The following is a 56,776-nucleotide window of genomic DNA, read 5'->3' on the forward strand; positions in this document are numbered from 1 at the left end:
AGATCCTCTTTCAATCGCTTCTTCTAACGAGATAGGAGCGCTTACAATACTATGAACACTCGTAATTCCATGGTTATATAAAACCTCAATGCCTGTTCCAATCGAACCAGCCAAGGCAAATACGGGAATTCCAAATTCTTTTGCTTTTTCTGCCACCCCCATGGGTGTTTTGCCTGATGCTGTTTGGTAATCGATTTGTCCTTCACCTGTAAAGACACATTGAGCTCCTTGTAGTTTCTCACTCAATTTGGTGTATTCGATAACAATATCGATGCCTCTTTTTGTTTTAGAGGGGAAGAATGCTTGGAATGCTCCTCCAATGCCACCTGCTGCACCAGCACCAACTTTATTATGTAAATGAAGTCCTGTTTTAGCTTCTACTAAATCAGCCCAAATGGATAGCGCATTATCGAGAAATGCGACCATGTCAGGAGTTGCCCCTTTTTGAGGTCCAAATACTGCAGATGCCCCTTCAGGACCTACGAGTGGATTTTGGACGTCGGAAGCAATCAAAAACTCACATTCTGTTATTCTCGAATCAAAATCTTTAGTATCAATTTCTACGATACGTGATAGTCCCTCACCTCCAAACCTAATTGATAGCCCTTCATCATCCAATAATTTCATCCCTAAAGCTTGAAGCATTCCGGCTCCACCATCATTGGTAGCGCTTCCGCCGACACCTAAAATGAATTTCCGACAGCCGTCATTCAATGCCTTTTTAATTAGTTCCCCCGTTCCATATGTAGTTGCAGTCATTGGGTTCAATTTATCTGATTCGACTAGACATAAACCTGATGCACTTGCCATTTCAATCACACAGGTTTCCTGATCTCCCAAAATTCCATAGGCTCCCTGTATGTTATCCAGTAAAGGGCCTTTTACCAGCACCTCTACTTTTCTACCATTCGTAGCCGCGATCAGACTATCCATCGTTCCTTCACCGCCATCTGCTACAGGAACTAAAACGGTTTCGGAAGTTGGCAGGACTTTCTTAACTCCACGTTCAATTGCTTGCGAAGCTTCTAGTGCGGACAAACTTCCTTTATAGGAATCTGGTGCAATAACAATTTTCATGTTCATCTCCCCTTTAATAATACATGTCTGAATATTATAATAAACCTTATATACTATAAATGAAAATTAGTTTTTTAGATAAGGATCCTAAAGCCCTTTCTTGAAATTGGAGCTCTTCCATGCCCCATATCATAAATTTACTCGTAAGTATCCAGAAACGATTAGCACTAATTTAAAATCAGATAGAAAGTTAGTATTATGCATGATGACTTTGAAACATAGGATATGGAGAATAGGTACCTTTTTTTCGGGTAAAAAACTCTATTAAAAGTCTAGTAGGCATGTGAACTTTGCCTAATGTCTTTTTTTTAACGACATGAATTCATGAATAGATTCTAATGAAAATAATTAGTTTACATAACATTATTATGAACAATAAAAAAAGACCATTTTGGTCTCTTTGATTAAAAATAAAAATCCATCAATGTTTCGTCCATCAAATCTTGAGTGAGCCCTATGTATATCATAGTATCTTTCGGGTTTGAGTGATTAAGGATTTGTTGTAGCAAAGCAATATCCTTGAACTTCTGGTAATGAAGATAACCAAAAGTTTTCCGAAGTGTATGGGTGCCCACATCTGGTATATCAGCCATTTCTGCTGCTTTGTTTAAAACCCGGTACGCTTGTACCCTCGTTATGGGACCATTTCCTTTTCGGCTTGGAAATAAATAGTCTTCATTTTTCAATTTCATTTTTTTTACATACTTACGTACATCTTTCCGAAGTTGTGGGTTTACTATGAACCGTTTAATTTTTTCCGTTTTTTGCTCAACAATAACAATATGTGTTCCTTCTAATATATCTTTGACACGCAACTTCAAGAGATCACCAATACGCAATCCAATGTTTATTCCGATTGAAAACATCATAAAATCCCGGTAGCTACAATATTTCAATAGGGACTTTTTCATCTTTTCTATGTGATCCAGACGGCGTATTGGCTGGACATTTTTTATTTTTTGAGAGATTCCTTGCATGTGTCATTTCCCCCCCTTTCCCTTCTTTTATTGTACGTGAAGGCATCAAAAAAAGCCACGTTTTTCGTTTTTTAGATGCCCTATAAACGTTGATTTAGAGGGATTTCGAATGTATCAAAACAAGTCCTTTGTTACATTCGGAATATTACATCAATTAAAGGTAGAAAAACAGTGAAATATCATAAATCTCCTTAAACAGCATTTATCGTTTGATATAGAGCATACAACTGATTCGATACCTATTACACTAGATCTTTGAAATAACTACCTTAAAACTAGATTATGGAGGTCGCTTTTCTGTGTGTTTCGGATTTTCCCTCTCCTTTTCTGATGAAGTTTGTACTGTCTTGTCTGGAATTTCTCTACCACTAGTAAGATTTATCGAATTTATTAGTGCGTGTGAAATATTGAAAAAATATAACCTACAATTCCCTAAAATAATTCAAAATACCATCCCTTTCATCCGAAACTCTTTAAATTAATTTTAAAGGGCCATATAGATACTTTAGTGAGTTTGATACCTATAACTCTACTCATTTAAAATAAGCCCTTTAAAACGGAAATATAGAGCTCGTTTTTTTAGTGATTTCTATATTTTTTCTGGATTTATTAACCAGAAAGTAAATTTAGTTAACTTTGCACAATGCCTTACAATAATTCACTATTTTATTAACCTGAAACCTTTTATAAATTTTACTATAATTATATTATGTAAACTAATAATTATCAGTTACACTTGGTAATTTTATTACAAATTCACAAGTGTAAAAGAACTCAAAAATCAGTGAATATAAAAACTTCCTCCATCGATGATTTCAATTTCCGGAAAATCTTTTAATTGTTCGATTAACTGAAATAGGGCTCCATCCTTTTGCTTTGCTTCTATCATACAATCAAGTTGTGGAAGACTTCCTTTGATATGCTGTAAAAAATCCATAAACATATTAACATCCACAAAATCAGCATGTGCCCGAAATTCTTTTTCGTTCCTCGGACTTGATATGTGCATTTTGGGTGGTAATTTTGAATGATGCCATGTATTGAGAATACGACTCCAGTCTTCAATCCAGTTTTCGTCCTTGGTGTGGTGAGCCAGATAGTGATGATAATCAAATACAAGAGGTATCCCTAGTTTTTCACATAGGTAGAGAGTCTCCGATAAAGTGAAAGTTGTATCATCATTTTCTAGAATGATCATCCTTTGAAGGGATTCAGGTATTATACCCCAATTATGAATAAATTGTTCTAAAGCCTGTTCATTTTCACCATATCCACCGCCTACATGAAGAACACATCGATGCTCTGGATCCAGACCTATCTTTTTCAATATCATATAATGCATCTTTAGGGTTTTTAACGACGTTTTTAAGATATCGATATTACTACTATTTAGAATGATGAAATGATCTGGATGAAAATCCACTCGCACTCCCGGATGGGATACAAGGAATTCTTTTATCTTGTTTAGCTCATCCGCTATTGGATCGAGATAGTCCCATTCTGGGATTTCAGGATGATTGACTAGAGGAATCAACTTAGAAGAAAGGCGAAAGAACTGGATATCATATGCGGTATTATGAATGAGAAGACGCCAGCAATTCTGGAGATTGGAAGCAGATATCCTTTCAAGCTTTCGTATTGCGGCTTCCTTATCTTTTATCTTGGAAAATTGAGAATAAGTCATTGTTTGAGAAGGAGAACAATTTGGCACATGAGTACTCATTGCTACATAACCAAGGCGAATTAAAGTCAAAACGAAAACTCCCTTGTATTTCTTTTAATGAAAGTATTCCCATAACTATCATTATTATTACAAGCTGTACTTTGATAAATGAATGAGAAAATCATACAAGGAACAAAAAAAGATGCTAGGTAAGCAAGCACCTTTTTGGTCTAATACAATTATACTTCAGGAGTTGGTGTTGGTTTCGCATATCCTTTTTTATAAGCTTTGTCGACTTTGGTCCGAATATCCTTAATCGTCATTCCATCATTTAAATCTAAAATGGATTGGGCAGCTATTTCTAAGCATACTCCGCATTTCGTTCCATGATCATCCCACACCACTGCTCCATTTTTTTTATTTTCATGGATAAAACAATCGTAATTGTTTTTATGATTCGCTTCCTCCCCACAACCACAATAGCACGGTATTTTTTCTAGTAGTTCCTGGTTTTGGGCAACGGCAAGATAGATGGTTTTCATATCTTCAGGTTTTCCAGTAAGAAATTCTGGTGCAGTAGCTTTGTCACTAGTCTCTTCCTGAACATCTCCGGAAACATCATGTGCATGTTCTGTATGACTAGCTTCTTTTTCATCTACATGTTTTTCTTCAGAACAGGCTGAAAGTAATAAAGATGAACAAATACCTAGAGTTAAAGCAGTATATTTCAGTTTCATTTCAACACTCCTTGAGAATATTGGTTACCCTTATTTTATGTTTAAAAATGACAAACTACAAGTAGATTCGTCGGAATGAAACCATTAAAAAGGGACCTTCAGCAAAAAGATCCCTTTTTAATGCTATTGATTCGTGTTTCTTGGTTGTTTATTTCTCATTGATATCAGCGGAATCGTTATGAGGGAAGCCCCGGCTGCAATCCATAACCATTTATTGCTTTTTCTCGATTCTCTTCCGCCTTTACTGGGCATGCTTGAGCCGAAATCTTTCTTTGCTGTCGGCCTTTGAATATTCGCCTGTTCATTTTCTTTATGATATTGCTGATTTTCAGGTAATTGAGTGGTTCGTTCTAACTCACTTGTGTCTTCTCCCATTCCCTTTAAGAAGGTCATCAATAATGTCATAGCTTGTTTTATTTCTTTATCATTTAACGAACGTACTATGGAAAGATAGCTAGGTTTTTCACCAGATTTTTCTATTTCAGCAACCCTAGCTATTCCTGAATTCACCTTCAAAATAAGTGGTTCAAGTTGTTTAACATTTAGTGTCCCTAATGTTCCAAGCATGAGAAGTATATTTTTTAACGTATTGGCTGTTTCAGGAGTATCAGCCGTTTTGACCAGGATATCAAGTACTTTATCCCCTTCCTTTAGCAGGCTGTTGACCATGGAAAGTATTCCACGGTCCTGCATGCCCTTCATGACTTCAAACGTTTCTTTTATGACTTCTTTATTTTGAAGGAGAGTTTTTTCAATATCTTCGAACTCAATTTTTCGAACATCTTCTTCGCTTAGTTCCATACGATTGATTACTTTGGTCGCTTTAGCCACGGTTCCTCACCTCCTTTTTTATTTTTAAGAGGTCGCCAGGGAAAATATAATCTTCACGGGCCCATTTTTTCTGAACTTGTACTCCGATTTGTGGCTGAGGATTCCCATTACGATGGTTGATGCTAGGTAATGGATTTTCTCCTTTAGCTTTCAACACTTCCATCTTGGCCTGTACTTCTTTATAGGCCGGTGTATCTGTGTCTTTATCAGCATAGCTGCTGGTCAAAAAGTTGATGGCGCCGTCTCCCGAATCATTCATTGGCAAGTAGACCTCTTTACCTTTCACTCGATCGGTAATGAGACATTGTACCTTCACATTTCCGTATGGAGATGAAAGACGGACTAGAGTACCGTCTTCAAGACCTCTTTCTTCTGCCAATTCAGGTGAAACTTCAAGAAATGCCCTTGGCGTTTTGGATGTGATGCCTTTCGATTTATAGGTTAGATTGCCTTCATGGAAATGTTCTAGTAATCGGCCGTTATTCACATGGATATCATATTCCTCCCCAAAGTCCACTGGTTCCGACCATTCAACAGGGAACAACCGGGCTCTTCCATCCGGGAATGGGAAGTCTTCTGTAAATAGAAGAGGAGTATCTTGGCCATCAGCTGCAACAGGCCATTGTATCCTTCTAGTCGTTCATAGCTGACGCCTGCATAAATTGGTGATAAGCGAGCAGCCTCGTCCATGATTTCACCTGGGTGAGCATAATTCCATCCGGCACCTAAACTATTCGCTACTTCCATGATGATCTGCCAATCAGGATTAGATTCGCCAAGTGGTTCAAAGACTTGATACAACCTTTGGATACGACGCTCTGTATTGGTGAAGGTTCCTTCTTTTTCGAAACTTGGGCTTGCTGGAAGGACTACATCTGCAAATTCTGCAGTTTTTGATAAAAAGATATCTTGCACGACGAAAAAGTCCAGCTTTTCAAAGGCTTCATGCACATAATTGATATTGGAGTCAACCAACCCCATATCTTCCCCTTTTAAATACATGGCTTTCAAAGTGCCTTCATGAATGCCCTCGACCATTTCATGATTGTTAAGACCTGGTTTAGCAGGTACTGAGGTGCCCCATATTTTCTCATATTTAGCTCTTACATTTTTATCCGTGACATATTCATAGCCTGGAAGTTTATCCGGCGTACTACCAAAGTCACTAGCGCCTTGCACATTATTATGCCCACGTAAAGGATACGTTCCTGTGCCTGGTTTACCATAGTTGCCTGTTATTAGCATTAGGTTGGAAATGGCTGTACTTGTATCACTTCCGCCTATATGTTGAGTGACGCCCATAGCCCAAAGGGAAACCGCAGTATTTGCTTCGTGAAGCGCTTCTGCAATTACAATAAGATCATGTTTGCTTACTCCAGTAGCCTTTTCTGCGTAATCCATTGTATAAGGCTCAAGGCTTCTAATATATTCATCCATGCCATTAACACGTTCCCGGATGAATTTTTCATCCGTCCAGCCTTTATCAATGATATATTTGGACACAGCTGATAACCAGACGATATCTGAGCCTGGTGCTGGTTGAATGAATAAGTCGGAGCGCTCCGCCATTTCATGTTTTCTGATATCCGCAACAATTAATTTTTGTTTACCGAGTTTATGTGAACGTTTGACTCTAGTCGATAGAACAGGATGAGATTCAGACGTGTTCGATCCAATAATCAAAACCAGTTCAGATTTCTCTATGTCTTTGATTCCACCTGTATCTCCACCATATCCAACGGTCCTGAATAGACCCACTGTCGCTGGATTTTGACAGTATCTTGAACAATTATCAATGTTATTGGTGCCAATGACGCTCCTGGCCAATTTTTGCATCAAGTAGGATTCTTCATTTGTACACTTAGAAGAAGAAATGAAAGCTAAAGAATCCGGTCCATTTTCTTTTTTGATTTCAGTAAACTTTTTGCTAATAAGATTTAAGGCTTCTTCCCATTCGGCTTCACGGAAAGCATTTCCTTCTCTGATAAGAGGTTTAGTTAGCCTTTCTTCACTATTCACGAAATCCCAACCGAATTTACCTTTTACACAAGTGGAAATACCATTTGCAGGTGCTTCTGCATGTGGTTCCACTTTTAGGATTTTTCGATCTTTTGTCCATACATCGAAACTACATCCTACGCCACAATATGTACATACAGTCTTAGTCTTTTTGATTCTAGCATCACGCATGGCAGATTCCATATCAGAAATCGCAAGGATAGAGCCATATCCAGTTTCAACGTTTTTCGTGATTTCAATCATAGGTCGAAGCGTTTGTTTAGCAATGCCTGTTAAAAAGCCCGCTTCCCCTTCCATTCCTTTTTCCATCATTGCGTTGCAAGGGCAAACGGTTGCACAATGACCACATGATACACATGAAGATTCATTGATTGGAACATTATTATCCCAAATGACACGTGGTCTTTTCGCTTCCCAATCTATCGTCAAGGTTTCCGTTACCTGTACATCTTGGCATGCTTCCACACACCGACCGCAGAGTATGCATTGATCAGGGTCATAGCGGTAAAATGGATTAGATGAATCCACTTCATATGGTTTTTGATCAAATGGTACACTTTGGTGATTAACTTTCATTTCCTTCACGGTATTATGTATTTCACAACTGCCGTTATTATAATCACAAACCGTACAGTATAATTCATGGTTATATAATATCTTATCCATAGCCATTACCTGTGCTTCCTTCACATCAGATGCTAGCGTATCAATAACATCTCCATCTTTGATTTGAGTTGAGCAGGATCTTACAAGTTCCCCGTTCACACTAACCAGACATGTATCACATGTTTCAATTGGCCCTAGACTAGGGTGATAACAAACAGTTGGAACCTCTATGGAACTTTCATTAAGCATTTGTAATACTGTTTGACCGCCATCGAGAACTGTCTCGGCTCCATTAATTTTGATATGGACTTTTTCTTGCAAAATAAACTCCTCCTAATACATTCATAAATCTAATTTACCCTGCTTAAAATTCCATTAAACTTGTTAAAATCAAGGAAAAATGTTTTTCCATAGGTTACTTACTTAAAAGCGGTCCACGTACAATGAAAGGTCCAGATAGCAGAATCATAATAAAAAAGAAGAACACAATGAAGGTTCTTCCTTTTGGTATTCTATGAGAAATCAATCAATTGATATCACTTTTTAATACGAATGAACTTAATGGTGTGACGTTTACATGACTACCCTCTATCTCAAGTATTGTTTCAAGACCCGCTCTCTTTCCATTCGCTAAAAGAGACCACTTTTTAGGCTGAGGTAAAGGAATATTGATGGAATGCCAGTTCGCATTATGAATGACGGTAATAAGTGAAGATTCTGTCATTAAAGAATAGGCAATTACATTTGCGGGTGCTTCGAGAAATGTTAAGTGTTGCTCAATCTCCTCAGCTGAGGTAAGCCCAAATACAGAATGTTGTTTCCGTAGGGCAATTAATCCTTTTACATATTCTACTTCTTGGTCGAACTCTGCTCTTCGTTTCCAATCCAGGCGATTAACCCAATCGGATGATTGATAGCTATTTTCATCACCATCTTTTGTTCGCATGAATTCTTGACCGGCATGTATCATGGGGATACCCTGTGACAGTAAGACTATGGAAGTTGCCAACTTATGCATCTGTTTCCGTTCTTCATCGGACGCTTCAGGATTGGTGATTAAAAGTTTATCCCATAAAGTGTAATTATCATGGGCCTCCACATAGTTAATGACCTGGGAGGGGGTCTGGTACGTAGCTATATGATCTTCATACTTCAATCCTCCGGCGATACCTTTTTTTATAATATCCTCCATCCCGTGTTTGCCATTAACGAAGCCCTTATCATGCTTTTCCATAACAAAACCTTTCAAACCATCCCGAATGGCGTCATTAAAATGAGCAACCCTCGGCATTTTATTCGCATTCTTTTGGTTTGCCTTCTTTGTAGCCTCAAGTGGTGTATTCATATCCCACCCTTCACCTAACAAAATGATGGTCGGGTCAATTTCATGAATAGCTTTTGCTACTTCATTCATCGTCTCCACGTCATGAACGCCCATGAGATCGAATCGGAAACCATCGATATGATACTCTTTTGCCCAATAAACCACGGAATCGACAATGAATTTACGCATCATTTTATGTTCGGAAGCTGTATCGTTTCCGACACCAGTTCCGTTAGACAGTGTTCCATCTTCGTTATAACGGAAATAATAATTTGGAACGAGTTTATTAAAATTCGAGTCATCGACAGTATAAACATGGTTGAAAACCACATCCATGATGACCCGTAAACCTTGGTCATGCAAGGATTGAATCATCTGTTTTAACTCTCTGATTCTTAGCTTAGGTTCATAAGGGTCAGTCGAATAGGAGCCTTCTGGTGCATTATAATTCTTAGGATCGTAACCCCAGTTATATTGAGGCTCAATTAAATTTGTTTCATCTACTGTTGCAAAATCAAAAATGGGGATGAATTGTACATGAGTGACACCTAAATCCTTAATATGATCGATCCCTGTTTTCATACCATAAGGGCTTTTTGTTCCTGTTTCAGTCACTCCTAAATATTTTCCTTTATGCTGAATTCCACTGTCTGGATGTATCGATAAATCGCGGATATGAAGTTCATATATGATGGCGTCCTCAGGTTTGGCTAACGGTGGTTTTTCAGCAGTCCATTTTTGCGGATTAGTATCTTCTAAATTAACGACGACACCTTTATCTCCATTGATTGTGACAGCACGGACATATGGATCCACGGCTTCATTCCATACATCGCCAACTTTCACTTTGTATGTATAAATTAAGCCATCTTGGTTGCCGGATACTTCACTTGTCCACGTCCCCTTCTCAGATCGCTGCATATCAATTTCAGTTCCTTCTGAATCGTCCCAGCTTTTATAGGTAACTAGCTTGGCTTCAGTTGAAGAAGGGGCCCAAAGGCAAAATGTTGTTTTATCGTGTTGAAAATTGTTTCCTAAATCAACTCCGTCATAATAATAAAGTTTATCCAATTCCTTTGGGCTTATCGGCTCAATTTTTGCAACTGGCAAGGAATCAAGCATATTTTCTATTTCATTTTCCTTTGGTGTTTGGTTGGTATTTTCCTCTTCAAAATAAGAAAGTGAATCTTTAATAAGCCACTCCTCCAATGAAATTCCTGTTATGAAATAGGAATGCGTTTTTTTTATATACTATTTTACCTTTTTATGAATGTTCCTAATTAAAAGTACTTTCCTTTTAATTCCACAAGCGTATGGATCTCAAACATCAAAAGTATTTACCAATACTATATTTTATTAGTCTCTTTTAAAGAAGTAAGTCCTTACTAATATTACTGATTTCTGAAGCCTCTGTCATTCCCCCCCCATTAAAATAAAAGCACCTTATTAATAGTAGAAGTTATCAAAACCGAATAATTAATTTTAACTAGTACTCTTTAATTAATAATATTAAGAAATGCCCCCATTACAGGCATACTGTATTGGGGGCATTTCTAGTTTCAATCATCGTGAGTTGATTATTTTCAATTGGTCATCTTCAATAACAGCCTTGAAATTTTTCACTTCGGGCTGTTCAAAAATGTAATCGGTAATACCATCTTCCAGCTGTTCTTGGATAACACGTCGGAGAGGTCTTGCACCGAATTTTGGGTGATAACCCAATTCAATCAGTTTTTGCTTCGCTTCATTAGTAACGACTAATGATAAGTCTTGGGCAGCTAGGGTCACTTCAAGCTCATGAATCATGATATCGACAATTTGTAATAGGTCCTCTCTCTTCAGTGCTGAGAATTCAATAATACTGTCAAAGCGATTTAAAAATTCCGGTTTAAAGAAGCTACCTAATGCTTGCAGGATTGAAGCTTCTTCCACTGCTGTACTCGTTCCGAATCCCATAACTTTTTGTTTTTCCCCAACTCCGGCATTGCTTGTCATGATAATGACTGTATCTTTAAAGGTCACAGTCCTTCCTTGACTATCAGTTAGACGGCCGTCCTCTAGAATTTGCAAGAACATATGCATGACATCAGGGTGGGCTTTCTCAATTTCATCCAATAAAATAATGCTGTAAGGTTTACGACGTACTTTCTCGGTTAATTGACCTGCTTCCTCATGGCCTACATAACCTGGAGGAGAACCAATCAATTTAGAAACACTATGTTTCTCCATGAATTCGCTCATATCTAAACGAATCATCGCTTCCTTATCACCAAACAGTTCTTCTGCTAGAGTTTTAGCCAATTCTGTTTTACCCACACCTGTTGGTCCAACAAAAAGGAAAGAACCTGTCGGACGGTTTTTGAATTTCAAACCTGCACGACTTCTTCTTACAGCTTTAGAAACCTTTTTAACCGCTTCTTCTTGGCCGATAACTTTTTTCATTAAATCCTCTTGTAGATGGATCATTTTGTTTTGTTCATCTTCCTGCAGTTTGCCCACAGGGATTCCAGTTTTTTGTTCGATAATCCTTTGAATATCTTCTTGAGTGACAAGTGGTTTATTGGAAGTCGCTCCAGCATGCAAGGATTTTTCCAACTTTTCTTCTTCATCTCGCAATTCAGCAGCTTTTTCGTAAGCTTCTTCTTTTAGTGCCTTTTCTTTTTCTTTGTAGATTTGTTCAAGGCGCTGTTTAATTTCATGTTCTTGACTATCTTCAATCGTCAAGTTTTGTCTTGAACCTGCTTCGTCCATTAAATCGATTGCTTTGTCTGGAAGGAATCGATCTTGAATGTAACGGTGTGAAAGTTCCACGGCTGCTTTCAGCGCTTCCTCACTGTAAGTTACTCCATGAAATGCCTCGTAGCTATCTTTCAAACCTTGTAAAATGACTATAGCTTCTTCCGTAGTAGGCTCATCCACCTGCACAGGCTGGAATCTACGTTCAAGGGCGCCATCTTTTTCAATTTTCCGATATTCAGAAAGGGTAGTTGCTCCGACAAGCTGAAGTTCACCGCGAGATAATGCTGGTTTTAAAATGTTCCCTGCATCCATTGAACCTTCAGCTGAACCAGCACCAACGATTTGGTGTATTTCATCAATGAATAAAATGATATTTTTTCTTTCTTGTAGCTCACCGATCAATTGCTTTACCCTTTCCTCGAATTGACCACGGATTCCTGTATTCGTAACTAGCGATGCCATATCAAGGGAATAGACCAATTTATTCCGTAATTTTTTAGGCACTTTTCCTTCCACAATCGCTAAAGCTAATCCTTCTGCAATGGCTGTTTTACCTACACCGGGCTCACCGATTAAAACAGGATTGTTTTTATTACGTCTGTTCAACACTTCAATGACTCTTTTTATCTCTTCATTCCTTCCGATAACCGGATCAATCAGTCCTGCTTTTGCCGCATCGGTCAGATTGTGTCCGTACTCATCAAGCAGTCCTCCGTCCTTGTTTTCCTGAGCCGGTTTTTGTTGAGGAATGTTGCTATTATTAAATGGATTGAATGAATTTGAAAATCCGTCGAATTGGAATTTCCCTGTATCCATGCCTTCCATGGCTGCACCAAGTTTATTTCGCTCTTCCTTATAACAAGTGGAGCACAGGTTAACATTATGCTGTTGCCCATTCATATGGAGATGAACCTGGATATTCGCTTGGTTTTCATGACATTTTTCACATAACATATAAGTACTCCTCCTTTAAATTAAGTCAACTTACAGTTTGATTTTGACTAACTTTGACCTTGTAAATAGTATTATAACTTGACCTTCTTTGACTTTCAAGGATTTTGCTTGGATGATTTGATATGCATTTTATAGTGTTCTTTATGATTTTTCCCCTGATTATATCAGATTTATAATAAAATAAGTCTACAAACGAACTGTCCTATAATTTCAAACACAAAAAAGAGGCTACATTCAGCCTCTTATCGTTCATATGTAGTATGCATTTTTTTATATACGTTTTGCCCCAATATATTGTGGTTTCCAATAGGTATTATTCGTTTTGGCGTATGAAACTCCTTTGGATGATGCAGAGTGTATGAATTTATTGTCGCCTATGTAGATTGCTACATGGGTTGGTTTTTTCGCTTTATTTGGTGAGAAAAACATTAAGTCCCCTTTTTTCAAGGTTGTTACTTTCTTTCCCTTTTTATAAATGTCAGCAGCTGTTCGTGGTAATGTCTTTCCAGCTTTGTTATATGAATATTTCACTAAACCTGAACAGTCAAAACCTGAAGAAGACATACCACCCATCTTATATTTCGTACCTAATTCAGTTTTAGCTGTTTTGATTGCTTTTGTATGGTATGAAGCTGCTTCTGCTTGGCCAGCAAAAGAACCTGATCCAATTAGTGCAAATAACGACAATCCGACAAAAAACTTCTTTAACAAAATATTTTACCCCCCGTTGCAATTCGTTAAACCTACTATACTAGAAAAACTATATCATTCGCATCACAGGGACTTTACAAATATATTACACTTGATAGAAATGAAAAAAGCCGCAACATTTCTTTAATAGAAACATTGCGGCTCCGCTTAGAATTCCTTAGTGAAAAATGGTAGTAATAACTTTACGCCTCGCTTATTAAAAGGTAAAAACTTCATATCAGCAATCAAATGACTTATGTAACCTAATATACAAGTAGTGAATATCCCTGCAGTCCCCAATGCTTCTTGGAATTGAAAGGCAATCACTCCATAGAAAACTATGCCCGCTATCGAATGGGTATAACTACGGTGTGGTGTAAAAGAAGCAAAAATAATAAAAATTCCCAACAGCCATAACCAGTTAATCTCTAAAGATAGTCCTACTCCTAAAATACCAAGACCCGTAAGAGTTAACATATGCCTCTGGGTTATAAAAGTAGAAATGATAATAATGCCGATACCTGCTCCTACTCCAATCCATCTCTCCGTTTCAGAACTAGCCAAAAGACTATAAATGATCATAAGAACCCCAATCGTCTGCGCCAACGATCGAATGAACTTGTGAGAAAAAGTAATTTTATTACTCAACTTACCATCGATATCCATGTCAGGCATAAGACCTGAAACTCCTCCTACCCCGACTAGAAATAAGGTAGTAGTGGGATCGGTCTGAAGTGTATTCGCCGTTAAAAATCCAACTGTTGCTCCTATTGCCATATGTGCTGTTCCGTTCACTTTCTCTCCCCTGTTCCTCTAAGAAGTTAGCTTACATATAGGAAACGAATGTTTGTTCGAACCCTTCTTTTTAACTATACATTATTTTGGATTATTTTTCTTTAATTTCACTGAAAAACAGGGAAATAATAATTTGGTATAGTACCTATAAGTGTATGTTCAATCAATTTATCCGTTTATGAAATTCTCCTTTTTGAAATCATCATTTCATTAAATAGCTAGCTAAGTTTGTCTATGAGGTGGTCGAGTTAATTTATGTTCGTGGATGTAGTGCCAAGAATTTATTTTTTACCCTTTTCAATATTTGGGATGTAGCCAATGGTAAAGCTCAATCATGCTATGTTTAGGGGAATCGTAACTAAAGAATGAATACTCAATGAAATCTACATACTTTTTTATTGAAGTGTTTCGTTGATCATAAGAAGTCGGAACTTCCTCAGGAAATTCCTTTACTAAATGAAGTATTGGTAGTTGATGATACACAATTGATAACGTCCGGACTATTCTTTTTCTCGTTTTGTGGCGGTTTGCATCTTCTAACAATCTTTTATAATCGATATCCAATTTCAAAATCAGTTGGATAATATCGATAAAATACTTCAGTGATTCCATATTATGCCGCCATCCGTGAAGGCAAATCATATAAAAAAGATGATAATTAGAAAGTTGTTTAATATATAAAGAACCATTGAGTGAAGAGGATTCCTCCCAAAGTTCTTCAATACTAAAACTTGCTGTATTCTGCTTTAAAATATCCCAATGAAGTTCGACCGTTAAGGGAATGGGGGACCCAGGAAGGACTTTGTTGTAAGAACGATGAAAATGAAAAGTAATTTGTTTACGCTCCTCTATGTAACCTAAGCTTTTAACAATATCGATAGCTTGATTCATATCAGTAGGCTTTATTAACAAATCAATATCAGATGTTGGACGTGCTCCAAGATGACCGAAATGTCTTTCGGCAAATCCAGTCCCTTTTAACGGAATGATTTCTATTCCTCTTTCTTCAAATTCACGTAGGATTCGATTTGTCTGATTTTTAAAAAGGATATTTTGAAATATAACACTTTGATATTTTTCTTTTAGTTTTTGCTGAAAGAACGCCGGAGTTGCCTCCAACCTCCCTTCTTGTTTCATAATAGTATATGTTTGTGCGTGACTATTCGATTTTTCGATTTCGTTAAGAAGCTTCCAATAGTAAGTTGAATCAATGGGTAGTTCTATATGCGAATCATATAAGACTTGCAGCAATGAAGGATTCATTAATTAGGTCCTCCCTTTTTTCTTTGTTGAAAATCTAAGTACTTTCGTAAAACAATCGATAACATCGGGAAAGACATAATGAGCTCCCCCCACGCTTTAGCTAGAAAACTAGAAACATAAATTTTCGTATTCCTTTTTTGGACATAAAGCAGTTTACCGACAATTTGATCCCCAAGTACTGGCTGATCGAAGCCCAAGTTCGTGTCTCCTTTGAAAAGGAATTGCCGCTGTTGGTTACTCTGTATCTCCTTATAATAACGGTGCGCAATCAATCGCTTTGTTGCACTATAAAACAAAACAATATCGCCCTTTTTCAATTGAGATAACTTACATTCATTAAAATGGCAGATATCACCGCTTTTAATAAAGGGATACATACTGCTACCTTGAGCAGGTAGATGAAATGACCCTTCTTTTTTCAGAACAGTTTTAAATAAGTCTACTGTCTCATTATCAAACAACATGCTGAATTAAACCAAGATGTAATAAGTCAGTTAAGTAATTTTCAAAGTCCTTTTTAGATTCAGCTTTTGTCGTGTCATATTGATCCATAATTTTCTCAATCAAAGAATCTAATGTGTGAGCTCGGCTTAGAAGATTCCAGCAATATCCTCCGATTCCGTTTAATTTTGTGACTGTGAATGTGTCCGTATGTAAAATAACCCACTCACCATCAAGCTGTGTGGCTTCAACATGATTACATTGTATATATTGAACCATTACGAAATCAACTCCCAAAATGTATTATCCTTTTGAAAAAAGAGATTATATGCGGGAACCTGGTTTGCAACAATCGTTAACATGCCCAAAATAACTTTAGTGTTCACTGAATCATCGGACCAATAAAACACTTTATCAATCAAAGTTAAAAGCGTGTCCGACTTCGCTAATTTACTTCTTCGATTAGTAAGTGACTGATGTAACACTTGTATACTACCTAATGGTAAGTAGCCCTCTTCTCCCTCTGATCGTAGTTCACTTCGAAAAGGTGAATTAAAAACTTCTACTTTATCAGGGGTAACTTTTAAAATGGTCGCTTCGTCAGACAGAAGATTTCTGGGATATGATAGTTTAGCAGCCGTTGATTTTCCAGCACCCGAATGTCCTGCAAAAATATGAGCTTTTCCGTTATCAATAACACAGGAAGAGTGAAGTAACAGCCCCCATTCATGATAGACAATGAATGAACTATATAAATTTATGAACGCATGCTTTAAAGCCAACTCATTATAAGCGGAAATTTCGGCAAATTGATAATCTGTATCTACTTCTACTAGGTAATCCAACCTTCGAAAGTAAATTCTATCAGCCGTATTAGTAACATTCACCTCGTAATCTACAAAAGGTTCCCCAAATTCCATCTGGACGGTTATGGTAAGATCAGGATTTGTATTTGAGCTTCCTAAATCACGAAACATTCCGTCTATAGTATCAGGAGCATTTTCTATCTGGATAAAATGTTCCCCTATTTTCGTATGGGTTATTTTCATATCTAGTTCCTTTCTATATCGAACGGATACAATAATTTTTATTTACTATTCTGCTTTTTAGTTAGTTAAATACTCCTAAAATTATTATAAATTATTAATATTTCTTTTTAAAGAACAAAATTTCGACTTATTAAGTGTTTTTTATTTACCATATAACCCTTTCTTACCTAATTAACCAATCAAATATGAAGTTTAGATTGTATTTTAAAATTCTTAATTTTATAATTGAGTTGTTCTTCATAAAGAACAAATTGATTGTGGAGGGGTATAATGGAAAAACGTTATTCAGAACTAGATTCTTTAAGAGGAATCGCTGCATTTACAGTCTTATTAGGCCATTTCATGTTATTAATACCCGAAAATAATGTTACTAATTTTATTGAGTTTAGTCCTTTACGTATTTTTGTAGCAAGTAGTGAAGCAGTAACCCTGTTCTTTGTTCTAAGTGGCTTTGTGTTATCGTTGCCTTTTTATAAAAAAAACAACAAAATATCTTATTTTCCTTATTTATTTAAAAGATTTTTAAGAATCTATCTTCCTTATTATGCTTCACTACTATTAGTTATTATTTGTTCATCTATATTTTACAGTGGAGAAATTAATCAATTAAGTCTTTGGTTTAACCAAAGTTGGAATGGTAATACAAGCGTTATGCTCTTATTACAACATCTGTTTTTACTGAATAATTTTCCTAATGTTCATTTTAATCCAGTTTTATGGTCATTAGTCCACGAAATGCGAATCTCAATTATTTTCCCATTATTAATGTTACTAATCGTTAGAAAAAACTGGATATTCAATATTTTATTTGGTATTGGCCTTACAACACTAGGATTTACATTGTATCTTTTATTTGAAAAGCCTAGTCATGATTTTTTCCATACTCTCCACTATACATCTATTTTTATAATAGGGGCACTTTTGGCTAAACATAGAGTTTATCTAGTAGAGAAAATTAAAAAATTCCCATTAAACATGAATATCTTTTTAGGATTAATTGGACTATTTTTTTACTTATTCGCAAAACCCGCTTTTGCATTATCAATAATTTTTGGTGGGCGTGACCCATTTTTAGCTACAATACTTGATAGTTGGTTTGTATCCATAGGTGCATCCTTAATTATATTACTTTCATTTAGTTCAAAACGTTTTTCTGTGTTTTTATCATTAAAACCAATGAAATTATTAGGAGAAATTTCTTACAGTCTTTATCTCTATCATTGTATTGTCCTATTTACTTTTACTCATATTTTATATGGGAAAATACCGATTTTTGGAATATGGATCTTATCGCTATTGGCAAGTTTGGTGATATCCAATCTTTCTTACCGATTTATAGAAAAGAAATCAATACTTTTAGGTAGAAAGTTAACAAAGAAAACACGCCAGCAAAAAGAAAATACTGAAGTTCCAAATGATAATAAAGAAATAATATAATATGAAATGAATTTCACCCCGATAATTATCATTGTTCTTTATAAAGAACAATGATATTCTATATAAAGGTTGGGTATTTAGTTCTGTATAAAATGAAATATATCGAGTAAGTGAGGAATACATACCATTACCTTCATCCTGTTATCTCCATACTTATTCTTTATAAATAAATATTTTGATAGGAGGGGGATACCAAAGATAGTTAGGTTTTTTATAAAACATTCTTTACTGGGGGAAGATTTTATGTTGTTTATAAGGTATTTTAAGACGCTCACGATTTTAATGCTCACGATTTTCTTTATTTATCTAAACGGTAACTCGCAGGCCTCTGCGACTAATGGAGGTGGAAAAGGCAATAAATCTGTACCCGTAGCGGGTGTTTCCTTACATCCGGATACTTTAAAAATGAACGTGAATGATAAAGATGTCGAACTTACGGAAACGATTAAACCTTCTAATGCCACAAATAAACAGGTGACCTGGTCTTCCTCGAATACTAAGGTAGCCACGGTAACTGGAAGCGGTGTTGTCCATTCTGTAAGCGTGGGGTCCACTACGATTACAGTCACAACTAAAGATGGGAACTTTAAAGCTAGATCCACAGTAATAGTAAGTAATCCAAATATTGAAGTAAAAGGTGTTTCTTTAAATCCAAATTCCTTAAAGCTAAACATCGATGATAAAGATACTCCACTCAATGCCACAATTAAACCAGCGAATGCAACTAACAAAAATGTCACCTGGATTTCATCTAATTCGAGTGTAGCTACAGTTTCAAGTAGTGGGCTTGTGCATCCTGTTAAACCGGGTACGGCTACTATTACTGTTACAACTCAGGATGGGAATTATAAAGACAAAGCCACTGTGACGGTTAGTGATCCGATTATCGCGGTTTCATCTGTCATTTTAAATCCGAAAATAGTAACTCTTACTGTTGATGGAGAAGATGCTAGATTAAAAGCATCAATTAAACCAGAGAATGCGACAAATCAGGAACTTACTTGGTTATCTTTTAATCCAAAAGTAGCTACCATATCTGATGGTGTGGTGCACGCTGTAAGTCCTGGAGTCGCCATAGTAAAAGTATATACCAAAAATGGACATTACGATTGGTCATTAATAACCGTTTGTGCTAGTAAACTAGTACCTGTTAAAAGTTTATCACTTAATCCGAAAAATGTAGACATGACTCTCGGTGGAAAAGATGTAACATTAACAGCTACAATTACACCAACTAACGCTACTAACAAAAATATCGTCTGGACTACTTCTGCCCCAAGTGTTGCCACAGTGAAAAATGGTATAGTCCAAGCTGTAGGACCTGGAACAGCTATGATTACTGTTTCAACCGAAGATGGCAAACTTCAAGACAAAGCTAAAGTCAATGTAACAGTACCGGTGACAGGAGTAACCGTTGATCCTAATTCTCTCAATCTTACTGTTGGTGGAAAAGATGCAACGTTAACTACTATGATTTCTCCATCCAACGCTACAAATAAAAATGTTACTTGGACTACTTCCGATCCAAGTGTGGTAACTGTAGAAAATGGTATAGTCCATCCAGTTGCACCAGGTAAGGCAACGATTACCGTTACGACTGAAGATGGCGGATTTACCGATACAGCAACTGTTGTTGTCATGGTTCCTGTATCCGGCGTATCACTTTACCCTAAATCTCTAGATCTAACTGTTGGAGGAAAAAACATAACGCTGGCACCTACGATTGCTCCTTCAAACGCGTCAAATAAAAATGTAACTTGGTCTACCTCCGACCCAAGTGTCGTAACTGTCAATAATGGAATCGTGCACCCTGTTGGTCCTGGTAAGGCTACAATTACCGTTACGACAGAAGACGGTGGCTTCACTGATACAGCAGCTATCACTGTCGGTGTTCCAGTTACTGGGATATCACTTGATCCAGACACACTTGACCTAATTGTTGGTGGAAAAGATGCAACATTAACTGCTTCGGTTGCTCCATCCAATGCCACTAACAAGAATGTTACTTGGTCTACTTCTGATTCAAGTGTAGCCACTGTAGAATATGGTGTTGTCCATCCTGTTGGACCTGGTAAAGCAATCATAACCGTTACGACAGAAGATGGCGGATTCACAGATGCAGCAACAGTTACTGTAACAGCGCCGGTGTTAAGCGTATCACTTGACCCTAAAACACTGAATTTTAATCTTGGAGCTACGGACCAAACCTTAACAGCAACGATAAATCCGTCCAATGCCACTAATCAAAATGTTAGCTGGTCTACCTCCGATCCGAGTGTTGCGACAGTGAAAAATGGTATTGTTCATGCTGTCGGCGTAGGTCAAGCCACGATCACTGTTTCAACTGTTGAAGGTGGCTTCACGGATACAGCAATTGTAACCGTTATTGATCCTGACACCTTACCGCCTGTTACAAAAAATAAAATGACACCTATTTTTAACGATAAAAATACCTATATCATCGCGTTAACCGTTACTTACACCGCAACTGACGATAAATCAGGTGTAAAAGAAACCTTATATCGGATTAACGGCGGTACTTGGCAAGTCTATACCAAACCATTTGATGTCTACGCCGAAGATACCCACACCTTGGAATATTACAGCATCGATAACGCAGGCAATAAAGAAATAATCAACGTATACGATTTTGACAAAGGGACATGCACTTGTTCTAAATAAAAGGAGGAATTAATATGAAAGACAAAGTAAAACTGAAATATGAACCACCTAAAGTTTTACATCATCAAAATGTTACCTTTGAAACAGCAATCTCTGCTGCTGGACATTGGGAGTTTCAACTTGTTAATGGTTGTTGGGTGAGGGTTTTTGTTCCTGGTTAATTGAAAATGAAATTTCATATTGAAAAAGCCCTTTAAAATCCTGAATGGATTTTTTACGGGCTTTTCATACTTCCTTTTATACTGTACAAAGGAAATAGTATAGGCTTAACGAACCCCGTAGTACTTCCCTATACTTTATTCAAATTTCAGGGTCAAAAATAATACAATTAATTTGGGAGCTTTGCCCTTACTACTTGTCCATCTTTACATATATATCATAATTTATATTTTTAATTATTATCCAAAAATTTAAATGATTTCAGAACAGATAAAGGCTATTATTCTATTGATAAAATTACACCACACGGAACTCCTATTGCTAGTGGGTTTAATTTCAGGTGTCTTTTCTAGCTGATTAAACTGAATATTAGTAACCACTATAAGGAGAGGATTTGGTTTAATGCCCGTATCTTTTAGTCTAGGTAGTTTTTGGAACTTGTTTTAACGAACGCTTTTTATTTTTATTCGATACTGATCTATTTCTTATTGTTCTTTGGAATGGTTTTTCAATAAAGTGTGTGATTAACGATGCCAATAATATAGAAATTAACAGAGGAATAAATACAACTAAAAAGCTATTTGTGATACCAGCTCCTTCTAAAAAATGAATTATAATAAAGCCGATACTTTGGTGGACTAAATACAAACTATAAGAGATAGTTCCAAAATATATCAAGATTCTTGTATTTAAAAATTTCAATTTATCATAAAGGATTCCATAAAAAACTAAGAAAGATATTGAAACTGCTATTCCAGAAAGCAATCCTTGGAACAAAAACTGATACAATAATGCTGAAAAAATAAGCATATGAATGATTTTATGTTTCCCATTCCGTAATTGATAGAAAAGTATCCCAGCTATGAAAAGATTCGAATAGTTTACAATACCAAGATCACCAATTAAAGGATGAAGGAAGTTATAAATATAAAGTGTTTTTACGATATAAATAACTGACAAGAACAATATTGATAAGAAAATTGGTTTTTGGATTAGTTTTAATGAAAATAATATACAACATATAATATAAAAGGTTATCTCAATACCAAGACTCCAATAAGACCCATCCACATTTTTTATTCCTATAGGTAATACTCCTTGAAACATTGTTATATTAATTAAGAAGATATTTGTACTAACTTTCAGACTCTCCAAAACGTATAAAGAGGTAATGATGAACGTTAAGGTTGCTGCTACTATATATGCAGGGTATAGTCTTATGGCACGCTTTATAGCAAATTCCTTAATGTTTTTTGTTTTGGTCAATGTCATGTAAATCACAAAGCCACTGATAATGAAAAATAGATGTACTCCGAAGTACCCGTATTTAAAATTAAATAAAAGATTTTCCTTGTGTCCAAATGAATCATCATAGAATGTAGTGTAATGATATAGTACTACTGCTAACGCAGCCAATCCCCTTAAAGCATCTAGTTCGCCAAGTCTTTTTTTACGTTCCATATAAAGCGCACCTCCACTTTATATTGTACTCTATCAAGAACTTACTATCTATTAAAAAATTAGTATTTACAGGGATTTATTGAATGCTTTAATTATGTTTTTTCATCTATAAGCAAAACAAATACCCTACTCGATGAGCAAGGGACTACTAACTATAAATTACCTCTCAAAAGGATGACAACATCACCATCAGGAAAACCTAAAATAATATTTTCAAGATTAACCCAAGGAGCTTTCGATAAGTAAAAAATATTAATAACAATATCTTTTAACTCTTCTTTAGTTTCATAGTTGTGGTACAGTTCAAGACAGTACAATTTTTATAAAGATTTTGGAATTCCACTTTCAACGCCTCCTGCGGTAATGATGTATTACTATAATTACCCCAAAAGTCCATCACCAAAAATCATAGAAGAACCATTTTAATTCAAAAAATAACAGCAACCCCCTTCCTCACCCGAAAATGTGAAAAATGATAGATATTACAAGGGTATATGCCCTTACAATTTGTACCTTTTTACATATTATAATCTTATAGAAGACTCGACTAATTATTATGATTTTAGTGAAAAATTTGATGGATTCCAAGTAGACCGCAAAACTGCAAACAGAAATTAACAATAACGAATAACGATATTGTAGATATTTTTGATTCAAGTATTGATAACAGCAATTTTATTAATGGAGGAATAATTTAATGTCACACAAAATCAAAGTTCGGAAAGGTTTAAAAGAAGATTTACCAACATTAGATGTTGGTGAGTTTGGTTACTGTATGGACACTAAAGAGTTATTCATTGGTACTTCCAAAACAGGAAATAAATTAATAAATATTGTTAGTAGCAAAGGTTCTTCTGAGAATGGGTCACCGAATGATATCATTAAGAGTGATGGAAATAGAATTGTAATATTTGAGGATACCGATTTAAGAAAACTATTGGTTGAAATAGGTATTGATAGTGCAGCAAATGAAATATTAACTGCGTCAGGATTAATAAAAATTTTATCCGGACAAAATGATCCGAAAACTTTGAATGGATTATTGATTATAACCGGTTTTAATATCCCTAAGGAAACAAAAAATTTTGAAAGTAATAAATTTGAGGTTGACCACACTGCAAGTAATGACTCAAATAGATTAATTAAAAGTACCGGTAGTAAGATAATGACCTCATCTGGCTCCACAACAACACCTTCAGATGGTGATATTATAGAATTTCATGATGTAAATTGGACCTCTGTCGAAGATACAATGATTAGCAAAAACCAATCCTTTTACGTAATTGAGCTTCTAAGGTGGGGGATTACTCAAGGATCTTTTGGAAAACCTCCTTACACAGCAGAACAATGGAAAATCGCATACAATAACATTCTTGGATTTAATCAAGCTCTTAAGTATGCGAATGATAATGGATTAACAAGAATTGTTGTTCCTATCGGCACATATAGTTTTTGTTATACCAACCTTAGTGGGGCATCTGAAATTTACGCAATGGTAAACACCCCCATAAATTTATTCAGTAACCAAACTCTAGATTTAAACGGGTCTACCTTCGAGGTTATGTACGACTCAATTAATAAAAACCCTTATGATAAATCACCATTAACAACGCCAGCATGGAAGTTAAGTGGAGAATTAATTCGAATCGATAATGTTTCATATGCTCAAGTGTTAAACGGAATAATAGTGGGTGATATCCCTAATAGAAGCTTTTCTGATGGGGGAAATGGTTTTAATTCTGAAAAAGGAATGGAACAAACCTATGGCATTAAAATAGAATCTGGTGCACATTTCATTTCTATTAAACATATAGATGTTTCGATGTTTATGGGAGATGGAATAATAATAGGATCTTATCCTACCAAAACAGGAAAATGGAATCTAAATCCCTCAGACATTAAAGCATATCCCGGATATGTTGATTCAAAAGGTAAAATTGTACAAACCCTCGCAGGAGCTTATCTATCTAATAAATTTCCAATCATACAAGGAGAACATACACAGCTGCAAATGAGAACTAGTGGTGGTTATACACGGATACCCCTTATTGCAAACAGGACATTTGAATACATCTTTTACAATTCAAAAGATGTAGTAATAGCTAGAAAGAAAGCGGTTTATCTACAAATCGTAACAGTACCTCATGACACTGCTTATATAAGATTACAATTTATTAATGAAGCAATAGGTCTTGCCAACATTGAGATTTCATATTCTATAACAAAACCTCAGGCACATCGTGTTACCATTTACGGGTGTACTGTGCACGATAATCATAGAGGTGGTATAAGTGGCGGAGCAGATTTCACCTATATATCTTATAATAAGATTTACCACAACGGAATGGATTCAGGGTTAAACATACCCTTATTCCCTGATTCGACTAGATACGCCATAAACTTTGAAGACAGCTACAGTAACTATGCAATAATAGAGAATAACCATATATTCTCAGGGTTTAATGGAATACTGATGGGAGTTTATCACGGTAGAATAGTAGGTAATATAGTTAGTGAAATTGGTGGTGTTATTGTATACAATAACGCTAACATGATTATAGATGGCAACGTGTTCTATGAGAGTAGTGGATTACAGATAACCAATTCTGTTGCTACACAAGAAAGAGATATTCTTTTCATTAACAATACCGTCAACTCGACAGCAATGACAGTTACAGCAACAAGGGCTAAAACTAGGGTTAGACTTATTAATAATATACTAAATATAGACGCCTTAAGTTCCTCAGGTAACGTTGAGTTTATAGGAAATAATCTTAAAAGCTACACAGGGTCCTCATATACGGGGTACACCAATATAACGATTGATAATATAAAAAGGTGTACAGGTAATACGTTTGAAGATTTCAATTATGGCTCACATTATAGGGTTTCGGTGATGAAACCAAAAGATTCTACGAGTTATATATGTGACAACGTGTTTAGATCAGTTTCTTTCAATTCAAATAATCTAGCAAATGACATTGAATTCCAAAACTCTGAGTTTTATAACTGTTCGGTTACTGCCCAAATCGTTGATGCAACTCTTTCACACAGCATATTATTCAATAATTGTCTTTTCCAAGATAGTATGGTGATAATGGGTGGTCCATATATTAACAACACAACAATAGGAGCTATTACTGGAAAAACAACGTTCAACAACTGTAAAATTAACTTTACACCAAACTATACTGGTGCTTATTTAATGGGTATTAGCGACAATATAAAAATTACTAGTTATCTAGAAGGTATTGTCCCAAGAAAATATGAATTAGATATCATCGACACCGAATTAATACACCAATCAAAGTCAGTTACTACAATAATTAAGTATTACAACACAGATAGCAACTTCGATATTAATAATTATAAAAACGTTAATATAGTAGACTCTAAAATACGAGTCTCGGACATTTCTAACTTTCGATTATTTTTCAGCACAAATCCTAACATTTATACCAACTCTGCAATAATTAACAACACCACTTTTGAAGGGTTTAGTGGGTTCCCTACCCCAGCCTATGGAAGCATAGAAGTCTATACTCCAGTATACGTATCTAGGAGTTCAGTACTACCTACATCAGGGATATTTGTGGTTGGTCAAAAAGTAGAAAACAAAAATATTATTGCTGGCGGATTTCTCGGTTGGATATGTGTTAAATCTGGATATGCCAATACCAATCCATGGACAGCTCATAAAGCATACGTCATTAATACTTTTGTTCATTCAGATAACAAAGTCTATAAAGCTACAATGGCAGGAACATCAGGAATTGTAGCACCTAACCATACAACAGGAAAATCTAATGACGGGGGAGTTACCTGGGAGTATGTAGGGGTTTTGGCTGAGTTTAGAACGTATGGGGTAATTTCAAATTAAAACTTTTATACTCTTTATTTGAGATTTAAGCAGTGGATTTGAGTCAATATTTTGGACACACAAAAGTTAAATCTTAAGCTGTATTCCTAATTTGATCTTCAATCGCTTGTGGGGTTTGGTATAAAACTACAATGAATCCTTTTTCTGTTATACCATCCCTCAATAAATTGGAACATCGCTAATTTTGCCGTTTGGTAGTCTTGATATTGAACGTGGTTCACTTCTACTTCTTTTAATATTGCATGAAAGGATTTCGATACAGGTATTATCATACGGGCACTTTTTCTTGCTAAAGGATTGCTTAATATGATGATTTTAATATGTTGAGTAAACTCACCACTTATATATTGTGAGCCAAGATCCGTTATGAAGAACTAAGCCCTCCGCGGGATTTTGTGAAGTGTGTGCGTGATTAAAAGCTTGAATAACCAGTTCAGTCATCACAGTCGTCATAGAACAGGAAAATTAATAGCCTACTAGTTTCTAGAATGAAGATCCAATACAAGAAGCTAAATAACACCATCCGTCTTTAAACGTATGAATATACGTAATACCGGCTGCCCATTTCTCATTAATAGTTGGGTGGTAAAATTTCGTTCGAACAAATTCTCTAATTGTATTACCTTTTCTTTAGATCGATAAGGACTGTATTTTTTCTTAGTGATTGAACGGATCTCTATCTTACTCATTAAGCGCTGAATACGCTTTAGACTTAGGCTAAAGCCTTTGGATACTAAGATTTCATGTATCTTGGGAGCACCATAGCGACCCTTGCTTTCAAAGTAAACAAGATGAAATGAATTTCTTTCGTTAGTTCATTGTTTCTCTGTTCGTGATTGGATACGACAAGTTGAAGAGACTGATAATGACTGCTTCTTGGGATTTTTATACTTCACACTTTTTCTTTACGGGATATTGGTTTTTGTGTTCCTAGATAAGTTCGGTAAGATCTGTCTCGGTTACTCTTTGGCGAATATGGCTATAGCCTTATTTAAGATTTTAATTTCCTGCTTTAACCGAAGGTTTTCTTTCTGTATGGGGCCAAGTTCTATCGGAGTCATGGACTCATTCCCTAAATCAATAGGGGTAAATTCTTTAAATCACTTATAAATCGTTACGTCAGATACGCATATTCGCCACTTAATTCTCTTATTGAATTACCCGAGTGATAAGGATCCACAATGATATTCTTGAACTCATTATTATATTTCCTGCCTATATGCTTACGTTCCAAGCCGAACACATCCTCTCAAAAATCATTGTAAGGATTTAACTAAAGTGTGTCCATGAGACTATACTAACTCCATTACTTATTAACTCTTTAAAAATTATAGCCTCAAATTACATTTTTACTAGAGATTGAACTAAATCAAGTGATTGTCAAGAAGATAACCAATTAATGGAATTCTATTATGGAGATTTCAGATTTATTTAAGTAACTTGATTCTTAATTCTTAACCTAAACTTTTGATAAAAACTTTTTGCTGGTAGAATGAATAAATTTTTTTCATAATTATTCATTGCTGTAAACCACATAAACAAAAAATATAGAATAGAAAATAAAATAATTTTACCAACTAAAACTAACCATAAATTTGCTATTAGTACTTTATTAATAGTCGCCCCATAAATTATACTTAATACTAATGGGAAACTCATAAAAAGGATATTCCCCCAAAACTTTGGTATATTTAATTTGATTTTTTTCCAGTAATAAAAATTTATTATTATTATATTCCCTAAAGTAAACGATATTGCTGTGGCAATAGCACAACCGATTACTCCCCAAAATTGAACAAAGATAATACTAATAATTACATTTAAAACTGCAATAAAAATGTTAACTATTGATTTAAAACCTTGCATATTTTTGGCTTGAAGTATCACCCCTCCCATCCCTTGAATAAGTGAAACGATCATAGGCACCAAAATAATAAGAGCAATAATATAAGAAACCTGATACTCTTTACCAACCCATAAATTGATAAATTCTTGTCCAAAAACAATAAACCCGCTTAAAGCAAAAGATATAATTATATATTGCACTCTACCTATCCTAATAAATAGATTAGACAATTCATTATTAGATGCCCCCTTAATTACCATTCCAGAAACACGAGATAAAAATACATTTGATATTGCCGAAGAAAAGCCTGAGAAATAACCAGTAAAAGAAGCCCCAATAGCATAAACAGATACAGCAACAGTACCGCTATAAATCCCAAGGATTACTTGGTCGGTTGATGTATATAGTTGACTGATGACTAAATTCAAAAAAATATATGAAGAAAAAATAATAATCTCTTTGAGTAATTTGGAATCAAATTTACCAAATGATATTTTTATTTTCAAAGTTTTAAAACAATAATGAATGTTAAGAGCTATAAACAAAAAATTTAAGAATGTCGTCACAATTGCCATAGCTATGGATCCATAACCCATTAATAGCAAGGGCAATATAAGAAGTGGGTTTATTATAGATGAAACAATCACAATTATTTTTTGAAAGATAAACTTTTCATGAGCCAAAACTATTACACTGAACACGCCTAGCCCAATTCCTGTAGAGATATTAAAAACCATTATACTCATCAGTAATTTAAGTTTGTGAATCTCTTCTATATTTAATGAGCTAGAAAAAAACAAATCTGTATTTAAGATTAAAAGAATCCCCAAGACTAAGGCAATTAACCCCAAAGTTAAGTAAATCTTTATAAATAAGCCATATAAATTAGAGCATCCTTTTTCATCATTTAATGCTTTATATTTAGCTGTATATCTTATTACTGCATTGCCTAAACCAAAGTTTAAAATCCCAACAAATCCTGCTGCTGAACTAGCTAAACTATATAAGCCATATTCTGATTGACCAAGTAAATTTAACATTACTGGGGTATACATTATTGAGATAAAAATGTTAATGCAGAGTGCAACATAAGATAAACTTGCACCTGCCTTTAGCTGATTTTTCATAGTATAACCTTCCATCCTATATAAAAAATTCGAATCAGAACATTATAGTTAAATATTCACTATTTGCTTCATCCCATTTTTCGTATCATTCGATTCTGCTGCCAAATTATTAGTGAAGTGTTTACATATAGTTTTGTTGTTTATTAATTTTACAATAGCTTGATAAATTTCATCTTCATCACATTTTACTATTAGACCTGTTACTCCATTTTTTATTTGTTCCTTTGCTCCGGTAAAATTTGTAGTAATTATAGGTTTATTCAAGCATCTTGCTTCAGCAAGAGTAATGCAATAACCTTCATGTCTAGATGGTTGAACGTAAATATCGCAATTTTTTATATATGGATAGGGATTTGGATCGGCGCCTAAAAGAATAAAATGATCATTTAAGTTATTTCTTTGTATTTGTTTTTCATAATTCACTCTTGAATTACCTTCTCCAACACAATACCATCTTGCTTTATAACCATTTTGTATTAATTTGGTTAAAGATTGAATTGCTATATCTTGTCCTTTTTCAATATTAAGCCTACCAACTGTTAAGATTTTTATCCCATCAAATTCGTCATTAAACCCTCTTCCCATTTCAGCTTGGGATTTAATTAACTCTGGTGAAATAATATTTAAAAAAACCTTTGTTTTTTCTTCTAAGAAAGGAAGTATATTTAATAAATGCTTCTTGCCTTCTTTAGATACAACGAAAATTCCATCGAACTTTTTATAGAACTTACTTGCAAAGAACCTATTAAAGCTTATATGATTTATATCAAAATGAATCCATTGTAATTTTTTTTTAGCTTTAATGTTATTTAAAACAAAATAGCTTATGAACTCCATAGGACCTGCATATGCTACAGCTATATCATATTCTTCATTTACTATTACAAAATCTCTTAAAATATATTTATAAAATAAACTTCTTTCTTTCATAACCTTAGATATAAAATAAAAAAATATCATTATAAACGATTTAATAATACGTCCCTTCTTCATATAATCTAACGCAATTATATGAAGTGGTTTATTCATTAAATATTCTATATCTTTATATTCTTTTACGTATTCAACTCTAACTCCATTAGGAATAAATTTTATAAAGTCGCCATATTTCTCCAACATCAAAATAGTAATAGCATAATTATTTTTAGAAAGCTCTGAAACCATATTTAATAGTGCTTTTTCTGTTCCGCCTATATTCATATTTATTAACATGAAAACTATCTTCTTTTTCAACTTTACACCTCTTTCCCCGTTAGTCGTTAATTAGTTGATAGATTTTTTCTAACTCTTCTACATTCCCTTTTTTCTCCTTTTTTAAATATTCTTTAATCTCACTTCTTAATTCCAAATCGTTTATTAATGTTACTATTCCTTCACATACAGCTTCTGCGTTCATATCCACTACCAAGCCATTTTTCTTATTTACCATTTGATTGTAAACTGCGTCAAAGCTAGTTGTAACCACTGGAATATTTAACATTCTTGCTTCTGCAATAGCTAACCCGAACCCTTCATGCCTAGAAGTTTGGACATATATATCAGAATCTTTAATGAAAGGATATGGATTTGCTTCAACACCTAATAAAATAAAATCTTCTGTTAACCCAGCTGTTCTAATTTGTTCTTCTATTTCTTCCTTTAAAATACCTTTTCCTAGAGAATACCACCTAAATTTCACCCCACTTTCTTTAAGCATTTTGCAAGCCGCTAGAGCAATATCGTACCCCTTATTCTGATCAAGTCTTCCTATAGTAAGTATCCGGATTCCCTTAAAATTATCGTTATAACTTTTTCCAACACCTGACATTTTCATTATTGAATCTGCATTATTAATATCATAAATAACTTTAGTTATAGCTGTATATTGATTAAATGTTTCAATAAATATTTCTTTTGTCGATTCAGATACAGCCACTATTTTATCAAATTGGTCATAATATCTTTGATGAAATTCCTTTTCCACTTCATCCAACCGGTTACTTACATTTACCCATGCGAATTTTTTGGTTGCTTTTATTTTCTCTGCAACATAAAAAGTAGGAATGCCTTGCGCATAACTTATTGCAATATCGTAGTTAGTTGAATCTTCTTCAATAACCTTTGAAATGTTCTCCCAAAAAATCCTTGCCTTTTGAGAATGATTGTATTTACGTACCCTGATCTTAAGCGAATAAGTAAATCTGGATAATAGAGATTTCACATTGAATTTCCTAATTGAATAAATGCATGCTTTTTTAAGACTCATTTTAGAAAATTCGGTGTATTCCAAAGGTTTTAAGATATTCACTTCATTTGGAACTAATTCTTCTAGTATGTGTCCATGTGCAAAAAGTCTTAAATCTACTGAGTATATCTCATAATCAAAAGCAGACAATAATGAAATTAAACTCTTTTCAGCACCTGCACAATCTAATGAATCTATTACAAACAAAACTCTTTTTTTTTTCATATTTTCACTCACTTTAATTAAAATTAGATTAGGGAATTAAGTAGCAATTTTTGATTTGACAAAGGTACCTAATTTTTCAAAATGCCGTTCCGATTCTTTGGAAATAATATTTAAATCATTTGTGTTATTTATAACCTTCTTAATTGTATTTTCATCATATTGTAAATGAAGTTCATCCATGCTCACTAAAATATTATCAAAATTAATATCTCGCAACATATTTTCAGTTTTTTGGCTATATATTATAGGTACTAATCCAGTCTTAGATAATAAGCCTAATATATTAGCATGAAAACGTGCAGCAATAAATATATTAAAGGTACTTATTAACTTGAGAGCTTCTTCGATATTCCCCTCATAACTATAAACAGATATGTTTTTTCTTAATTCCGAAGAAATATTTGATTTTATTGTCTTAATAACTTTTAAATCTCCTTCATGCTCGCAAAAGGACATAAGAGTACATTCATATCCTTCTTCCATAAACATTTCTATCGATTTAACCGTACTTTTTATATATTCATTGTAATAATTCGATAATCCATGCTTATGCCTAACGTCAATAATTGAAAAACCTACTCTTTTTTTACTAACTTTAATTAAGAAAGAGGATAAATCCATTTGAAAAACAATATCTGGGGCATATCTAACATTAGGGAAACCTTTAAACAAATTATAAGAAAACGTATCTCTAAAACAAACATCATCACACAATTTAAAAAAAGCTATATAGTCATTTAGGAATTTTTCAGTAATATATGGTCCAAAATTAGACCCTATAACAAATACAGATTTTTGTTTTTGTTTAAATTCATGGACCATTTGTATTCTTTCTTTATACAAAGTATCGTGATATTCTTCTTCTCTAAAGATTGATCCACCTATAAATATTAGAGCATCATACTCATCAGCTAGTTTATTATAGTTATTTATATAATTTATAAGTTTCAAACGCTGACCAATTTTTTTAAATAAATTGTACTGTCTTCTTTTGATATTTGGATACTGTTTAATAAATTTGTCGTAATTTTTTCCGAGATAATTAATTGTAAATTCTGTCTCAGGATATTTCTTGGCCAGTATGTCTAAAAATAAATCATCTCCTAAATTGAATTGTAAATAAATATCAACTAAGACTTTTTTCACTTAAATCTCCACCAATAAATTCATATTTGAAGTATTTCATTTTATTCAATAACACTCCATAAATAAAAAAACATATTAACAAATCTTTTTTCAAAAAGAAAATATACGGTTTATAAAGAACTTTTCTAGTTGAAAATTGATATTTATATTTTTTAATATAAGGAATATCTAAAACTTTCCTTAATATAGGAACCTTTCTTTTTTCATTTGCATTTAACATTAGATAATCAGCAGTATTTAATACGGCATTTAATGTTCTTTCAGTTACTATATTGTTTATTTTTTTATTATCATAACTAACACGACTAAGTATTTTTTCAATATTTTCACAAACAGAAATGCTGTTTTCAAGATGATCTATTGAAATATTTGCACTTATGCTACTTTCATTCAGTCTATTATAATTATATAAATATTTTTTTATAGATTTAAATGACCTAGAGTGTATTACATATTCTAGAGTAAATATAAGATCTTCAGACATATAAATGTTATTATTTAGTCTTAAATCATTTTTGTTTATTATTTCTTTTTTGAATATTTTACTCCAAAGTACACCGCCTGTACCCCCACAAATCATAGCTAATAATTCATTAAATGGAATATTACCTTCCATATTAAAATCCGTGTGATCGATTATTCCATATTTAGAATAGTCTTTATATCCACAACACACTAAGTCGACTTTAGAATTAATCATGGTAGTTAATAAATATTCAATATAATATTTATCAACCGTATCATCCGAATCAATAAAAACTAAATAATCACCTGTAGAATTTACAATCCCTTTATTACGAGCCTCAGAAGGTCCACTGTTAATTTGTGATAAATAAAGAATTCGCTCATCTTTTTCTCTATAGGTTTTTATAACCTTCTCACTTTTATCAGTTGAGCCATCGTTCACAATTACTACTTCAATATTCCTATAACTTTGTGAAAGAATACTTTCTATACATTTTGATATATATTTTTCGTTATTAAAAACAGGAACTATTACACTGACTTTTGGAATCATTACAACCTCCACTTAAAAACAATTTGAGTTGTATCGTTAAAAAAGTTTATTCTTTTTGATATACGCTTCTTAGTTTAGCTATATTATCACCACCTATGATATGGGATAATATTTTCTTAAATTGACTCTTGAATTTTATGCTTGCAGGAAGCCAGCTTTTATAAAAATGATGCATTACATATGTCTCATCAGTGATAAATTTCCGACAATTAATATAGTCATAGGGTGAAAAATAGGTTTGTGGATAAAACACTCCAATATTTTCAATTTCTTGATACTCTCCATTTTTTATTAAACCTAGTTCTTCTAATAATTTTGTGACAATTGCTACATTTGTTAATTGATCTAAACTATGATCTTCTTTTATAAAACTTTTCTTCTCATATGAATCAAGAAATCTTTTTATTAGCTTATTTCCTTTTGTTGCACCAATTGTACTGGTCGCAATATAATTTTCTTGTTCAAATCCCCAAAATGATTCATGGTAAAGTAAATCATCGAGAGGTTTAAAAACTTCTACGTCAGTATCCAAGTAAATACCACCGATATGAAATAATGCATAAACACGAACATAATCACTGACAAAAGCAAATTTTTCAGCCTCATATGCTTCTTGAACATAAGCATTTATATTTAACTTAAAGTTATCTTCATTCCATTCAATAATTTCATATTCTGAAAGATGTATACTCCAACTTTCCATGCATTTCTTTACAATATCAGGCTTGTCTTTTCTACCAAACCAACAGTAATGAATTACTTTCGGTATTTGATTTACAATCATAGATTTAATCCCTCTTATTTTGCCATTTTATAAATTCAATTAATGGTTTATATTGTTGAATCTGATCTTTTTCAATCCCATTTCTCTTTAACTCATGCACAAAGTCAATCCATTCTTTTTCTAAATAGCAGGGTGCATCATTTGTGACTTTTTCTTTAATAAGCGAAACTAAATCCACATTCAATACATTTGCAATTTTCTCCATTACTTGTACTGAGGGATTTCGGTTAAGGTTACGTTCTATATTACTGAGATACGATTTGGATATTTTTGCCTGTTCAGCAAGTTCAGATAAGGTATACCCTCTTTTCTTACGCAATTCTGCAATGTTTTTTCCAATCATTTGATTACCTCTTCGTTCTTTTTTACCCATTTTCAGCTGGATTCCTGATGGATAGCAGGGTGTAATTCATCCATTTATTGCATTTTTTATTGAATGGATGACTCTCATTTGATCGTCTCGAGTCATACTTGACCCAGATGGCAAACAGATTCCAGAAAAAAATAAATGTTCAGAAACATTAGATTCTCTATCATGAGAGTAATAGTCATTACCCTGAAAAAGTGGTTGTAGGTGAAGTGGTTTCCAGACATGTCTTGCTTCAATATTTTCATCTTCCAGAGATTGCAGTAATTTTTTTATCGAAATTCCACATTCACCTTCATTAATAGTTAATGCCGTCAACCATCGATTTGATCTAGTATTTTCTAATTCGGGCATAAACTTTAATCCAGATAAATTAGCCAATTCTTGATAGTACAGATCATAAACTGCTCTTCTGGCTTTTATTCTATCCTCCAAAACCTCTAATTGCCCTCTACCAATCCCTGCAAGAATATTACTCATCCGGTAATTGTACCCAACCTCACTATGCTGATAATGAGGAGCATCATCTTTTGCTTGAGTGGCTAAAAAGCGAGCATGTTGTAATGCATTGGTATCGTTAGAAATCACCGCGCCACCACCTGATGTTGTAATGATTTTATTTCCGTTGAAAGAGTAAATTCCGAATTTCCCAAATGTCCCACTTGCTTTTCCTTTGTATGTGGCGCCCAGTGACTCTGCTGCGTCTTCGATTATTGAAACTTCGTACTGATTACAAATTGTTATTAGTTCATCCATTTTTGCCGGTTGACCGTATAGATTAACAATAATGACGGCTTTAGGAAGTTTACCGGTATTAGAGGCTTCTCTTAATGCTCTTTCTAAAGCATTAGGTGACATATTCCAAGTTTCTGGTTCAGAATCAATGAAAATAGGTTTAGCATTTAGATAAAGAATTGGATTTGCAGTTGCCACAAATGTAAGACTCGAGCAAAAAACTGTATCTCCTTTTTTTACGTCTAATAAAGAAAGAGCCAAATGAATCGCTGCTGTTCCAGAGCTGACTGCAACTGCTTCTTTGACTTCCACATATTCTGCTAAATCTTTTTCAAAAGCATCAAGATTTGGACCCAATGGGGCAATCCAATTTGTCTCAAATGCTTCTTTAATATACTTATCTTCATTTCCGCTCATATGGGGAGATGAAAGTAAAATACGTTTTTTTATTGATGTATTTATCATTCTATGCCCCTTCACTATTATTTTATTTTAATAAAAATAATTATCCGGATTTAATTTAAAGCTTTTGCATAATTTTTTCCACTATGAAATTACTTCATGGAATTTTATAGGTCTCGCAGGTGAGCCAACCGCAGTACAATTTGATGGGATATCTTTTATTATCGTTGCACCGGCACCTATAATAGAGGATGAGCCGACCTTTACATTTGGAATAATGGTACAATTTGTACCTACATCAGCGCATTCTCCTATAAAAACATTACCTGATATATTACAACCCGGTAAAACAGTAACGTAATTTTGTATAATTACATCATGTCCGACTGTAGATGATACATTAATGACTGTAAAATCTCCAATTTGGATATCTGTAGTAATTATGTTACCAGCACAGATTATATTTCCTGTACCTAGCTTGACTGTATCCGACATTATTACGCTAGGATGGATAAGATTAGGAAATTTAACATTTGTCATCTGTAGTCTTTTACTAACTATTTTTCTTTTACTAGGATTACCAATTGCTATAACTATACTAATAGAAGAAATGTATTCTTTTAACCAATTCTCTCCACCTAAAATAGGATAACCGTTTATCAAGTTTCCATGTGTATCTGATAAATCATCTAAAAATCCCAGTATATTCCATTCTTTCTTAAATGAATTAATATTCTTTAGTAATTCTAAAACTTCCCTCCCAAATCCTCCAGAACCATAAATAACTATATCTTTCATTATTTTTTCTCTCCTTATAAAGTTGAATTATTTGTAATATTTTTCATTTTTTAAAGAACTTGACCCCTTAAAAGAAGTCATCGTTACATTTGTCTCTGAATTTACGCCTTCAGACCTAACCACTTTTACTATCGTTAATAATAATATTTTGATATCTAGGGAAAAAGATTGATGATTCACATACCAAACATCTAATTTAAATTTCTCTTCCCATGATATTGCATTTCTCCCATTTACTTGCGCCCATCCAGTAATACCAGGACGAACATGATGACGTTTAGCTTGATCTTCCGTATATAATGGTAAGTATTCCATTAACAGTGGACGTGGTCCGACCAAACTAAGATCACCTTTCACAACATTCACTAACTGAGGTAATTCATCTAGACTTAATTTTCTAAGTATTTTTCCAAATCTAGTTAATCTTTGATGATCAGGTAGGGGTCTTCCATATTCATCGTTTTGATTACTCATGGATCGAAATTTGTAGAGGTTAAAGGGCTTTCCATTTAGACCGGGTCTCATTTGTTTAAAAAGAATAGGTGTCCCAAGATTAAACTTTATTAATATTCCTATTATCAGCACGACTGGGCTAAGGATAAAAAATAAAATAAATGAAATGAGTAAATCAAATGTTCTCTTCATGTTTTCACTTCCGGAATTCATTATTTACCATTTTTTATGACTAATTGTTGTTTGATTTCTTCTATAAAAATAGAAACATTCATATTTTCAGATTCATTGCCCAATTTGTAGACGTGCAATAAAATATCTTTAAATGTTTCCTTTTTTCTTTTTTCTCGCCTCATTCTTTTCACCATTTTTCTAATTATTTGGTATTAAAAAATCCTCGCTTTGTATTAAGCAAGGATTTTTTAATTCTTCATTTTTTGTATACCCATTAGGATTACGAGATTGCCATCTCCAAGAATCCTCACACATATCGTGAATGGTTTTTTTTGCAATCCAGTTTAGTTCTTTTTCTGCTTTTAAAGGATTCGCATAGCAAATGGCAGCATCTCCTGACCTAGGTTGAGTAATTTTAAAGGGGATTTTCACGCCAGTTGCTGTTTCAAACGCTGATACAACTTCTAACACACTATAGCCTTTTCCAGTTCCAAGATTAAAAATATGGATTCCTGTTGATTTTTTTATTTTATCAAGTGCTAATACATGACCTTGTGCAAGATCCACAACATGAATGTAGTCTCTAACACCTGTACCATCTATGGTTGAATAATCTTTCCCATAAATCTGAAGCTCCTCTAATTGTCCCACGGCTACTTTAGTAATATAAGGCATTAGATTATTTGGAATTCCATTAGGATCTTCGCCTATCTCTCCACTTTCATGCGCGCCGATTGGGTTAAAATATCTAAGAATAGAAATTCTCCATTCCGTATCGGAAAAATATAAATCTTGAAGAATTTCTTCAATCATTAATTTAGTCCTTCCGTATGGATTTAATGCTTTTAAAGGAGATCCTTCTGATATAGGTACCTTTTCCGGCATTCCATAAACAGTAGCAGATGAACTAAATACAAGTTTTTTCACCTTGTATTTTTGCATAAGTTCACAGAGGATAATTGTAGATGTAATATTGTTTTCATAATATTTTAAAGGAAAATTAACCGATTCTCCTACTGCTTTCAGTCCAGCAAAATGGATAACGGCTTCAATTTGGTTGTCCTGAAACACCTTTTCTAAAAGATCTTGCTTTAAAAGGTCGATCTGGTAAAACTTGATCAGTTTTCCTGTTAGTTTTGAAACTCGTTTTAATGATTCTGGTTTACTATTAGAAAAATTATCAACCACAATAATTTCATAGCCCTCATTCAAGAGCTCCACGCAAGTATGACTGCCGATGAATCCAGCTCCTCCGGTTATGAGTATTTCCATTAGAATTTGTCCCCCTCATTTATTATTACACTTCAAATAAACGATAAATTTTATCTATTTCATTTTCGTTTCCGTAATCTCTAGAAAGAACATTCGATATCAAAGTCTTTTGCAATTCTTCATTCTTAATTATCTTCCGAAGCCCTCTAACAATTCCATCTTTACCGCACTCTGTAATTAAAGCATCAACACCACTTACAGCCTGGCTTTTAGCGGTAGGAAAATTAGTTATTACAACTGGTTTACCCAGCACTTGTGCTTCACGAATTGTTACCGCTTTACCTTCATAACGTGAAGGTTGAACGTAAATATCACAAGCTTCAATATACGGATATGGATTAGTTTTCTTTCCTAATAAAATAAAATGTTTATCTACACCCAACTCTTTGATCAAATTTCTTAATTCATTTTCAAGTGGTCCATAACCAATTACATACCACTCAATGTCAAATCCCTCCATCAACAATTCTTTACATGCTCTTACTGCTTCATCTAAACCCTTGGCATGTGTTAAACGACCTACTGTTACTAATATCGTTTTCCCAGATAATTTAGTAATTTCTTTTGGAATCTCTGCTCTCGCTTGTTCTCTAACAAAATCGGGAGAAAGAATATTTTCAATTACTGTTGTTTTTTCTTTGAAATCAGGAAAATTATCTAAAAAAGTTTGTGAACATTCTTCAGAAACCACTACTATTTCATCAATTTTGCCCCACATTTTCTTCTCTATTTTCTTATTCACATAAATATTTGAATAGTCGGTATGAATCCACCCAATTTTTTTTTTTGCTTTAACCTTGTCTCCGATAAAATGATGGGGCCATAGAAACCCGATGGCCACATCGTATTCCCTATTAAGCTTTGGCAGATGACGGGTAGATAGTTCCCAACCATACTGAATCGATAAATAACCTGGTTCTTCTACCTTTTTTACTTTTCCATGGACCAGTCCTGAATACTTTGCGATGACTCTAGAAATTGCGATTGGGTAAAAACCATCTTTCAATATTTGATAAATTGATTTTCTAAATGTTGTATAGGAAGGTTCTTCCGGTAATAGAATTGGTCCTTCCGGGATATATGAGAGAAATTCACCTTCATGTTTAAACAATAATAAATCGACGTCATATTTGGTATAATCGATTTGATTTAACAAGCCTATCAAACTTCTTTCAACGCCTCCTATTGCCAAATCAAAGGAAGTTATCAAAATCTTTTTCTTCATTTTTAAAACCTCTTTTTCACGATACTTCATATAATTTTTCCCATTCTCTAACATTTCTCTTTATATCATACCCGTTGGCCAAAATATGTTTAGTAATTGTTGTATTGGTTGTCTCATTTCCTTTATTAATGGATATCAACTACTAAGCACCTTAAAACGGTTAATCACTTTATTTCACTCTATTAAAATAGGCCTTCTAAAATATCGCTTTCATACAAAATATTCAAACTTACTACATTTTCATAAAAGTAAAATACAAAAAATAGAACGAGAATTAAATAATATATTAGTTTTTGATCCTTTTTACTAAAAAACTCAATGATCCAAGAAATTAAAATTAATTGGTATAAGTTAAAATAAATTGAAAACCTTGCAAAGATCCATTGTTGAGTTGAAACTATCATAAAAACCAAACCAAGTAATGCCATATTAACTATATAGTCACTTTTCGGAAATATTTCACGAAGTCTTTCTTTTCCTAAATAGGCTATAAGCAAGGGAGCAGCGCTTACGGCTACTCTGATTACATTCGCTCCCCCTTCATTAAAACTTGAATAGTCACTGTATTGAGTGTCTTCTATAGCTGAAAATAATATGGAAGAGAATTGCTCATAACCCAGAACGATAATGACAGAAAAAGATAACCACGCAAGAGTAGATTTCGTCCAGGCCTTTGTTCTAACTAAAAAATAAATAGGTATAAGAATAAGTGCACTTTGATGAAATGTGGAAGCAAAAAGAACAATCAGTAAATATTTCATGAAATTCCCATTTAATAAATACTTTGTTGCTGTAAAAAAGATGGCTGCCGCAAGCACTTGCCGTATCCCATTCATCGATACCAAATGTAAACCACCAGTAATATAGACAAATGTACTCAATTCGAAAAGGCGCGAGTATTTATATAAAACTACTATAATTAATACATTAGTCACTAAAGCCGTAGTAAATATCATGATCTGAGGATCATTCGAAAAATTCTTTAAAATCATTTGTAAGATTCCAAAGCCCATATCCTTATTTGATAAGATATACTCCCATGTAAAATCATTTTCGGTATACATATTCTTATAGTTAAAGGTGTCTCCTATGTTCGTTCTTAAGCCTGATATACAAACTAAACATAAAACAGTTCCTAAAACCATTATCTTATTTGGTTTAAAAACGTGTAAACCAGTCGGTGTAATAAATGAATATGTAGAAAAATACCTTCCTAAATACGAAAAAATAAATACAATGGCAAGATTAATCCAAAGTATGGTCATTTAATTGATTCCCTTCAATTAACCTGATTCCTAGTTTTACTAACAATAAATACATATAATAGTAAACCTAAAGGAAAGGCAAATATAGTGAGCAATCTTTCAGGCGTTTCAATAAATAGTTTTCGGTTTTTCATAAGAAGATTGCTAGACACATAATGAATGGCCTGCCTATATTTGAAGACCTTTCCTCCAAAAGGCAACTTCATCAGTTCTTTTCGATAGAATGAAAATCCTTTTGGGTTTTTGAGATATTGGTTATACATATTGAGAGAAGAACCATCTGGAAGATATTCAACGTGACAAATAACTTCATTCATTAGTAGCATTTCATATTGCTTATCCAGCATATAGTATTTATATGCTAGCCCAATATACTTCTCATTCTTAAAGATTGGATATGGATATAGCCTCGTCAATTCTGTACGGTACACAAGCTTTTTATCCCCTGTTACACCATATCTGTTATAAAGATTAAACAACGTGGAAGAAGATAGTTTTTCTGGTAGCACTGAACCAATGACTTGATGATCAATTGTTGCGTCTAGTGCTGCGATTCCACTTACATTGGCATTACCATACTTTTTCCAAAACGTCAGGATTTTTTTTACTGCACCATCTGCCATATAGTCGTCTGAGTCTATACAAACATTTAATTCTGTCTCGATTAGTTGATAAGCTGTATTATGTGCCCCATGCATCCCTTGATTTTTTTGCCAGAAATATCTAATTTCTATTTTATTTTCTTTTATCCAATTCTCTACTACCTCTTTTGTATTATCTGTTGATCCATCATCAATAATTAACCAAATAAATTCTTTATTATCCTGTCGGACTAAACTTTGATAACATTTATTAAGGCAATAAGCCCGGTTATAGGTCGGTGTAAATACAGTTAATGTTTTCATTGAATCACCCTGACATTGATAGATAGAAATCTTTTATTTTATCTGCGGTTTCACTAATGGAATAGCCCTGTTTAGATAAGGAATCTGATTTAATGTTTCTTGTCATTTGGCGTGTAGCAATTTCTATTAAATGAGCCGTCCAAATTGAACGATCATGTATAGGTAGAAATTGAATAAGTTTGATACCCAAATCTACTTCTTTTGAAATATCATCAGAGATTAGACATGGCAGACCTGCTGCCTGCGCTTCTATTAGTGAAACTGGCAACCCCTCATGTAAAGAAGGAAAGACAAAAACATCGAATCCTTGAAGGATCCGATTAATATCACTTCGAATTCCGATGAACTTAACCTTACTTTCAAGCTTAAGGTTTCTAACCTTTTTAAGAATGTCTGCTCTTAAGGGACCGTCTCCGACTAGGATTAAAATGGAATTTTCTTTTTGTTTAAGATAATCTGTAAAAATATCAACCAAGAAAGTATGGTTTTTTTGTTGAGCAAGCCTTCCTACATGTCCCAAAACAAATGTATCATCTAGGATATCTAATTCTTTTCTTACTTGCTTTCTTATATCAGGGGAGAAAGTAAACTCTTTATATTCAATTCCATTTTTTAGAATCTCAGCTTTCTTATTCTCTTTATTAAATAGCCATTGTGCCGCCTTATTTGAGCAAGCGAAAAAGTTAGTAGCATTAGGTAATATTAATTTTCCTACGTACCATTTATAGAGTCTTGCAGGTAGGCTTCCTTCACTTTGTGTATTATGGCTATGTGAAATCCTTTTAGGTATTCCTGCTTTTTTAGCTGATTGAAGAATGAGTCCACTCATTTTATCCATGTGAGCATGTACAACTTTATAATCATTTTTCTTAAAAAATGTGTCTAAATGTTTTTTATATGTAAAATGTCCGACATCAGTAAGATAAGGAATTCTATGCACTCTTCCACCAAGCGCTAAGATTTCAGAATCAAAAACACCTTCTTTCGATGTAAGAAAATCAAATTGGATTTTTGAGCGGTCTATATTACGATATAAATTCATAATCAAGGTTTCCGCTCCGCCCCTATTCATATTTACAACAACATGTAAGATTCTTAGTGGACTGCCCATACTCTATCCTCCTTATTTTCCATGTATGATTTATAAATTTCACTTTTGACATCTAAAATTTTTTTTGTACTATATGTGTGTTCAATTATTTTTTGACTGCTTACACCAAATTTTTTCAGTATTTCATCATTACCAGCAACTTTTGTAATTTTTTCTGAAAAACCTTTTTCGTCATTTTTCCTGATCAACCATCCATTTTGATTATTGGTCACTAACTCTCTATGCCCTCTATTATCGTTAGCTATTACTGGTAGCCCACAAGCCATAGCTTCCATAATATTTACCGGTAAACCTTCTCTCAAGCTTGACGCTACAGCGAGATCACTCATTTTCAGTAAAACATCAATATCTTTCCGGAAACCGAGAAAATCAACTTTATTTCTAATTCCTAAGGCCGTTGCTAGTTTTTTGCAGTCCTCTAGTAATGGTCCTTCACCAGCCAATATCAACCGAGCAGTAGGGATTTCATTTTTTATTAAGGAAAAAGAATGCAACAGTAATTGTTGGTTTTTATTTTTATTGAATTCTGCTGCATAAAACATAAGGAAATCACCATCACTATATCCCTTTTCTGACCTTAGTACAGATTTGTTAAATGATGAAACGGAATGATAACGTTCCGTATCGACTCCAACTCCATGAACGTGAGTAATCTTTTGTGCTTTGAATTTTCTTTTTTTGGCCAGTTGAAAGTCTTCTTCATTGATTGTAATTAAGCAATCTGTTATTTTTGCTAACAATTTTTCAATAGGATAGTACAGGAACCAATTTAGAAGAGGCGCACCTTTACAGAAGTGAAAGCCATGAGCTGTATAAATGACCTTTGTTCCATTTTTTCTCGCTTTACGGCCAGCAAGCCTCGCTAGAACCCCTCCCATTGGCGTGTGACAATGGACAATTTGAAAGTTATTAGTTTCAATAATGTATTCTAGTTCTTTATAAGCTTTAATATTTTCCTTTTTAAACGGCGATCTCTGAATGGAAATAATGTGCTTTTGGTCAACAAAAGGAAGCTTCAAATCACCATTGGCTGCTGTATGAACTTCATACCCTTGTTCATTAAACCATTTAAAATAAGGCAGGTGAAACGCTTCAAAATGATAATCCTTCGTTGCGCAAAACAGGACTTTTTTATCCATCATTCACCATCCTTTCACTCTTCTTATCCAGTTTTCATTTAATTAATTCCCTATTAAGTACACTCGTTAGATAGTTCAATATATCTTCCCTTAGGTCTCCACGCTGCAGCGCCATTTCGATAGTTGTCTGGATAAACCCTATTTTTTCTCCAACATCATATCTAGTTCCTTCAAAATCATAAGCATGAACACTCTCATACTTGTTTAAACGGCTAATTGCATCAGTTAATTGAATTTCATCACCTGCGCCAGGTCGTTGGTCTCCAAGTATTGCAAAAATCCCTGGATTCAAAATATATCTCCCCATAATTGCCAAGTTTGAGGGGGCGTCCTCTTGTTTTGGCTTCTCAATTAAGCTTGTAATATTATATAATCGGTTTCCTATCTCATTTGCTTCAACTATTCCGTACCTGGAAACATCCTCATTCGAAACCTTTTGCACCCCTAAGATTGAAGCATTTGATTTTGCATATTGCTCCATCATTTGTTGAAGACAAGGTTTGTCTGCATCCACAATATCATCGCCCAGTAAGACTGCAAACGGTTCGTCACCTATAAATTTACGTGCACACCATACTGCATGTCCTAATCCCTTCGGTTCCTTTTGTCGAATATAGTGGATATTAACTAATTTGGAAGATTTTTGAACCTCCTTCAATAATTCAAATTTTCCTTTTTCAAATAAATTTTGTTCCAACTCAAAGGAGTGATCAAAATGATCTTCTATAGCACGTTTTCCTTTTCCGGTCACAATGATAATATCTTCAATTCCTGACTCAATGGCTTCTTCCACAATGTATTGAATGGTCGGTTTATCAACGATAGGCAACATTTCCTTTGGCATCGCTTTAGTTGCCGGAAGAAATCTAGTACCTAATCCTGCAGCTGGTATGATGGCTTTTCTGATTTTCAAGACAAAATCCCCCTTAGTTTGAAACTTGCACCAACGGAGGCGTAGTCACACGCTCATTGGCCAAGTCGACAAGTTTAATACGCAATGTTTCTTTATCCATATCTGAATAACTATTTATGATATCCTCAATCTCATGAGAATAAAGGTTTCCAGTTTTACCTACGTAAATATTTGGGTAGACTTGCTGCTCATGAATTTCTTCTTTATTCAATAGCTCCTCAAATAGCTTTTCACCTGGTCTCGTACCGGTAAATTCAATCTCTATATCTTCTTCTGAATGTCCGGAGAGTTTGATCAGGTTTTTAGCCAAATCGACAATCTTCACAGGGTGTCCCATATCCAACACAAAAATCTCACCGCCTTGTGCAAGTGCCCCTGCTTGAATGACAAGTCTAGAAGCTTCTGGGATCGTCATAAAATAACGAATCATATCAGGGTGTGTGACAGTAACTGGTCCCCCATTTTCAATTTGCTTTGTAAATAAGGGGATGACACTCCCACGGCTGCCCAACACATTCCCAAACCTGACGGCGACAAATTTAGTTTCACTGTCCTTATTTATTTGCTGAATCGTCATTTCCGCTAGCCTTTTGGTCGACCCCATTACACTTGTAGGATTCACCGCCTTATCACTCGAAATCATCACAAATGTTTTTACTCCATTCCAACTAGCTGCATTAGCGGCATTCATCGTTCCTATCAAGTTATTTTTAACGGCTTCTTCCGGGTTTCGTTCCATTAATGGTACATGTTTATGTGCCGCTGCATGATAGACAACTTCTGGTTGATATGTAGCCATAACTGACAGCATCTTTTTCTGATCTTGAAGATCGGCGATTTCTGTTAAAAACTCAATATTTTGATTTTTATATGTTTCTTTTAATTCCATTTCTATTGTGTATATGCTGTTTTCACCATGCCCTAATAGTATTAACTTAGACGGATTAAATTTTGAAATTTGACGGCAAATCTCTGATCCAATAGATCCTCCAGCCCCTGTGACTAAGATGACTTTTTCAGTTACATATTCTGAAATTCCATCGATATCCAGCTCCACAGGTTCTCTTCCAAGAAGGTCTTGCACCTGGACATCCCTAAATTTGTTAACCGAAAGCTTTCCAGTTAACAAATCTTCTAACATCGGAAGGATTTGTGTTTTTGCGTTCGTTTTCGCACATTCTTGGAAAATGCGATTCAATTCCTGTTTATTCAGAGAAGGAATCGCTATTATAATCTGTTCAATTTTTAATGATTCTACTAATATCGCAATTTTGTTACCCCCTCCCACTACTGGGATTCCAAGAATATCAAAATTGTGTTTTCGTGGGTTATCATCAATAAATGCTACAGGTATTAAATCCACATCATTATTTTTTAATAATTGTCGAGCAACCATCGTACCAGCTGACCCTGCCCCAACTATTAGCGTTCTTTTTTTATTTTCATATTTTACTAGGTATTGATCTCTATACATTCTCCAGCAAAACCTAGAACCACCTATAAATAACATATGAAGCAGCCAAGTAACTGCCAATAGACGATAATAAACTTCATGAAAAAGTAGTTCCTGAATAAGTGCTGTAATAAATATGGAAGCAGTTACTGTTTTGAAAATAATGACTAATTCACCAATACTCGCGTACTCCCATGCTTTTTTGTATAAATGAAAAACTATTGAAAATATATGATGACTGAGAAGAATTGTAATAGAACTAAGCACGATAGGAATAGTAAAGACATAAATACTGGCATTTACCAAAAAGCGCCCTAAGAAAATAGCTGATATGACAATGCAGGAATCTATTAGTATAAAAAGCGAAAGTCTTTGCGGATACGTCAATTTATTCCCCCCTTTTTAGGATTAGCTTTTTGTATGATTGAACTGGTTTTTGAGTATTTTTATTATAAAAAATGTTAAAGAACTAATGAATGCATTCATTCACTATGAATGCATTCATTAGTTCTTTAATAAAAATATAGGGCATTTAACCCTTCCTCACTCCACACTCTTGACGACTAGCGTCTAAGGTTTTTCAACCCACAGCATGATCGAGTGCCTCCGTTTATAGTGGCAAGGAGACATCACCAAACACGATTTAATTATATAAAACACATATAAGTTCTTAATAAAGAACAATTATGCAAAAAAATTTATCAGCTTTACCGGATTTTCTTTAATAAATTGATAAGCCTATTTTGTCGGTTTTCATTTAAGATGACACCAATTACCTTGTCTTCAACAAATTCTAAAATTCGTTTCGTTGTTAATGCATTTTTTAATTCCGTTCTTCCTTTATTAAATACGAGGATAATCCCGTTACAATAATTCGCCAAAATTTTTGTGTCCGTTACTTCTAACATGGAAGGTGCATCTATCAGGATTATATCGTATTGTTTTTCACATTGATTTAAAAAGTCCTTCATGATTGTTAATCCCATGATTTCGCCTGGATTAAAAGGTATAGGGCCACTTGTTAAAACATCTAAATCACCCATTCCAGTTCTGTAAACCGTTTCTTCAAGTGATGAGTGTACCAAATCAGATAAAATATTAGCTAGTCCTACTTTATTTGGAATCTTAAAGATTGAGTGAATGGTGGGATTTCTGAAATTAGCGTCAATTAGTAAAACTTTCTCTTTATTTTGTGCCATGGAAACAGCTAAATTCGCTGCAGTAGTTGACTTCCCTTCACCAGAGGATGGAGAAGTCACAATAATAATATTTCTTTTTTTTGTTACTGAAGAGAATTTTATATTTGTACGTATCGCTCTATATTGTTCAGAAATCAGTGAATCTGGATTTGTAAAAGCGACCAGGTTTCTTTTCTTAAGTTTTTCTCCTGGCTTTAGTATATTTATCATCATATTATCACCTCACAATTCAGCTCTTGTTTATTTTTAATGTTTAACGTTTAACGTTTAGCGTTTGGTTTCATTAAAGAATCGGATATTTTTTTACTGACATTAGAATTCTTTTTATTCATTTTAGATACATTACCTATAATAGGATATCCGATAATATCCTCTACTTCTTGTTCGTTACGGATTGTATAATCCAAAGAATTTAATAAGAATGTTAATCCGATGCCTAAGAATAATCCAATAATTCCGCTCTTGATAATTGTTTTATTATCGTCTCCGTTAATAGGTATTGAGTTTACCTTAGCAGGGGACAAATTCCTTATTTTTTTAAAGTTAACGATATCAGGTGCTTCATTTTTAAATACTCTTGCCGTTGTATTGGCTATATCGGCAGCCATATTTGGATCAGATGCTGTAGCACTTATACTAACTACTTCCGAATCCTCCACGTTAGTTACGGTTATCGATCCCGCTAATGCTTCTGGAGAAATAGATAGATCCATTTCATTAACGACTTTTTGTAAAACGGTACTATCTTTTATGATAACTTGAAGAGTTTTCATTTTATCTTGATTAGCTTCTAGGATAATTCTCGTTGACGCTTGATATAGGGGCGTGGTGGTTAAGGTTTTTAAAAACCCTGCAAGAATGAATAAAAGTGTTACAATAATAACAATCCAAAAACGCCTAATAATAATACTTAACAGGTCTTTTAAGTTAATTTCTTTTGCAGATTGCTGATTTTCATAGTTTCTTTTAGATAAATTTGACATTTAACCACCTTTTCATTTTCATTGGCTTTTAATTCTTTATTAAGAACACAAATGGATAAAAAGGTCCATCTAATTTGTTATAAACTACTTTTATAGCTTTATTTTTCTAATTAGGGTTATATTTCCTATGGTGATATCCTTATTTTAGTTCTATATAAAGAACATGTCAATAATTTATTCCGTTTTAATCGTTACATTATTTCTACTTGTTTATTTAATAATTGGTTAAATAGGCCTTTATTTTCTTTAGCCAATTCGATATAATCACCATTTTGTATAATTGCACCGTTTTCTAAAACGATTACCTGATTAGCATTCCTTATTGTCGATAAGCGATGAGCTATAACAATGATCGTCATCCGCCCATGTAAATTTTCGATAGCTCGCTGAATTTTCGATTCTGTTTCGTTATCGAGGGCGCTAGTGGCTTCATCTAAAATGAGAATCGAAGGTTTTCTTAATATTGCCCTAGCTAAAACTAGTCTTTGACGTTCTCCTCCAGATAACCTAATTCCTCTATCACCGATTACCGTATTGAGACTTTGAGGCAACTTAATCACAAAATCATCCGCTGCAGAAAACTCTAGTGCTTCCCATATCTGCTTGTCACTTGCTTCAGGATCTACCATTAGCATGTTTTCCTTTATGCTTCCATTGAATAAAAATGGATCTTGAGACACGTAACTAATTGATTTTCTTAAACCAATCAAATCTTGATCAGAAAGCTTTTTACCATCTACTAGAATCTGTCCCTTATCAGGAAGCATAAGCCCCATTATTAAATCGATTAATGTACTTTTTCCCGCACCGGATGGACCGACAATAGCCGTCATTCTGTTCGCTGCAACGGATATATTAATATTTCGTAGTGTAAAGTCTTTTTGCGCTTTATTATAACGAAAAAAAAGATTATTACATTCAATTCCTCGTTCAATAAGAACTGGCCTAACCCTCTCTTGAATAAAAGCTTCATTGTGACTTTTAGCATCTTCCTCTATTTTTAGAATGGATTGGAAGGCGGGAATAGTTGAAGATATATTTTCTATGTTTGCTTGTATGTCAGTAAACCTAGGCCATAATCTTGAAAAAATAAGGATAATCAGTAAAAGTTGTTCCTGTTGGGCTGCAAAAAATGATATGGATAAAAAAACAAATGAGGCTATTAAGAGTGCAGATGCCACTTTATATGAAAATTGTGAAGCTGTATTTAACTTTATATACTCAACTTGCTCTTCATTCATTTCTTTTGTTAAAGACTTGATCCAAGTTACATGAGACTTTTCCAAGTGATAGCTTTTTATATCTTTTATTCCATTCAATTGGTCTGTAACACCTGCAAGATAACTTAGAGCTAACTGAGATGTTCTATTTCCTAATGATTTAGCCTTTTGGATGAATTTCCTAGAAAATAAAGATAAGAGCAAACCACCTAGTAAAACAAATAAGGTTATTTTGGGAGCTAACCAAAATGCCACGGCAATTTGAATGAAAGTAAAAATAACAGAAGCTATTAATTGTAAAATTAAATTAATCCCTCCACTAACACGTGCTAAGTCGTTCGTCATGACATTAATTAAGTCTGATTTTCTCGTTTTAATAAAAAACTCCCAGTTAGCATGCAAAAGAGACTGATACATTTTTCTCCTTAAATGACTACTATATTCTTGTTGTATTTTCACATCACGTATTGTTAGATTTCGTTGTAAAAGATTTTGTGAAATTACTAAAACAATATAAAAACCTAAAATAATGGATAAGCTTACCTCTTTTGGTATCTCGTGTACCCATGAGAAGATAGGCGGAATTTTACTTGCTATATCTATATCTATAATTCCACTAACACTAATCATAGGAATTAATAATAGGATTCCTATACTGTCCATTAAACTTACAATTACCATTCCAAGCATATTGATAAAGAGAATTCGTCCTGTGAAAGAATATAATCTTTTGAAAATTAACCATAGTTGTTTCATTGAACCCTCCTAAGACATTTCTTGTACTCTTGTTTTTCTCCATGCCCATAAAAAAGGCCTCAAAGGAAAATACAAAAAATGCAATTTACTTGGTAATGGCAGAGTTTTTGTATCCTCAAAATAAGGATGAAGAAAACTGAAGATGAATAATATTTTATTTTGAAAGGACATTAATGAAAATAAGTGTTTTTTATGATAAATCGCAACATCTTCGGGTAGTGGTTCATCATGTAAGTTAATGAATTGTTGAATATAGAATAACGCTTCCTGTGCCAAACGATTGGCACGTGAATCTAAAATAAGGTGTTCGTTTTTCTTATTTATAGGTGTATTTAATAACTGAGAAGCTAAAACCAATGTTTGACCTGCAACATGTGTATATTGATATTTTTGGAGAAGACTTATTATTTTAGACCAATCCAAGTTTTCTTTACAAAGTCGGTCGATATCCACTAACCAACGAAGTCGAGACCACCCGTGACGTGCTCCGTGGGAAGTAAGAAATAAAAAGAGGTCTTCGTTTCCTAAACAATATATTGGATATGATGCTAGTGAGCTGCGTTTCTTTCTTTTCCATAGTTCATTAAAACTTGGTTCCTTGGACGGACCTGGATTTAACCGCCAATGAATTTCAAGTTTTATCTTTTTCTCAGAATGAAAGTAAACAAAATGATGATGACGCCATTTCCAATCATTTAATACCGTTTCTATATAATCATCCTTTATATACCCCATATTAATCAGGAGAAGTCCGGCTTTTTCCAGATCATTTATATCAACCAAAATATCTATATCACTTGAAGTTCTTTGAGATATACCTCCATACAAATCTGCTGCTAGAATGGGACCTTTTAGAAAAAGCGTGTCAATTTCATATTCTGCAATTACCCTCGATATTTTTTCAATTTCACCACTTAACTTTAACATGTTAAAAGTATTTTTTTGATAATCCTGATACATCGATTGAATAATAGAATCAGGAATCCATTTTTCGGATTTTAGTTTTGTATAAACCAGTGGATAAACCCGGTGGTGTCTTACTAGTTTCAAAAATAAGGTCCAATCAATACTTGTGTCATCATGATAAGTAATCGGTATAGTATTTTCACTTTTCAGACATTCTAACAATAGACTTAATTCGTCTGAAATGTTTGAAGAATCGATATTGGTTTTGCTATTCATTTGATTCCCTCTTTTTATGCTTTTATTTGTTTAGCAAATTTCCCAACAACTATAAAATTCCCCATTTCTTCTGCACCCGTTACATAGAAAGGACCGCTTCGTAACCATGCGTGAGCAATTAAATCTCCCTGATCATTTTTAGCCGTACCCAAATATAGAGTACTTTCAATTTCTCGTCTTTCTAGCATTTTCATTCCAGCTACCGCCTTAACCAAACATTGGCTTTCCCAGAATGTATAACGGCTCATGATATGTATGGCATCTGAAATATTTTTTAATACCTCAATCTCTACGGAATTAACAGTAAACGTTGTTTCCTCCATGTGATTTCCAAGGATTGATGAACTTCTCAGGAATGGAATTAACTTAAAAATACGACCCGCAGCTAAAAAGAAGAAAGCTTCAGCCAGCAAACACTTCATACTCCATTTGAAAGATAAAAAAGCTCTAATTTTTTTATATAGATTCATTTTCTGCCCCTAAGTTATTAAGCACAATGCTCAATCTTCATTTACGATGAGGATTAAATTCTCATCGTATAAATCACCTAGAAAAGCTAGTACTTCTTCTTCGCATTCTTGTTGACTGACTTCATATTCTGACATTAAACTATCTACTAAGATACTTATTGAAATTGGCTTTTCAATAAACGCCCAAATGCTCCCACCAAGCAAACCGAGATTATAATATTTTCCATTTTCAATACTTAACATAACCAATTCCCCGTCCATATCACTAACAATATTTCCCTGGTTTTGAGTAATAACATCATTGATTGAAAGTACTGATGAGTTAATCATTTTATTTTCTCTCCTTTAATTACACTAAGAATCGTGGCTACAAGATCGTGGGCTGTGAATGTAGAGGTTGGTCGACATAATCGATAAATTGGCACTGAATTCATACATTTTGCACAAAAATGGAAATGCCAATCCATCATATTCATCTTCTCAATAAGAGAACGTCTATACGTATGCTCGTGTAACACTTGAAATCGATTAAGCTTTTCAATAAGATGCAGTTCAATAGATTCTATATCCACTCCAGATAACTCGAATATCCCTCCAAGTGGTAATGGTTGATTATAAAATTCTCCTTGAACGGGTATCGAGAACTTTGTAATTCTATCGAATAAAGGTTTAAAATCTGTTGATTTCATCCCAAAAGCATTTAGACTTTCTTGCCATAATTTCTGTTGTGGATAAGAGGGTGTAACACATGGTGTATTTTCCCAGTTAAAAGATAAGGCAACGACATCATCGCTTAAAAGTTTGTACCCTTTTTTTATAAAAGATGATGCAAGAGTTGATTTTCCAGCTCCCGACTCTCCGATAAAGGCATATGCTTTTCCATCAATAGCAATTGCACTACCATGTAGAGGTAATATCTTTCTTTGCATCAATAAAATTCCCAAACAGCTCCCTAAAATATACAGTCGATTCTTTTCGTCGTTGTCATCCCCGCAGGTTGAAAAAGTAATGGCTTTTCCTTTTTCTATAGAAAAAATAGCCAATCCAGGCACTTCGAACATAACTCGATTTTCTTCAACGACAAAACCTGTACGATTTATAGGACTTATTTTAGACCAAACATTGGAAAGATCTTTCCTAGTAATTATAATATCTACTTCCCTTTCGTCATTTGTAACTTTCTCTAACTCAAGCAGGGGAAGTTCACTTTCTATAATTAAACCAAATGTGGTGTACATATATGTTTTTTCAGTGCTTAACATATCTCTTCACTCCAAACATAATATGACTGTTAAAAAGAAACCCTTACACATATAAATCCATGTATAAGGGAATAAATCCTTTTAAATAAAAGTTAACTAAATCTTAACGGATCATCTGGATCCGGTTGAACCGCATCAGGAGTTTTCCTTCCTGGTCCTGCCATTGTAAGATTAACATTAAGTACTTCTAACTCTGGTTTTTTCCATTCTTTTTTCATAGTTTCACCCCCTTTCAAATTGTTTTTTTACAAATCGTGACACAATCAGGGTTCTCATTAAAATTCTGAAGTCATCATCAAATACTTTTTCTGGAAGTGGATTTTGTTCAACACTTATTAGGGACTTTCTGACTTCCTCCATATTTAAAAATTCTGCCATGAATTCATCTTTACTTAGCATCTGCATCTCTTCTATAAATGAACTCCACGAGGATGCCATCCTATGAATTCCATCAGATCCCTGTATCCCGCGCGTTTTGTTGTTCAACCTAACATTATCTGGAAGATACCCCTTAGTGGCCCTTCTTATTAAGGAACGATCCTGTCCATTTAATACGTATTGTGACTCAGGAATGGAATTACAAAATTGGATGATACGAAGATCGTTAGTTGGATCACGTTCTGCTATAGAATGTCTTAAGGATAACTTCGTAGAAATATTACCATTTATATTCCAATAGTATAATTGCTCAAATTGTGTTTTTTTCATAGTATAAGCATTTGTATTAATAAATCCTTTAACATCAATTTTATGGTCTTCCAATTTTGTGAATACTTTCATTTTGTTTGCAAAATCAGGATTTATTAACATTGGATAAGGTTCTTCCGCTGAAGTTATCATTCTACCGATAAATGGAAAAGCCTTTTTTCTTACTGCTGACATAACCCTTGATTTGCTCACACCAATATTTTCACTGAATAAATGCAATTCTTTATATAAGTGAATCAATTTCAACTGTTTTAACAAACATGCTTGATAGTCAAGAGCATGCCCCCATGATATGGTCCAGTTTCCTCTTTGCCCATTAAGAAGCACTCTGATATTTTCTTGAGCAGCTTGTTCATAAATTCCTTTTAACCAAAAACTATTTTCGTAATATTTATAAGGCATTTCAAGTACATCAAGCCAATCATCTACCTCAGATAAGGGGCTTTTTTCTTTAAAATCGAAATATTGATCCTTTATATTTCCCACATACTCTACTGTAGATGAAATAAAAGGCCTTTCATCAGCAACTCTACTTTTCGGTGTCCAGTCGACAAAATCGTCAACGGGGATATAGCTGTATGTATATAATTGTTTCTTTTGCTCTTTTAAAGCTTTAGCTGCAAAGCTAACAACAGAACCTGAGTCTAATCCTCCACTTAAATGTGACCCAATATTGTAGGAAGTTCTTAATTTTGATCTTACTACCTGATCGAAAACCTCCCTAAAAGCCTCTTCATATTCTTCATTTGTCTTAAATTTCAGCTTCTCTTCTTTTTTTATAAAGGAATACCTAGAAAACGTTACATTTCCATCAATGACTTTTATTGAGTGTGAAGGTGGTATCTGTTTAATCGTTTTATAAACGGTTGAAGAAGAATCTACCGATTCAACATTAATTGGAATAGCCAAAAATTCCGATAACCAATCTTCATTCAACCTTTTTTCTACAAATGGCAATGCAAGCAGTGGCTCAATTGTCGTACAAAACGCTAATTTTTCTTGATTTTTAAAATAATAGAGCGTTCTACTTCCTGAAAAATCTCTTGCTCCAAATATTTTGCGGTTCTTTTGATCCCAAATCATAAAGGCAAAGTCTCCCACTAAATACTTTGGAGTATCTTCTTCCCATTTATGATAGGCTAACAATATTAGCTGGCTATCCGTTATATATGTTCGATCAGATTTCTCAACTTGTAATTGATTAAACAATTCATGCCGATTGTCAATAATCGCATCAGCAGTTATCGCGAGCTGTCTAGCATAATCATAAAATGGTAAAGTTTCATTCTCCGATTCAGGCGTAATCCACTGATTATGGCAACCAAGAAAGATTTTTTCATCATTCCATACTTGAATTCTATCTGCTGGGAATTTACGTAAAGACTTCATTAGTATGTCTCCGTTTTGAGGACTGATTGGCTCTTGATTAAAATGATAGATTCCAGCGATTGCACTCATTCTCTATTCCCCCCCTAACGGTGAAACATTTATCCATGTATTTTTATTTCAATTTACTTAATGGTTTGCGTGTACTTTACAAAGAACAAAATGCACGAAACTTTATAAATATTTTATTTTTATTCCTATAAATGTTCTCAATAGTGAACATCCATAGGAATAAAATACCACC

44 protein-coding genes and 4 pseudogenes (1 of these 48 running past the window's edge) are annotated in these 56,776 nt (G+C 34.0%); 4 read left to right on the forward strand and 44 right to left on the reverse strand.

The genetic code is table 11. The annotated features are described in order from the left end of the window. The 14 genes and pseudogenes from ACIQXN_RS15235 to ACIQXN_RS15300 all read right to left on the reverse strand — a co-directional run. On the reverse strand, nt 1-1,077 hold the 5' portion of the coding sequence (locus tag ACIQXN_RS15235; protein ID WP_402968149.1) for a glycerate kinase. It extends 63 nt beyond the left edge of the window; the window shows 1,077 of its 1,140 coding nt (coding positions 1-1,077); the start codon lies at nt 1,075-1,077; its stop codon lies off the left edge, out of view. A gap of 404 nt (nt 1,078-1,481) precedes the next feature. Further along, nucleotides 1,482-2,054, reverse strand: a complete 573-nt coding sequence (locus ACIQXN_RS15240; protein ID WP_402968152.1) for a tyrosine-type recombinase/integrase — start codon at nt 2,052-2,054, stop codon at nt 1,482-1,484. A 781-nt stretch (nt 2,055-2,835) separates the two neighbouring features. Then, nucleotides 2,836-3,807, reverse strand: coding sequence for a UV DNA damage repair endonuclease UvsE (gene uvsE / locus ACIQXN_RS15245; protein ID WP_402968155.1), 972 nt, complete (start codon nt 3,805-3,807; stop codon nt 2,836-2,838). A gap of 149 nt (nt 3,808-3,956) precedes the next feature. After that, nucleotides 3,957-4,454, reverse strand: a complete 498-nt coding sequence (locus ACIQXN_RS15250) for a PCYCGC motif-containing (lipo)protein (protein WP_402968158.1) — start codon at nt 4,452-4,454, stop codon at nt 3,957-3,959. A gap of 264 nt (nt 4,455-4,718) precedes the next feature. Beyond that, a pseudogene (locus ACIQXN_RS15255) lies at nt 4,719-5,285 on the reverse strand (helical membrane plugin domain-containing protein); the annotation flags it as partial. After that, nucleotides 5,278-8,231 (reverse strand): annotated as a pseudogene (gene fdhF / locus ACIQXN_RS15260) (formate dehydrogenase subunit alpha). The pseudogenes ACIQXN_RS15255 and fdhF, both read right to left, overlap by 8 nt. A 205-nt stretch (nt 8,232-8,436) precedes the next feature. Further along, a pseudogene (pulA, locus tag ACIQXN_RS15265) lies at nt 8,437-10,368 on the reverse strand (type I pullulanase); the annotation flags it as partial. A 429-nt stretch (nt 10,369-10,797) separates the two neighbouring features. Then, nucleotides 10,798-12,927 carry an ATP-dependent Clp protease ATP-binding subunit gene (locus tag ACIQXN_RS15270; protein ID WP_402968161.1) on the reverse strand — a complete coding sequence of 710 codons (2,130 nt, stop codon included), beginning with the start codon at nt 12,925-12,927 and terminating at the stop codon, nt 10,798-10,800. A gap of 270 nt (nt 12,928-13,197) precedes the next feature. After that, entirely contained in the window at nt 13,198-13,638 is a 441-nt protein-coding gene (locus ACIQXN_RS15275; RefSeq protein WP_402968164.1) for a C40 family peptidase, read from the reverse strand. Between the two features lie 147 nt (nt 13,639-13,785). Beyond that, entirely contained in the window at nt 13,786-14,412 is a 627-nt protein-coding gene (locus ACIQXN_RS15280; RefSeq protein ID WP_402968167.1) for a metal-dependent hydrolase, read from the reverse strand. Between the two features lie 297 nt (nt 14,413-14,709). Next, entirely contained in the window at nt 14,710-15,675 is a 966-nt protein-coding gene (locus ACIQXN_RS15285; RefSeq protein ID WP_402968170.1) for a nucleotidyltransferase family protein, read from the reverse strand. Next, the gene (locus ACIQXN_RS15290) at nt 15,675-16,139 is read right to left on the reverse strand and encodes a signal peptidase I (protein ID WP_402968173.1); all 465 of its coding nucleotides are present in this window, start codon (nt 16,137-16,139) and stop codon (nt 15,675-15,677) included. The genes ACIQXN_RS15285 and ACIQXN_RS15290 overlap by 1 nt, the downstream gene beginning before the upstream one ends. Further along, nucleotides 16,129-16,395 (reverse strand): PqqD family protein, encoded by a 267-nt coding sequence (locus ACIQXN_RS15295; protein ID WP_402968176.1) that lies wholly within the window; start codon nt 16,393-16,395, stop codon nt 16,129-16,131. Before ACIQXN_RS15295 ends, ACIQXN_RS15290 begins: the two co-directional genes overlap by 11 nt. Next, a complete protein-coding gene (locus ACIQXN_RS15300) occupies nt 16,395-17,165 on the reverse strand; it encodes a hypothetical protein (protein WP_402968179.1) in 771 nt (256 codons plus the stop codon). The genes ACIQXN_RS15295 and ACIQXN_RS15300 overlap by 1 nt, the downstream gene beginning before the upstream one ends. A 270-nt stretch (nt 17,166-17,435) precedes the next feature. On the opposite strand from ACIQXN_RS15300, the gene ACIQXN_RS15305 reads away from it, so the two are divergent. The 3 genes from ACIQXN_RS15305 (at nt 17,436) to ACIQXN_RS15315 (ending at nt 21,445) form a co-directional block, all read left to right on the forward strand. Beyond that, entirely contained in the window at nt 17,436-18,602 is a 1,167-nt protein-coding gene (locus ACIQXN_RS15305) for an acyltransferase family protein (RefSeq protein WP_402968182.1), read from the forward strand. A gap of 405 nt (nt 18,603-19,007) precedes the next feature. After that, nucleotides 19,008-21,284, forward strand: coding sequence for an Ig-like domain-containing protein (locus tag ACIQXN_RS15310; RefSeq protein ID WP_402968284.1), 2,277 nt, complete (start codon nt 19,008-19,010; stop codon nt 21,282-21,284). Nucleotides 21,285-21,298: 14 nt separating this feature from the next. Further along, nucleotides 21,299-21,445 carry a hypothetical protein gene (locus tag ACIQXN_RS15315; protein WP_402968185.1) on the forward strand — a complete coding sequence of 49 codons (147 nt, stop codon included), beginning with the start codon at nt 21,299-21,301 and terminating at the stop codon, nt 21,443-21,445. Nucleotides 21,446-21,863: 418 nt separating this feature from the next. Here the strand turns inward: ACIQXN_RS15315 and ACIQXN_RS15320 are convergent, their stop codons facing one another. Continuing rightward, on the reverse strand, nt 21,864-22,904 hold the full coding sequence (locus tag ACIQXN_RS15320) for an acyltransferase family protein (RefSeq protein ID WP_402968188.1): 1,041 nt from the start codon (nt 22,902-22,904) through the stop codon (nt 21,864-21,866). Between the two features lie 697 nt (nt 22,905-23,601). Between ACIQXN_RS15320 and ACIQXN_RS15325 the strand changes: the two genes are divergently transcribed. Continuing rightward, nucleotides 23,602-26,784, forward strand: a complete 3,183-nt coding sequence (locus tag ACIQXN_RS15325; protein WP_402968191.1) for a hyaluronate lyase N-terminal domain-containing protein — start codon at nt 23,602-23,604, stop codon at nt 26,782-26,784. Nucleotides 26,785-26,857: 73 nt separating this feature from the next. On the opposite strand, the pseudogene ACIQXN_RS15330 reads toward ACIQXN_RS15325, so the two are convergent. The 29 genes and pseudogenes from ACIQXN_RS15330 to ACIQXN_RS15465 form a co-directional block, all read right to left on the reverse strand. Next, nucleotides 26,858-28,003: pseudogene (locus ACIQXN_RS15330) on the reverse strand (IS3 family transposase). Between the two features lie 212 nt (nt 28,004-28,215). Beyond that, on the reverse strand, nt 28,216-29,757 hold the full coding sequence (locus tag ACIQXN_RS15335; RefSeq protein WP_402968194.1) for an oligosaccharide flippase family protein: 1,542 nt from the start codon (nt 29,755-29,757) through the stop codon (nt 28,216-28,218). A 48-nt stretch (nt 29,758-29,805) separates the two neighbouring features. Beyond that, a complete protein-coding gene (locus ACIQXN_RS15340; protein WP_402968197.1) occupies nt 29,806-30,990 on the reverse strand; it encodes a glycosyltransferase in 1,185 nt (394 codons plus the stop codon). 19 nt (nt 30,991-31,009) lie between these two features. Then, nucleotides 31,010-32,206: a glycosyltransferase gene (locus tag ACIQXN_RS15345; RefSeq protein WP_402968200.1), complete on the reverse strand. Its 1,197-nt coding sequence runs from the start codon at nt 32,204-32,206 to the stop codon at nt 31,010-31,012. 36 nt (nt 32,207-32,242) lie between these two features. Then, nucleotides 32,243-33,352: a polysaccharide pyruvyl transferase family protein gene (locus tag ACIQXN_RS15350; protein WP_402968203.1), complete on the reverse strand. Its 1,110-nt coding sequence runs from the start codon at nt 33,350-33,352 to the stop codon at nt 32,243-32,245. Next, complete coding sequence (locus tag ACIQXN_RS15355) at nt 33,333-34,370, reverse strand: glycosyltransferase family 2 protein (protein ID WP_402968207.1); 1,038 nt, start codon at nt 34,368-34,370, stop codon at nt 33,333-33,335. Before ACIQXN_RS15355 ends, ACIQXN_RS15350 begins: the two co-directional genes overlap by 20 nt. A 46-nt stretch (nt 34,371-34,416) precedes the next feature. Next, nucleotides 34,417-35,154, reverse strand: a complete 738-nt coding sequence (locus ACIQXN_RS15360; protein ID WP_402968210.1) for a glycosyltransferase family 32 protein — start codon at nt 35,152-35,154, stop codon at nt 34,417-34,419. A 4-nt stretch (nt 35,155-35,158) separates the two neighbouring features. Then, nucleotides 35,159-35,527, reverse strand: a complete 369-nt coding sequence (locus ACIQXN_RS15365; RefSeq protein ID WP_402968213.1) for a helix-turn-helix domain-containing protein — start codon at nt 35,525-35,527, stop codon at nt 35,159-35,161. A 36-nt stretch (nt 35,528-35,563) separates the two neighbouring features. Next, nucleotides 35,564-36,721, reverse strand: coding sequence for a DegT/DnrJ/EryC1/StrS family aminotransferase (locus tag ACIQXN_RS15370; RefSeq protein ID WP_402968216.1), 1,158 nt, complete (start codon nt 36,719-36,721; stop codon nt 35,564-35,566). Nucleotides 36,722-36,802: 81 nt separating this feature from the next. Further along, nucleotides 36,803-37,456, reverse strand: coding sequence for an acetyltransferase (locus tag ACIQXN_RS15375; RefSeq protein ID WP_402968219.1), 654 nt, complete (start codon nt 37,454-37,456; stop codon nt 36,803-36,805). Nucleotides 37,457-37,483: 27 nt separating this feature from the next. After that, nucleotides 37,484-38,101: a sugar transferase gene (locus tag ACIQXN_RS15380; RefSeq protein ID WP_402968222.1), complete on the reverse strand. Its 618-nt coding sequence runs from the start codon at nt 38,099-38,101 to the stop codon at nt 37,484-37,486. Between the two features lie 20 nt (nt 38,102-38,121). Next, entirely contained in the window at nt 38,122-38,277 is a 156-nt protein-coding gene (locus ACIQXN_RS21560; protein WP_483878343.1) for a YwzD family small protein, read from the reverse strand. Between the two features lie 4 nt (nt 38,278-38,281). Beyond that, nucleotides 38,282-39,355: a UDP-glucose 4-epimerase GalE gene (galE, locus tag ACIQXN_RS15385; protein WP_402968225.1), complete on the reverse strand. Its 1,074-nt coding sequence runs from the start codon at nt 39,353-39,355 to the stop codon at nt 38,282-38,284. 25 nt (nt 39,356-39,380) lie between these two features. Then, nucleotides 39,381-40,610, reverse strand: a complete 1,230-nt coding sequence (locus ACIQXN_RS15390; RefSeq protein WP_402968228.1) for a glycosyltransferase — start codon at nt 40,608-40,610, stop codon at nt 39,381-39,383. Nucleotides 40,611-40,762: 152 nt separating this feature from the next. Next, the gene (locus ACIQXN_RS15395; RefSeq protein ID WP_402968231.1) at nt 40,763-41,845 is read right to left on the reverse strand and encodes an EpsG family protein; all 1,083 of its coding nucleotides are present in this window, start codon (nt 41,843-41,845) and stop codon (nt 40,763-40,765) included. Between the two features lie 14 nt (nt 41,846-41,859). Beyond that, nucleotides 41,860-42,750: a glycosyltransferase family 2 protein gene (locus tag ACIQXN_RS15400; RefSeq protein WP_402968234.1), complete on the reverse strand. Its 891-nt coding sequence runs from the start codon at nt 42,748-42,750 to the stop codon at nt 41,860-41,862. Nucleotides 42,751-42,754: 4 nt separating this feature from the next. Beyond that, nucleotides 42,755-43,861 (reverse strand): glycosyltransferase family 1 protein, encoded by a 1,107-nt coding sequence (locus ACIQXN_RS15405; protein ID WP_402968237.1) that lies wholly within the window; start codon nt 43,859-43,861, stop codon nt 42,755-42,757. Then, the gene (locus ACIQXN_RS15410; RefSeq protein ID WP_402968239.1) at nt 43,846-45,003 is read right to left on the reverse strand and encodes a glycosyltransferase family 4 protein; all 1,158 of its coding nucleotides are present in this window, start codon (nt 45,001-45,003) and stop codon (nt 43,846-43,848) included. Before ACIQXN_RS15410 ends, ACIQXN_RS15405 begins: the two co-directional genes overlap by 16 nt. 31 nt (nt 45,004-45,034) lie before the next feature. Beyond that, the gene (gene galU / locus ACIQXN_RS15415; RefSeq protein WP_402968242.1) at nt 45,035-45,913 is read right to left on the reverse strand and encodes a UTP--glucose-1-phosphate uridylyltransferase GalU; all 879 of its coding nucleotides are present in this window, start codon (nt 45,911-45,913) and stop codon (nt 45,035-45,037) included. A 13-nt stretch (nt 45,914-45,926) separates the two neighbouring features. Further along, on the reverse strand, nt 45,927-47,753 hold the full coding sequence (locus ACIQXN_RS15420; RefSeq protein ID WP_402968245.1) for a polysaccharide biosynthesis protein: 1,827 nt from the start codon (nt 47,751-47,753) through the stop codon (nt 45,927-45,929). Between the two features lie 320 nt (nt 47,754-48,073). Continuing rightward, nucleotides 48,074-48,778 (reverse strand): CpsD/CapB family tyrosine-protein kinase, encoded by a 705-nt coding sequence (locus tag ACIQXN_RS15425; protein WP_402968248.1) that lies wholly within the window; start codon nt 48,776-48,778, stop codon nt 48,074-48,076. Nucleotides 48,779-48,825: 47 nt separating this feature from the next. Beyond that, entirely contained in the window at nt 48,826-49,548 is a 723-nt protein-coding gene (locus ACIQXN_RS15430; RefSeq protein ID WP_402968251.1) for a YveK family protein, read from the reverse strand. 191 nt (nt 49,549-49,739) lie between these two features. Further along, the gene (locus tag ACIQXN_RS15435; RefSeq protein WP_402968254.1) at nt 49,740-51,524 is read right to left on the reverse strand and encodes an ABC transporter ATP-binding protein; all 1,785 of its coding nucleotides are present in this window, start codon (nt 51,522-51,524) and stop codon (nt 49,740-49,742) included. Nucleotides 51,525-51,533: 9 nt separating this feature from the next. Beyond that, nucleotides 51,534-52,706, reverse strand: a complete 1,173-nt coding sequence (locus tag ACIQXN_RS15440; RefSeq protein WP_402968257.1) for a nucleotidyltransferase domain-containing protein — start codon at nt 52,704-52,706, stop codon at nt 51,534-51,536. Nucleotides 52,707-52,720: 14 nt separating this feature from the next. Then, nucleotides 52,721-53,176: a lasso peptide biosynthesis B2 protein gene (locus ACIQXN_RS15445; RefSeq protein ID WP_402968260.1), complete on the reverse strand. Its 456-nt coding sequence runs from the start codon at nt 53,174-53,176 to the stop codon at nt 52,721-52,723. A gap of 30 nt (nt 53,177-53,206) precedes the next feature. Next, entirely contained in the window at nt 53,207-53,506 is a 300-nt protein-coding gene (locus tag ACIQXN_RS15450; RefSeq protein ID WP_402968263.1) for a lasso peptide biosynthesis PqqD family chaperone, read from the reverse strand. Next, nucleotides 53,503-54,438, reverse strand: a complete 936-nt coding sequence (locus ACIQXN_RS15455) for an aldolase (protein WP_402968266.1) — start codon at nt 54,436-54,438, stop codon at nt 53,503-53,505. Before ACIQXN_RS15455 ends, ACIQXN_RS15450 begins: the two co-directional genes overlap by 4 nt. 92 nt (nt 54,439-54,530) lie before the next feature. Further along, the gene (locus ACIQXN_RS15460) at nt 54,531-54,656 is read right to left on the reverse strand and encodes a paeninodin family lasso peptide (RefSeq protein ID WP_402968269.1); all 126 of its coding nucleotides are present in this window, start codon (nt 54,654-54,656) and stop codon (nt 54,531-54,533) included. Between the two features lie 4 nt (nt 54,657-54,660). Continuing rightward, complete coding sequence (locus ACIQXN_RS15465) at nt 54,661-56,604, reverse strand: asparagine synthase-related protein (protein WP_402968272.1); 1,944 nt, start codon at nt 56,602-56,604, stop codon at nt 54,661-54,663. Nucleotides 56,605-56,776: the final 172 nt, after the last annotated feature.

It is taken from the genome of Peribacillus sp. NPDC097295 (genome assembly GCF_044761665.1).
Taxonomy (GTDB): Bacteria; Bacillota; Bacilli; order Bacillales; family DSM-1321; genus Peribacillus.

Excerpts from the sequence above, each read along its gene's own strand:
- ACIQXN_RS15240 (WP_402968152.1), bottom strand. The coding sequence starts at position 2,054 with ATGCAAGGAATCTCTCAAAAAATAAAAAATGTCCAGCCAATACGCCGT.
- ACIQXN_RS15250 (WP_402968158.1), bottom strand. The coding sequence starts at position 4,454 with ATGAAACTGAAATATACTGCTTTAACTCTAGGTATTTGTTCATCTTTA.
- ACIQXN_RS15270 (WP_402968161.1), bottom strand. The coding sequence starts at position 12,927 with ATGTTATGTGAAAAATGTCATGAAAACCAAGCGAATATCCAGGTTCAT.
- ACIQXN_RS15285 (WP_402968170.1), bottom strand. The coding sequence starts at position 15,675 with ATGAATCCTTCATTGCTGCAAGTCTTATATGATTCGCATATAGAACTA.
- ACIQXN_RS15290 (WP_402968173.1), bottom strand. The coding sequence starts at position 16,139 with ATGTTGTTTGATAATGAGACAGTAGACTTATTTAAAACTGTTCTGAAA.
- ACIQXN_RS15295 (WP_402968176.1), bottom strand. The coding sequence starts at position 16,395 with ATGGTTCAATATATACAATGTAATCATGTTGAAGCCACACAGCTTGAT.
- ACIQXN_RS15300 (WP_402968179.1), bottom strand. The coding sequence starts at position 17,165 with ATGAAAATAACCCATACGAAAATAGGGGAACATTTTATCCAGATAGAA.
- ACIQXN_RS15305 (WP_402968182.1), top strand. The coding sequence starts at position 17,436 with ATGGAAAAACGTTATTCAGAACTAGATTCTTTAAGAGGAATCGCTGCA.
- ACIQXN_RS15310 (WP_402968284.1), top strand. The coding sequence starts at position 19,008 with ATGAACGTGAATGATAAAGATGTCGAACTTACGGAAACGATTAAACCT.
- ACIQXN_RS15315 (WP_402968185.1), top strand. The coding sequence starts at position 21,299 with ATGAAAGACAAAGTAAAACTGAAATATGAACCACCTAAAGTTTTACAT.
- ACIQXN_RS15320 (WP_402968188.1), bottom strand. The coding sequence starts at position 22,904 with ATGGAACGTAAAAAAAGACTTGGCGAACTAGATGCTTTAAGGGGATTG.
- ACIQXN_RS15325 (WP_402968191.1), top strand. The coding sequence starts at position 23,602 with ATGTCACACAAAATCAAAGTTCGGAAAGGTTTAAAAGAAGATTTACCA.
- ACIQXN_RS15335 (WP_402968194.1), bottom strand. The coding sequence starts at position 29,757 with ATGAAAAATCAGCTAAAGGCAGGTGCAAGTTTATCTTATGTTGCACTC.
- ACIQXN_RS15345 (WP_402968200.1), bottom strand. The coding sequence starts at position 32,206 with ATGAAAAAAAAAAGAGTTTTGTTTGTAATAGATTCATTAGATTGTGCA.
- ACIQXN_RS15355 (WP_402968207.1), bottom strand. The coding sequence starts at position 34,370 with ATGATTCCAAAAGTCAGTGTAATAGTTCCTGTTTTTAATAACGAAAAA.
- ACIQXN_RS15360 (WP_402968210.1), bottom strand. The coding sequence starts at position 35,154 with ATGATTGTAAATCAAATACCGAAAGTAATTCATTACTGTTGGTTTGGT.
- ACIQXN_RS15365 (WP_402968213.1), bottom strand. The coding sequence starts at position 35,527 with ATGGGTAAAAAAGAACGAAGAGGTAATCAAATGATTGGAAAAAACATT.
- ACIQXN_RS15370 (WP_402968216.1), bottom strand. The coding sequence starts at position 36,721 with ATGATAAATACATCAATAAAAAAACGTATTTTACTTTCATCTCCCCAT.
- ACIQXN_RS15375 (WP_402968219.1), bottom strand. The coding sequence starts at position 37,456 with ATGAAAGATATAGTTATTTATGGTTCTGGAGGATTTGGGAGGGAAGTT.
- ACIQXN_RS15380 (WP_402968222.1), bottom strand. The coding sequence starts at position 38,101 with ATGAAGAGAACATTTGATTTACTCATTTCATTTATTTTATTTTTTATC.
- ACIQXN_RS21560 (WP_483878343.1), bottom strand. The coding sequence starts at position 38,277 with ATGGTGAAAAGAATGAGGCGAGAAAAAAGAAAAAAGGAAACATTTAAA.
- galE (WP_402968225.1), bottom strand. The coding sequence starts at position 39,355 with ATGGAAATACTCATAACCGGAGGAGCTGGATTCATCGGCAGTCATACT.
- ACIQXN_RS15390 (WP_402968228.1), bottom strand. The coding sequence starts at position 40,610 with ATGAAGTATCGTGAAAAAGAGGTTTTAAAAATGAAGAAAAAGATTTTG.
- ACIQXN_RS15395 (WP_402968231.1), bottom strand. The coding sequence starts at position 41,845 with ATGACCATACTTTGGATTAATCTTGCCATTGTATTTATTTTTTCGTAT.
- ACIQXN_RS15400 (WP_402968234.1), bottom strand. The coding sequence starts at position 42,750 with ATGAAAACATTAACTGTATTTACACCGACCTATAACCGGGCTTATTGC.
- ACIQXN_RS15405 (WP_402968237.1), bottom strand. The coding sequence starts at position 43,861 with ATGGGCAGTCCACTAAGAATCTTACATGTTGTTGTAAATATGAATAGG.
- ACIQXN_RS15410 (WP_402968239.1), bottom strand. The coding sequence starts at position 45,003 with ATGATGGATAAAAAAGTCCTGTTTTGCGCAACGAAGGATTATCATTTT.
- ACIQXN_RS15425 (WP_402968248.1), bottom strand. The coding sequence starts at position 48,778 with ATGATGATAAATATACTAAAGCCAGGAGAAAAACTTAAGAAAAGAAAC.
- ACIQXN_RS15430 (WP_402968251.1), bottom strand. The coding sequence starts at position 49,548 with ATGTCAAATTTATCTAAAAGAAACTATGAAAATCAGCAATCTGCAAAA.
- ACIQXN_RS15435 (WP_402968254.1), bottom strand. The coding sequence starts at position 51,524 with ATGAAACAACTATGGTTAATTTTCAAAAGATTATATTCTTTCACAGGA.
- ACIQXN_RS15440 (WP_402968257.1), bottom strand. The coding sequence starts at position 52,706 with ATGAATAGCAAAACCAATATCGATTCTTCAAACATTTCAGACGAATTA.
- ACIQXN_RS15445 (WP_402968260.1), bottom strand. The coding sequence starts at position 53,176 with ATGAATCTATATAAAAAAATTAGAGCTTTTTTATCTTTCAAATGGAGT.
- ACIQXN_RS15450 (WP_402968263.1), bottom strand. The coding sequence starts at position 53,506 with ATGATTAACTCATCAGTACTTTCAATCAATGATGTTATTACTCAAAAC.
- ACIQXN_RS15455 (WP_402968266.1), bottom strand. The coding sequence starts at position 54,438 with ATGTTAAGCACTGAAAAAACATATATGTACACCACATTTGGTTTAATT.
- ACIQXN_RS15460 (WP_402968269.1), bottom strand. The coding sequence starts at position 54,656 with ATGAAAAAAGAATGGAAAAAACCAGAGTTAGAAGTACTTAATGTTAAT.
- ACIQXN_RS15465 (WP_402968272.1), bottom strand. The coding sequence starts at position 56,604 with ATGAGTGCAATCGCTGGAATCTATCATTTTAATCAAGAGCCAATCAGT.